General features: G+C 66.9%; 44 protein-coding genes (1 of these 44 running past the window's edge). 25 read left to right on the forward strand and 19 right to left on the reverse strand.

The annotated features are described in order from the left end of the window. Positions 1 to 141 precede the first annotated feature (141 nt). The 4 genes from recD to C2862_RS22360 all read right to left on the reverse strand — a co-directional run bounded on the left by recD (position 142) and on the right by C2862_RS22360 (position 12,298). Positions 142 to 2,085, reverse strand: a complete 1,944-nt coding sequence (recD, locus tag C2862_RS22345) for an exodeoxyribonuclease V subunit alpha (protein WP_136222806.1) — start codon at positions 2,083 to 2,085, stop codon at positions 142 to 144. After that, positions 2,082 to 5,729 carry an exodeoxyribonuclease V subunit beta gene (recB, locus tag C2862_RS22350; protein WP_136222808.1) on the reverse strand — a complete coding sequence of 1,216 codons (3,648 nt, stop codon included), beginning with the start codon at positions 5,727 to 5,729 and terminating at the stop codon, positions 2,082 to 2,084. Before recB ends, recD begins: the two co-directional genes overlap by 4 nt. Then, positions 5,726 to 9,124, reverse strand: coding sequence for an exodeoxyribonuclease V subunit gamma (gene recC / locus C2862_RS22355; protein ID WP_136222810.1), 3,399 nt, complete (start codon positions 9,122 to 9,124; stop codon positions 5,726 to 5,728). The genes recB and recC overlap by 4 nt, the downstream gene beginning before the upstream one ends. An 81-nt stretch (positions 9,125 to 9,205) precedes the next feature. Beyond that, entirely contained in the window at positions 9,206 to 12,298 is a 3,093-nt protein-coding gene (locus C2862_RS22360) for a CHASE domain-containing protein (protein ID WP_136222812.1), read from the reverse strand. Positions 12,299 to 12,398: 100 nt separating this feature from the next. Between C2862_RS22360 and C2862_RS22365 the strand changes: the two genes are divergently transcribed. Beyond that, entirely contained in the window at positions 12,399 to 14,480 is a 2,082-nt protein-coding gene (locus tag C2862_RS22365) for a prolyl oligopeptidase family protein (protein WP_136222814.1), read from the forward strand. Next, the gene (locus tag C2862_RS22370; RefSeq protein ID WP_136222816.1) at positions 14,477 to 14,995 is read left to right on the forward strand and encodes a GNAT family N-acetyltransferase; all 519 of its coding nucleotides are present in this window, start codon (positions 14,477 to 14,479) and stop codon (positions 14,993 to 14,995) included. The genes C2862_RS22365 and C2862_RS22370 overlap by 4 nt, the downstream gene beginning before the upstream one ends. 54 nt (positions 14,996 to 15,049) lie before the next feature. Here C2862_RS22370 and C2862_RS22375 read toward each other — a convergent pair whose 3' ends face one another. Then, positions 15,050 to 15,661 carry an acyl-homoserine-lactone synthase gene (locus C2862_RS22375; RefSeq protein WP_136222818.1) on the reverse strand — a complete coding sequence of 204 codons (612 nt, stop codon included), beginning with the start codon at positions 15,659 to 15,661 and terminating at the stop codon, positions 15,050 to 15,052. A gap of 212 nt (positions 15,662 to 15,873) precedes the next feature. Here C2862_RS22375 and C2862_RS22380 point away from each other — a divergent pair, with 212 nt between their 5' ends. Continuing rightward, positions 15,874 to 16,089: a helix-turn-helix transcriptional regulator gene (locus tag C2862_RS22380; RefSeq protein ID WP_229467560.1), complete on the forward strand. Its 216-nt coding sequence runs from the start codon at positions 15,874 to 15,876 to the stop codon at positions 16,087 to 16,089. Here C2862_RS22380 and C2862_RS22385 read toward each other — a convergent pair. Continuing rightward, positions 16,064 to 16,798 (reverse strand): LuxR family transcriptional regulator, encoded by a 735-nt coding sequence (locus C2862_RS22385; protein ID WP_136222822.1) that lies wholly within the window; start codon positions 16,796 to 16,798, stop codon positions 16,064 to 16,066. The two genes, C2862_RS22380 and C2862_RS22385, sit on opposite strands and share 26 nt — an antisense overlap. Positions 16,799 to 17,165: 367 nt before the next feature. Here C2862_RS22385 and C2862_RS22390 point away from each other — a divergent pair, with 367 nt between their 5' ends. Beyond that, positions 17,166 to 22,097, forward strand: a complete 4,932-nt coding sequence (locus C2862_RS22390; RefSeq protein WP_136222824.1) for a response regulator — start codon at positions 17,166 to 17,168, stop codon at positions 22,095 to 22,097. Beyond that, positions 22,085 to 22,936 carry a CheR family methyltransferase gene (locus tag C2862_RS22395; protein WP_229467554.1) on the forward strand — a complete coding sequence of 284 codons (852 nt, stop codon included), beginning with the start codon at positions 22,085 to 22,087 and terminating at the stop codon, positions 22,934 to 22,936. The genes C2862_RS22390 and C2862_RS22395 overlap by 13 nt, the downstream gene beginning before the upstream one ends. Positions 22,937 to 22,972: 36 nt before the next feature. Here C2862_RS22395 and C2862_RS22400 read toward each other — a convergent pair whose 3' ends face one another. Further along, a complete protein-coding gene (locus tag C2862_RS22400) occupies positions 22,973 to 23,599 on the reverse strand; it encodes a glutathione S-transferase family protein (protein WP_136222826.1) in 627 nt (208 codons plus the stop codon). Between the two features lie 147 nt (positions 23,600 to 23,746). On the opposite strand from C2862_RS22400, the gene C2862_RS22405 reads away from it, so the two are divergent. Then, positions 23,747 to 26,413: a M1 family metallopeptidase gene (locus C2862_RS22405; RefSeq protein WP_136222828.1), complete on the forward strand. Its 2,667-nt coding sequence runs from the start codon at positions 23,747 to 23,749 to the stop codon at positions 26,411 to 26,413. A gap of 82 nt (positions 26,414 to 26,495) precedes the next feature. On the opposite strand, the gene C2862_RS25990 is transcribed toward C2862_RS22405, so the two are convergent. From C2862_RS25990 to glpD, 3 genes are all read right to left on the reverse strand, one after another. Then, positions 26,496 to 27,932 (reverse strand): PA domain-containing protein, encoded by a 1,437-nt coding sequence (locus C2862_RS25990; RefSeq protein WP_136222830.1) that lies wholly within the window; start codon positions 27,930 to 27,932, stop codon positions 26,496 to 26,498. After that, a complete protein-coding gene (locus C2862_RS22415) occupies positions 27,919 to 28,341 on the reverse strand; it encodes a post-PEP-CTERM-1 domain-containing protein (protein ID WP_136222832.1) in 423 nt (140 codons plus the stop codon). The genes C2862_RS25990 and C2862_RS22415 overlap by 14 nt, the downstream gene beginning before the upstream one ends. 265 nt (positions 28,342 to 28,606) lie before the next feature. Continuing rightward, positions 28,607 to 30,145 carry a glycerol-3-phosphate dehydrogenase gene (gene glpD, locus C2862_RS22420; protein ID WP_229467555.1) on the reverse strand — a complete coding sequence of 513 codons (1,539 nt, stop codon included), beginning with the start codon at positions 30,143 to 30,145 and terminating at the stop codon, positions 28,607 to 28,609. 159 nt (positions 30,146 to 30,304) lie between these two features. Between glpD and C2862_RS22425 the strand changes: the two genes are divergently transcribed. From C2862_RS22425 to C2862_RS25395, 4 genes are all read left to right on the forward strand, one after another. Continuing rightward, positions 30,305 to 30,922, forward strand: a complete 618-nt coding sequence (locus tag C2862_RS22425; protein ID WP_229467556.1) for a phosphohydrolase — start codon at positions 30,305 to 30,307, stop codon at positions 30,920 to 30,922. 19 nt (positions 30,923 to 30,941) lie between these two features. Then, positions 30,942 to 31,313, forward strand: coding sequence for a hypothetical protein (locus C2862_RS22430; RefSeq protein WP_136222836.1), 372 nt, complete (start codon positions 30,942 to 30,944; stop codon positions 31,311 to 31,313). Then, on the forward strand, positions 31,310 to 32,143 hold the full coding sequence (locus C2862_RS22435; RefSeq protein ID WP_136222838.1) for a Sir2 family NAD-dependent protein deacetylase: 834 nt from the start codon (positions 31,310 to 31,312) through the stop codon (positions 32,141 to 32,143). The genes C2862_RS22430 and C2862_RS22435 overlap by 4 nt, the downstream gene beginning before the upstream one ends. Positions 32,144 to 32,204: 61 nt before the next feature. Beyond that, positions 32,205 to 32,348: a hypothetical protein gene (locus C2862_RS25395; protein ID WP_168710145.1), complete on the forward strand. Its 144-nt coding sequence runs from the start codon at positions 32,205 to 32,207 to the stop codon at positions 32,346 to 32,348. A 56-nt stretch (positions 32,349 to 32,404) separates the two neighbouring features. Here the strand turns inward: C2862_RS25395 and C2862_RS22440 are convergent, their stop codons facing one another. Beyond that, the gene (locus C2862_RS22440) at positions 32,405 to 34,486 is read right to left on the reverse strand and encodes an ATP-dependent helicase (protein ID WP_136222840.1); all 2,082 of its coding nucleotides are present in this window, start codon (positions 34,484 to 34,486) and stop codon (positions 32,405 to 32,407) included. A gap of 441 nt (positions 34,487 to 34,927) precedes the next feature. Further along, positions 34,928 to 35,143 (reverse strand): hypothetical protein, encoded by a 216-nt coding sequence (locus C2862_RS22445; protein ID WP_136222842.1) that lies wholly within the window; start codon positions 35,141 to 35,143, stop codon positions 34,928 to 34,930. Between the two features lie 179 nt (positions 35,144 to 35,322). Here C2862_RS22445 and C2862_RS25400 point away from each other — a divergent pair, with 179 nt between their 5' ends. From C2862_RS25400 to C2862_RS22480, 8 genes are all read left to right on the forward strand, one after another. Then, positions 35,323 to 35,499, forward strand: a complete 177-nt coding sequence (locus tag C2862_RS25400; protein ID WP_168710146.1) for a hypothetical protein — start codon at positions 35,323 to 35,325, stop codon at positions 35,497 to 35,499. 62 nt (positions 35,500 to 35,561) lie between these two features. Continuing rightward, positions 35,562 to 36,146: a chromate transporter gene (locus tag C2862_RS22450; RefSeq protein ID WP_136222844.1), complete on the forward strand. Its 585-nt coding sequence runs from the start codon at positions 35,562 to 35,564 to the stop codon at positions 36,144 to 36,146. Then, positions 36,143 to 36,727, forward strand: a complete 585-nt coding sequence (locus C2862_RS22455) for a chromate transporter (protein WP_136222846.1) — start codon at positions 36,143 to 36,145, stop codon at positions 36,725 to 36,727. The genes C2862_RS22450 and C2862_RS22455 overlap by 4 nt, the downstream gene beginning before the upstream one ends. Positions 36,728 to 36,788: 61 nt before the next feature. Then, entirely contained in the window at positions 36,789 to 37,637 is an 849-nt protein-coding gene (gene fghA / locus C2862_RS22460; RefSeq protein WP_136222848.1) for an S-formylglutathione hydrolase, read from the forward strand. A gap of 203 nt (positions 37,638 to 37,840) precedes the next feature. Beyond that, positions 37,841 to 38,314 (forward strand): Hsp20/alpha crystallin family protein, encoded by a 474-nt coding sequence (locus tag C2862_RS22465; RefSeq protein ID WP_136222850.1) that lies wholly within the window; start codon positions 37,841 to 37,843, stop codon positions 38,312 to 38,314. A 54-nt stretch (positions 38,315 to 38,368) separates the two neighbouring features. Further along, entirely contained in the window at positions 38,369 to 39,061 is a 693-nt protein-coding gene (locus tag C2862_RS22470) for a phosphoribosyltransferase (RefSeq protein WP_136222852.1), read from the forward strand. A gap of 25 nt (positions 39,062 to 39,086) precedes the next feature. After that, the gene (locus C2862_RS22475) at positions 39,087 to 40,286 is read left to right on the forward strand and encodes an SRPBCC family protein (protein WP_136222854.1); all 1,200 of its coding nucleotides are present in this window, start codon (positions 39,087 to 39,089) and stop codon (positions 40,284 to 40,286) included. A gap of 4 nt (positions 40,287 to 40,290) precedes the next feature. After that, complete coding sequence (locus C2862_RS22480; protein WP_136222856.1) at positions 40,291 to 41,631, forward strand: erythromycin esterase family protein; 1,341 nt, start codon at positions 40,291 to 40,293, stop codon at positions 41,629 to 41,631. Positions 41,632 to 41,670: 39 nt separating this feature from the next. Here the strand turns inward: C2862_RS22480 and C2862_RS25840 are convergent, their stop codons facing one another. Together C2862_RS25840 and C2862_RS22485 are read right to left on the reverse strand one after the other, a co-directional pair. Further along, positions 41,671 to 41,841, reverse strand: a complete 171-nt coding sequence (locus C2862_RS25840) for a zinc ribbon domain-containing protein (protein ID WP_229467557.1) — start codon at positions 41,839 to 41,841, stop codon at positions 41,671 to 41,673. A gap of 1 nt (position 41,842) precedes the next feature. Then, positions 41,843 to 42,316 (reverse strand): hypothetical protein, encoded by a 474-nt coding sequence (locus C2862_RS22485; RefSeq protein ID WP_229467558.1) that lies wholly within the window; start codon positions 42,314 to 42,316, stop codon positions 41,843 to 41,845. A gap of 255 nt (positions 42,317 to 42,571) precedes the next feature. Between C2862_RS22485 and C2862_RS22490 the strand changes: the two genes are divergently transcribed. Next, positions 42,572 to 43,060 (forward strand): (2Fe-2S)-binding protein, encoded by a 489-nt coding sequence (locus C2862_RS22490; RefSeq protein ID WP_136222858.1) that lies wholly within the window; start codon positions 42,572 to 42,574, stop codon positions 43,058 to 43,060. Continuing rightward, the gene (locus C2862_RS22495; protein ID WP_136222860.1) at positions 43,057 to 45,291 is read left to right on the forward strand and encodes a molybdopterin cofactor-binding domain-containing protein; all 2,235 of its coding nucleotides are present in this window, start codon (positions 43,057 to 43,059) and stop codon (positions 45,289 to 45,291) included. The genes C2862_RS22490 and C2862_RS22495 overlap by 4 nt, the downstream gene beginning before the upstream one ends. A 40-nt stretch (positions 45,292 to 45,331) precedes the next feature. Here the strand turns inward: C2862_RS22495 and C2862_RS22500 are convergent, their stop codons facing one another. Next, positions 45,332 to 45,679 (reverse strand): hypothetical protein, encoded by a 348-nt coding sequence (locus C2862_RS22500; RefSeq protein ID WP_136222862.1) that lies wholly within the window; start codon positions 45,677 to 45,679, stop codon positions 45,332 to 45,334. A 253-nt stretch (positions 45,680 to 45,932) separates the two neighbouring features. On the opposite strand from C2862_RS22500, the gene C2862_RS22505 reads away from it, so the two are divergent. The 3 genes from C2862_RS22505 to C2862_RS22515 all read left to right on the forward strand — a co-directional run bounded on the left by C2862_RS22505 (position 45,933) and on the right by C2862_RS22515 (position 51,187). Then, positions 45,933 to 47,096 (forward strand): pyridoxal phosphate-dependent aminotransferase, encoded by a 1,164-nt coding sequence (locus C2862_RS22505; protein WP_136222864.1) that lies wholly within the window; start codon positions 45,933 to 45,935, stop codon positions 47,094 to 47,096. Next, complete coding sequence (locus C2862_RS22510) at positions 47,096 to 49,342, forward strand: ATP-binding protein (RefSeq protein WP_136222866.1); 2,247 nt, start codon at positions 47,096 to 47,098, stop codon at positions 49,340 to 49,342. The genes C2862_RS22505 and C2862_RS22510 overlap by 1 nt, the downstream gene beginning before the upstream one ends. Before the next feature lie 216 nt (positions 49,343 to 49,558). Then, positions 49,559 to 51,187, forward strand: a complete 1,629-nt coding sequence (locus C2862_RS22515) for a Na+/H+ antiporter (protein WP_136222868.1) — start codon at positions 49,559 to 49,561, stop codon at positions 51,185 to 51,187. Between the two features lie 3 nt (positions 51,188 to 51,190). On the opposite strand, the gene C2862_RS22520 is transcribed toward C2862_RS22515, so the two are convergent. Further along, a complete protein-coding gene (locus C2862_RS22520) occupies positions 51,191 to 53,113 on the reverse strand; it encodes an ATP-binding protein (RefSeq protein ID WP_136222870.1) in 1,923 nt (640 codons plus the stop codon). A 215-nt stretch (positions 53,114 to 53,328) separates the two neighbouring features. On the opposite strand from C2862_RS22520, the gene C2862_RS22525 reads away from it, so the two are divergent. Further along, entirely contained in the window at positions 53,329 to 54,453 is a 1,125-nt protein-coding gene (locus C2862_RS22525) for a DNA topoisomerase IB (RefSeq protein ID WP_136222872.1), read from the forward strand. Positions 54,454 to 54,480: 27 nt separating this feature from the next. After that, complete coding sequence (locus C2862_RS22530) at positions 54,481 to 55,566, forward strand: L-dopachrome tautomerase-related protein (protein WP_136222874.1); 1,086 nt, start codon at positions 54,481 to 54,483, stop codon at positions 55,564 to 55,566. A gap of 30 nt (positions 55,567 to 55,596) precedes the next feature. On the opposite strand, the gene pncB is transcribed toward C2862_RS22530, so the two are convergent. The 3 genes from pncB to C2862_RS22545 form a co-directional block, all read right to left on the reverse strand. After that, positions 55,597 to 56,787 carry a nicotinate phosphoribosyltransferase gene (pncB, locus tag C2862_RS22535; protein ID WP_136222876.1) on the reverse strand — a complete coding sequence of 397 codons (1,191 nt, stop codon included), beginning with the start codon at positions 56,785 to 56,787 and terminating at the stop codon, positions 55,597 to 55,599. Between the two features lie 11 nt (positions 56,788 to 56,798). After that, entirely contained in the window at positions 56,799 to 57,287 is a 489-nt protein-coding gene (locus C2862_RS22540; RefSeq protein WP_136222878.1) for an SET domain-containing protein, read from the reverse strand. Positions 57,288 to 57,436: 149 nt separating this feature from the next. Then, positions 57,437 to 57,671, reverse strand: partial view of a TIGR03118 family protein gene (locus C2862_RS22545; RefSeq protein ID WP_136222880.1) — the final stretch only. The gene runs 890 nt beyond the window's last position; only the last 235 of its 1,125 coding nucleotides appear in the window; its start codon lies off the right edge, out of view; its stop codon occupies positions 57,437 to 57,439.

The following is a 57,671-nucleotide window of genomic DNA, read 5'->3' on the forward strand; positions in this document are numbered from 1 at the left end:
CCAAGATGGCCGCTATCGGCGCTGCAATGCGTAAGCTGGCGCATCTGTGCTTTGGTGTCGTCCAGACCGGCAAGCCCTACGATCCAACATTTGCGATGTAAGGCTTGACGAGCAAGACGGTATCTACCAAACCCAGGCGATCTAGCGCTCGATCAGGTGCCGCAGCCCGCTCGCCCGGTGCGTCCGTCGCGCCACCGCTTCGGCCAGCACCGAGCCGTTCGGCGTCACCAGCGTGAACTGCGCGCTCGCCCGCGTGATGCCGGTGTAGACCAGCTCGCGCGTGAGGATGCCGTGGCGGTCTTCGGGCAGCACCAGCACGGTGTGGCGGAACTCCGAGCCCTGTGATTTATGCACCGTCATGGCGTACGCCGTCTCGACGTTGCGCAGGCGCGTGGCGAGCACGCTGCGGACCTCGTCGCCTTCCAGGAAGTAGACGCGCAGCGAGCCGGGGCGGGCCGGGTCGCCCAGGGTCAGGCCGATGTCGCCGTTGAAGACGCGGGTGCCATAGTCGTTGCGGGTCACCATCACCGGGCGCCCGACATACCATTCGCCGGCGCGGCGCAGCAGGCCGGCCGCCAGCAGGCTGGCCTCGATCGCCGTGTTCAGGCCGGACACGCCCCACTCGCCCTCGCGCACCGCGCACAGGATGCGGAAGGCCTCGAAGCGCTGCAGGACCGCGCGCACCCAATCCTCATGTGCGCCCTGCGGTCCTTCGCGCAGCAGTTCCAGGTAGGGCTGGTAGCCGGCCAGCGCCAGGCTCACCACCTGGTGCTGATGGGCGCCGTCGATCCAGCGCAGGGCACCCTCGCTCTCGCCACGCAGCACGGCTTCGGCGGCGCTTGCCTCGCCCGCGTTGACGGCCAAGGCCAGCTGGCCGATCGGACCGCCGAAGCGGCGGCTGTGGCGCAGCATCACGGTCTGCTGGGCCAGCGGCCCGGCAGCGCCCAGGTACTCGGGCGGCACTTCCTCGCCGCTCGCTTCCAGGACATAGGCAGCCGTATCGAGGCTGTAACCGCCGGACTGGGCGTCGTGGCACAGGTCGCCCAGCACGGCGCCCGCTTCCACCGAGGCCAGTTGATCCTTGTCGCCCAGCAGGACCAGGGTCGCGCCAGGGGGCAACGCGTCAAGCAGGCTGGCCATCATTTCGAGGTGCACCATCGAGGCTTCGTCGACGATCAGCACGTCGACGTCGAGCGGGTTGCCGGCGTGATGGGCAAAGGCGCGGCTGTCGGGACGCGCGCCCAATAAGCTGTGCAAGGTGCGCGCGGCCCCCATGCGGCCGGTGAGTTCGCGCAGCGGCAGCGCGTCGCCGACGCGCTCGGCCAGGTCGGTGAGCGCCTTGTCGATCGACTGTTTCAGGCGCGCGGCGGCCTTGCCGGTCGGCGCGGCCAGGGCGATGCGCTGTTGCCCGGCACTCGGCGCGGTCGCGAACAACAGCGCCAGCAGGCGCGCCACCGTATAGGTCTTGCCGGTACCCGGACCGCCGGTGATGATCGCGACCGAGCCGCGCAGGGCCACCGCGCAGGCCAGCTTTTGCCAGTCCGGCTTCTGCTCCGCGCGCTGGGAGGCGAACAGCAGGTCGAGCCAGGTGCGCACGTCCCCCGTGGCGACCGGCCGCGTGCTTGCCGCGCGCGCGCGGATGCTGTTCGCGACCAGGGTCTCGTCGCGCCAGTAACGGCGCAGGTAGAGGCGCTCGCCGTCGAAGACGAGCGGCGCGCCGAAGTCGAATTCGCCGACCTGCCAGACCTCCTCGCAGGCGGCCAGTTGCGCGGCCCAGGCCTTGGCACTCTTCGGCAGCGGCGCCACCGTGCCGGCCAGCCCCTGCCACCCCTCCCTGGTCCAGCCCAGCAGGCCGGCCGGATCGTGCGCCAGGTCGGCCACCTGCAGGCAGCTGTGGCCATGGCCCTCGAGTTCGGACAGCACCAGGGCTGCCAACAGAACCGGCGGAGCGACGGGTCCCAACGAATCGACGAAGCGGGCAAAGGCCAGCGACAGGCGGCGCAGCTCGCCGGCGTCGACCAGGCGTCCCGCTTCTTCCCACAAGGCCGTGGGCGAGGTGACGATCGCGCTGGTATGCGATTTCATGCGCCCCTCCCCAGCAGCTGGTCCAGCCCGTCGAGCAGTTCGACGTCCGGTTCGAGCAGGCAGCAGCCGTGCGTCGAGGTGTTGGCGATCCCGCGCAGGAACAGGAACACGGCGCCGCCCAGCTGCTGCGCCGGGTCGTAGTCCTCGCCGAGGCGGCTCTTGAGCAGGCGGTGCAGGGCCAGCATGTAGATCGCGCCCTGGATGTCGTAGCGGTGGCCGGCCATGCCCTCTTCCATCGCGCGTTTCGTGTAGGCGGCGTCGCCATTGCCGAGTGCATTCGACTTGTAGTCGAGTACCCAGTATTTGCCTTCGTGTTCGAACACGAGGTCGGCAAAGCCCTTGAGCATGCCGTGCAGCGCACGCTCCGGCAGCGTCGGCCGCGCGGCCTTGCCCAGCAGGCGCCGCCGGCACAGGCGGTCGAGAGCGGCCAGGTCCAGGCCCTCGCTCGGAAACCAGAATTCCATCTCCGGCACGGTGTTGGCCAGTTCGCTCAGGCTGGCGCCGATCGGCGGCAGGCGCGTGGTCACGACGGCGCGCAGCCAGGCCAACGCGTCGTCCAGGCGGTGGCCCCAGCCGGCGCGCTCGATACGCTGCGTGAGGCGTGCATCGAAGTGTTCGTCGTCGATCTTCTCGAACCCTTCCTGTCCGATCCACTCGAGCTGCTCGTGCAGGAAGTTGCCCGGCACCGAGCCGCGCGGGAAGCGATGCCAGGGCGCGTCGTCGACCCTTGGCGCCGGCAGCGGCTCCTCGTCTTCCAGCAGCGTTTCCTCGGCGGCGCGCATCGGCGGCGCCGTCGTGTGGCGCGTGATCGAGGTGAAGGAACCGACCGTCCAGTTGCGCTCGAAGTCGGCCCCGAAAGGCGCCGCCTCCACCAGGCCCGGGCGCTCCTCGACGCGATCGAGCATGGTGCAGCCGTCCAGCGGATCGAGGGTATGCAGTTCGATGCCGGCGCAGTTGCCGCGCAGGCGGGCCAGGTGCTCGCGCAGGCTTGTGGTCGGCACGGGCTCGCCGCCGCTCAGCAGGTAGCCGAGCGCCGATTCGTGCAGCAGGTTCTCGCCCTTCTTGCGGCTCGCCACGGCCGCCACGCCCAGCCACAGGAAGTGGCGCGCGCGTGTCAGCGCCACGTAGAGCAGGCGCAGGTCTTCTTCCAGGCGCGCCCGGTCCACCGCCTGCAGCGCCTCGTCCGACAAGGCCAGATCGATGCGCCGTCCGCCCTCCTCGTCGACGTATTCGAAGAAGCTGCGATTGCGCTTGTCGGTCTTGCGCGCGGTGACGGCAAAGGGCAGGTAGACCAGCGGGTATTCCAGGCCCTTCGACTTGTGCACGGTGATGACCTTGACCAGCTCGGCGTCGCTTTCCAGGCGCAGCACGCGCTCGTCGCCGCCCTCGCCCAGGCCTTCGATCTGTTCGGCGAACCAGCGGATCAGGGCCTGCTCGCCATCGAGTTGGGTGCTGGCCTGCTGCAGCAGTTCGGCCAGGTGCAGCAGGTTCGTGAGCCTGCGCTCGCCGCCCGGCTCGCGCAAGAGCCGCGCCGGCAGCCCGAGTTCGTGGATGAAGCGGCGCAGCATGGCCAGCACGCCCTGGCGCTGCCAGGTCGCGTGCAGGGCTTTCAATTGCTCGACCCGTTCTTCCCACACGGTTTCGTCGCCCGAGAGGCGCGCCAGTTCGCTCAGCGGCAGGTCGGCCGTGCGTGTGGCCAGCGCCGCGCGCGCCAGCGTGCCGTCGAGGGGACTGGCGACGGCGTACAGCCAGCGCAGCATGTCCTGGGCCTCTTCGCTGTCGACCACCGAATCCTTGTCGGACAGGTAGACGCTCGCGACCTTGCGGCGCGCCAGCGCCTGGCGGATCGCCGCCGCCTCGCGCCGGTCGCGCACCAGCACCGCGATGTCGGCAGGCTGCAGGCGCACGAAGCGCCCGCCCAGCTGCTCGGGATCGGGCTCGGCGAAGCCGACCTGCGGGTCGTTCAGCAGCGAGACGATGTGTTCGGCGCAGTGATTCGCGAAGAAGCTCCGGTACTCCTCGGCCTTCATCTCTTCCTGGTCGGTGGTGCACATCGCCAGCGCCTGGTACGGCCCGTCGACGCCGACCAGGTGCGCACCCCTGCCCGCCGCGCGCACCGAGTCGAAAGGCAGCGGATTGATGTTCCCGCGCCGGAAGCGGAAGGCACCGGCCGCGTGGCCCGGATGTTCACCATGCCCTTCGGCGTGGCGGAACAGCTGGTTCACGGCATCGACCAGTGCGGCGGTCGAGCGATAGTTGGTGCCGAGCTGGTAGTGCCGGCCCTCGGTTGCGCGGCGCGCCGCCAGGTAGCTGTGGATGTCGGCGCCGCGGAAACCGTAGATCGACTGCTTCGGGTCGCCGATCAGAAACAGGCCCTGGGCCGGATCGTTGTCCTCGACCCGGTACAGCAGGTTGAAGATGCGGTACTGGTCGGGCGAGGTATCCTGGAATTCGTCGATCAGCGCCACCGGATACTGGCTGACGATGCGCTGGCGCAGCGCTTCGCCGTTGACGCCCTCGAGGGCGTCCTTCAGGCGCGCCAGCATGTCGGCAAAGCCGAACTGGCGGTTGCGCGTCTTCAGTTCCATCATGCGCTGCGCGATGTGGCCGGCCGCATGGCGCAGCAGCGCATGCGACAGCGGGGAAATCGCACCCAGCGCCTCACGCAGGTCTTCCGTACAGCCGAAGCAGTCCGGCACCACGGCATGGAAATCCTTGCCGAACGCGTCTTCCAGGCCGTGCGGGGTCAGGCGCTTCCAGGCCGTCTCGTTCAGGTCGGGCATGAGCATGAGCGGATCGCCGGCCCAGCTGCGCAGCGCCTCGAACCACTTCGGCACCGAATCGACGCGCATCTTGTTGCCGTTGAAGGCTTTCGGGTTGCGCTCGCGGTGGCCGGCGATCCAGCGCTCCATCTCGCCCGCGCGTTCGAACCAGCCCTCCTTCAGGCGCGCCAGCTCCTCCTGCAGCCTGCGCTGCACGCGCGCGACCAGGCTGGCCAGCGGCTCCGGATCGGGCATGCCGAGCGTGGCCGTGCGCCCCACCAGGTCGCGCACCGCGCCCTTCAAGGCTTCGACGTCGCGCCAGCAGCCGAGCACCGCCGCCAGCGCGCCGCTGTTCAGCGGGTACACGTGCTGGCGCCAGTAATCGTGGGCGGCGTCTTCGAACAGCGCGCGCTCGTCGCTGACCAGTTCCTCGTCGAACAGGCTGCCGCTGTCGAAAGCGTGCTCGCGCAGCATGCGCTGGCACCAGGCGTCGATGGTGAAGATCGCCGCCTCGTCCATGGTCTCGGCCGCCAGTACCAGGCGGTGTGCCGCGATCTGGCGTTCGGATTCGGTGTCGTAGCTGCTGGCCAGCGCTTCCAGGTAGGGGTCGGACTCCTTGCCCTCGCCACGGAAATAGGCCGCGGCGCCGACCAGGCGCTCGCGTACCCGGTTGGCCAGCTCGCGCGTGGCCGCACGCGTAAAGGTCATGACCAGGATCTGCGACGGCAGCAGCGGCTGGGCAAAGGCGTCCGCGCCGCCGTGGCCGAGGACCAGGCGCAGGTAGAGCGCGGCGATGGTCCAGGTCTTGCCGGTGCCGGCGCTGGCCTCGATCAGGCGCGAGCCGTGCAGCGGGAAGCTCAGGGCGTCGAGCAGCTGGCTCATTGCGCGTCCCCTCCGTGTGGCGTGACCTGGATGTGCTGGCCGAGCCAGGTCGCCAGGGCGCCGTACAGGGCATCGGCGAGGTCGGGCCAGCCGCCGGCCGCGACCAGCAGCGAGAACTCCGGCCACAGGCGCGCGAGACAGGGCTCGCGTTCGACTTCGCCCGCGATTTCGTAGCCGCCGTCGTAGACCGCGCGCGGATCGCCTTCGGCCAGGTAAGCCAGCGCCGTCCTGCAGGCCACCGGCAGCGGCGCGTTCAGGTTGTGGCGCCACAGTCCCGCGATCTCGTTCAGCTGCGCCAGCGCCAGTTCAGGCTCGATGGGGACCATGGTGACGACGGCGTCGCGCGCGACCAGGTAGCCGGTGACCGCCGCGCCGGCTGCGCTGGCCGCGAGCTGGCGCAGCCAGGCATCGATCAGCTTGTCGCCGCGCGGGGCGCCGGATTTATCGAGCACCTTCGAGGAAATCTGCATCAGCCAGGCGGTCTGCTGCCCATCGCTGCGCAGGCGGTCGATCCAGTCTTCGAGCACCAGGCCGTCGAGGCCGAGGGTGACGGCCAGCTTCGGCGCCGCCTGCGGGAAGCGCCGGCCCAGTTGCAGCCAGGCGCGCCGCACCGGCACCAGGCCGTCGACCAGCTGCTGCTGCCATTGGCGCCCGACCAGGCCGATCGGCAGCACGCCTTCGCGCGCCAGGCGTTCGGCCCGCGCATCGAGCGTCTGCCGCACTTCGTCGGGTTCCTCGGCGGTGCCGGAATCGTCGAGCAGGCTGTCTTCCAGGAAGTAGCGGTCCAGGGCGTCGAGCGAGAACGGTTCCTCGTCCTCGCCCAGCACTTCGGCCGCGTTGAAGATCACGCCCAGGCGGCGCCGGAAGAAGTAGCGCGCCGGCTGTTTCAGGAAGCTCGCCAGCTCCGAAAGCTTCAGGCGGAAGTCGTCTTCCAGCTCGTAGGGCGGCAAGGCGTCGCCATCGTCCGCACGTTCGCTCTCGCCATGCGCGGTCCGCCATTCGCGTGCATAGGTCAGCAGGCCGCCCTCTTCGAAATAGCGACGGCTGAAGGGCTGCAGCGCGTGTTCGGTCGTGAGGGTAGCGAGGTCGAGGTCCCAGCCCGCGTGCAGGTAGTCGCGCAGCTGCGCCACCAGCACCGAGGCCGGCTGCTCGCTGTTGTCGCGCACGTTGCGGCCGACCCAGCTGACGTAGAGCCGGTCGCGCGCCGCCAATAAGGCTTCGAGCATCAGGTAGCGGTCGTCGTCGCGGCGCGAGCGGTCGCCGGGCCGGCTCATGCCCGGGAGGGCCAGCAGGTCGAAATCGTTCTGCGGCGAGCGGCGCGGGAAGTCGCCGTCGTTCATGCCGAGCAGGCAGACCGCACGGAAGGGAACAGCGCGCATCGGCATCAGCGTGCAGAAGGTAACGCCGCCCGAGACGAACTGGTGGTTCAGGGTCGGCTGGTCGATCTGGCCGAGCCAGGCTTCGCGCAGCACCGCCAGCGGCACGGGTTCATCGAAGCCGCCCGCTTCCGTCATCTCGAGCCAGCAATTCAGGGCTTCGTGCAGCTGGGCCAGGGTGATGCGGTCGTCTTCCTCGCGGCCGTCGAAGAAGGCGGCCAGCAGGGCGCGCGCCTGCACGCCCCACTCCGCCGGGGTCCGCGCCTGCGCCAGGCGCGCGCGCCACTCCAGCAAGGCTTCGACGAACTGGGCCAGCGAGCCGGCCAGCGCCGCATCGAGCCCACCCACTTCGGCATAGGGCTCGATCTCGCCGAAGCGCGCGCCGGCACCGCTGGCGTAGCCGAGCAACATGCGCCGCACACCGAAGATCCAGGCGTTCTGTTCGCCCGCTGCGCCAAGGCCCAGGCCGGCGCGGTGCTCGCGGTCCAGGCCCCAGCGCACGCCGGCGCCGTCGATCCAGGCGCCCAGCGTGGGCAGGTCGTCTTCGCGCAAGCCGAAGCGTGTGCTGACGGCCGGCACGTCGAGCAGGTCGCGGATCTCGCTCTGGCGGCAGCGCTGCTGTGGCAGGCGCAGCAGCCATTCAAGCGCCACCAGCAGCGGATTGACGCTGCGGTCGCGCGTGTCGCCGATCTCGAACGGGATGTGGCGCGGATCGCTGCGCTTATGCTGGTCGAAGACGGCGTGGATCGCGGCCGAGAAGGTGTCGATGTCGGGCACCATGACGACGATGTCGCGCGGACGCAGCGTCGGGTCCTGCTCGAACCAGGACAGCAGCTGGTCGTGCAGCACCTCGACTTCGCGCTGGGTGCTGTGGGTGAGGTGGAACGCGATGGAACGGTCGTCGGGCGGCGGCGGCAGGTGGGGATGTTCGGACAGCGGCAGCAGGTCGCGCACGGCGGCCTGCACCTGCTGGAGCAGGGTCTCGCCCTCGCTTTCCGAGAACAGGTCGACCCGCATCTTCGCGATGCCGTCGGTTTCAGGGCGCCCCTCCTCGTTGTCGAATTCGTCGAGCATGCGCACGAAGTCGCGCCCCTGGCGCCCCCAGCTGGCCAGCAGCGGATGGCTGTGCGCATGCAGTTCCTCGATCGGCAGCGTGGCCAGGTCGATGCCGCCGCGCGCCGGTTGGCGTTTATGGGCGGCCCTCAAGAGTTCGCGCCCTTCGATGATGTCGCCCCAATAAAACTGGCAGGGATTCGGCACCGCCAGCAGCACCTGCGTGTGGCGCGAGAGCGCGGCAATCGCCTGCAGGGTCTGGTACGGCAGGGCCGACATCCCGAACAGCACCACGCGGCGCGGCAGGCGTCCGCTGGGCGGGTCGCCCGACAGGATCCTGGCGACGAAGACTTCGTGGATGGCCGCGCGGCCGGTACCGCGCTGCATCGGCGGGACGCTCTCGTGCACGGCGCGCCACAGGCGTGCCTGCCAGCGCTGGTCCGGAGCGAGGGGCACCGGGTCGCCGCCGGCGCGGCGCAGCTGGTCGCGGCCGATTTCCCAATCGGTCAGCCAGTCGGCGCGATACACCTGGTACTGGTCGTAGAGATCGGCCAGGCGTTCGGCCAGCTGCAGGCGGCGCTCGGGGCAACCGTCACCGAGGAAGTGGGTCAGCGGCGCGAACACGGGTTCGTCCAGCAGCAAGGGCAGCAGGCGCATCAGGCGCCAGGTCAGCGGATCGCGATCGAAAGGCGAACGGCTCGGGACCCGCTCGCGTCCCAGCATGGTGCGATAGGCTTCCCACAGGAAGCGGCCGGGCAGCGCGACGCGAGTGGCGGCGCAGACCCCGAGCTCCTCGGCCAGCGCGATTTTCAGCCATTCGGCGAAGCCGTTCGACTGCACCAGGATGGTCTCCTGTTCCAGCGGCCCGAGCGGATGCCCGCGCAGCCAGTCGAAGACGGCGGCGCGCAGCATTTCCATCTGGTTGCCGTGCAAAATCAGCAAGCCGGGGGTGATCGCGGAGGACATCGGGAGGAGGTGTGGTCGTTTGGGCAGCTCAGGCGCAACAGGATACTCTTTTTGGCGGCCCGAAGGAAGGCAAGGGCGTGCTCAGCGCCCATCCGTGGCGCGGGCGCCAAGTTCGGCTGCGACCTGGCGCTCGAGCCTGGCAAAGATGCTGCGCAGACGTGCACTCATGGCTTTTGCCTGGGCGCCATTACCGGGGCCGTGATGCCGCTCCAGCTCGGCACACAGATTGGCAAAACTGAAGGCGCCCACGGCGCGCGCCGAGGATTTCATGCGGTGGGCGACCGATCCGGCGCGCGCCAGGTCGTTCGAGACCAGGGCGATGTCGATTTCGGCCAGGCCTTCGCGCGCGCTGTCGAGGAACATGAAGGCGAACTTGCGCATCTTGTCCGGATCGCTGCCGAAGGTGGCGGCGAGCGCGCCGATGTCGAGCAGGGACTCCGCCGCCGGCGCCGGCGCAGCCGCCTGGACCTTGGGTGCGGGCGGCTGCGGCACGGCGGGAGCGCCCTGCCGTCGCGTCCCGGCCCGTTCGATGGCGCGCGCGATCGTCGCCGCCAGGTGCTCGGGCGCCACCGGCTTGGTGAGGAATTCGTCCATGCCGGCCGCCATGCAGCGCGCCTGGTCCTCGACGCCGGCATTCGCCGTCATCGCGATCACCACCGTATCGCGCAATACCGGATCGGCGCGGATGCGGCGCGTGGCCTCGAAGCCGTCCATGACCGGCATCTGCACGTCCATCAAGACACAGTCGAAGCGCCGCCGCAGCATCTGCTCGAGCGCCTCGCTGCCGTTGCCGGCGACGACCACCGCCGCGCCCGCGCTTTCCAGCAGCTCGCGCCCGACCTGCTGGCTGAAGACGTTGTCTTCGACCAGCAACACCGAGGTGCCCGCCAGCGTACCACCAGGCGTACCGTCGAGCCGGCGCGCGGAGGTACCGGGCGCCGGCGCCGGCGTAGCGCTGCGCGCTGCGCGTGCGCCCGCGGCGCCGCCCTGCCCCAGGCGCGCCGTGAACCAGAAGGTGCTGCCGCGCCCAAGCTCGCTCTCGACACCGACTTCGCCGCCCATGAGTTCGGCCAGCTGCTTGCTGATCACCAGGCCCAGCCCGGTGCCGCCATAGCGCCGCGTGGTCGAGGGATCGGCCTGGTGGAAGGAGGTGAACAGCTGCGCCCTCTCGCCAGGCTCGATGCCGATGCCGTGGTCCTCGACTTCGAAACGCACCAGGGTGTCGTGCCCGATCGGGCCAAGCGCCCGCGCGCGCACGGTAATGCTGCCCTGCTCCGAGAACTTGATGGCATTTCCGACGAAATTGAGCAGCACCTGTTCAAGCCGCAGCGGATCGCCGCGCAGCGGGCGCGCCAGCTCGGGCGCGATGTCGCACTCCAGGCGCAGGCCCTTGGCCGCCGCCGTTTCCCCGAGCTGGGTGTCGATGTTGCGCATCAGGGCGTCGAGGCGGAAGTCGAGCAGTTCCAGCTCGACGCGCCCGGCCTCGATCTTCGAAAAATCGAGGATGTGGGTGATGATCCCGAGCAGGTGCTGGCCCGAGTGCCAGATCTTTTCCAGGTAGCCGCGCAGCCTGGGTTCGTGGGCGGACTGGAGGGCCAGGTGGGTCATGCCGATGATGGCGTTCATCGGTGTGCGGATCTCGTGGCTCATGTTCGACAGGAAGTCGCTTTTCGCCTGGTTGGCGGCATCGGCGGCGGCCTTCAGCTGGTGCAGGTCGGTGACGTCGGTGGCCACGCACAGCACGCCGCCGACGTCGCCGCCAAGCTCGCCATCGAGGCGCACCGGCACCTTCACTTCCCACAGCTGGCGCACGCCGTCTTCCAGCGCGATTTCGACCTGGCTGGCGCGGCGCGTGCCGTCGAACACGGCGCGCTCGCGCTCCCAGGCGGCATCGGCCAGCTTGGCCGGCATCACCTCGCGGTCGCTGCGGCCGACGATGCGCTCGGCGCTCTGGCCCAGCACCAGCGCCGTCTTCGCGTTCACGTAGCGGAAGCGCCGGTCGCGGTCCTTCATGTAGACGAAGGCGTCGAGGTTGTCGAGCACCGTGTCGAGCAGGGTGCGCTGCTCGATCGCGACCCGGCGCGACCAGTACAGCGACAGGAACAGGCTATATACCAGCAAGGTGGCGGCAAAGCCGGTTGCCAGCGCCAGCAGCGGCAGGCGCCGGTCCAGCGGCAGGTGCAGGGCCTCCTTCGGGGCGCTGAAATGGGCTTTCCACAAGCCGCCGCCGAAATCGACCGGCAGCACGGCAGTGAAGGTATCGGCCTCGTCGAACACGCGGGTGCGCACGGAACCGTCGCCGTACAGCAGGCGGTCGGCCGGACTCAGCGCCAACGCGGCCCCGGCTGCCGTCCTGGAGACGTTCGTTGCAAACAGCGCCATCGAAACGGGATCGTCGGCATGGCCGCCGAGCGCGCGCTCGACCAGGGCCGGCACCGAGAACGCGACGCCGACGCCGCCCATGTAGGCGGCGCGCCGTTCGGCCACCGTGGCGGGCGTGGCGCCGCCGCGGTACACGGGGGCGCGCATGTTAAGGACCAGGTGCGGCACCGGGAGCGGCACCTGCAGCGGCGCGCCCGAGGCGCTGATGCCGCCGCTGTCGCGCGCCTGCGCCAGCGCATCGGCCACCGCCGGGCGGGCGGCGATGTCCATGCCGAGGCGGTCCAGCATCATCTCGGGCGGCTCGATATAGCTCAGCACCGTATAGCTGGGGCGGCGTCCGGGCGGACGGACCGTGAAGTCCGGGTAGCCGCCCGGGACCAGGCTGCGGTCGGCGCGGACCGTGGCCTCGAAAGCGGCGCGATCGGCATCGGGCACGAGCTGCGCATAAGAGATGGCATCGATCGCCGGATAGTGCGTCTTGATGTCGAGCGCATCGACGTAGCGATGGAACTGCAGCCGGGTGACCGGCGTATCGTTGGCTGCGAACAGCGAGACCAGGGCGCGCGTGACGTCGGTATAGGACTTGATGGCGCCCGCCAGGCGTTCCTGGGTGGCGCGGGCGCGGTTCTCGAAGCGGCGCCGCGCTTCCTCCTCGACCGTGCGCGTCGCCGCCATGTGCAGCAAGGCCCCCACCAGCAAGGACAGCCACAGGCCCGCGCCCCACAGCACGACGCGGGTAGTGCCGCGCGCGCCGGCGGCTGCGCCTATGCTGCGGGTGATCGACAGGGCCATCGCTGTGTCATGCTCAGTGTCATGCGTGCTCGATTAGGAAACATTGTTGATAATATACGCTAATGGATGTCGTTGGGGCGTCCGGCAAGCGAGGCGTTCGATGCGGAAAACGGCGGCAAAAGCGATGATGGGCCTGGCGGCATTGGCAGGCGGCGGCGCGGCAGCGCAGGAGAAGGCGGACCCTTATCTGTGGCTGGAAGACGTGGGCGGCGACAAGCCGCTGGCCTGGGTACGCGAACACAACGCGGTCTCCGAAAAGGCCCTCGGCGGCGCGGCCCATGACGCCCTGCGCACCCGGTTGCAGTCCATCCTCGACGCCAAGGAGCGCATCCCCTACGTCAGCCGCCACGGCGACTACCTGTACAACTTCTGGCGCGACGCCGACCACGTGCGCGGCATCTGGCGCCGCACCACGATGATTGAATACCGCAAGGCGGCGCCGCGCTGGGAGACCGTGATCGATCTCGACGCGCTGGCACGCCTTGAGAACGAGAACTGGGTGTGGGCCGGCACGACCTGCCTGGAGCCGCGCGGCACACGCTGCCTGGTCTCGCTCTCGCGCGGCGGCGGCGACGCCGAGGTGGTACGCGAATTCGACCTCGAAGCGCGTGCCTTCGTGAAGGACGGCTTCGCGCTGCCCGAGGCGAAAAGCAGCGTCGCCTGGATCGACCGCGACACCCTGTTCGTCGCCACCGACTTCGGCCCCGGCTCGATGACCAGCTCGGGCTACCCTCGCATCGTCAAGCAGTGGAAGCGCGGCACGCCGCTGGCAAACGCAGTTCCCGTGTTCGAGGCCGGCCTGAAGGACCTCTCGGCCTCGGCGCGCAAGGACATGACGCCCGGCTTCGAGCGCGAATTCGTGACGCGCCAGATCGGCTTCTACAGCAGCGAACTGTTCCTGCGCCGCGACGGCCGCCTGCGGAAAATCGAGAAGCCGGACGATGCCAACGCCTATGCGGTGCGCGACCAGTTGCTGCTCGAACTGCGCTCGGATTGGACGGTCGCGGGACGCAGCTGGCCGCAAGGCAGCCTGCTGGCCATCGATTTCGAGCGCTTCCTTGGCGGCGCGCGCGATTTCGAGCCCCTGTTCACCCCAAACGCCACCAGTTCGCTTGACGGCGTGGCCGTCACCCGCGGCGCCCTGCTGCTGACGGTGCTCGACAAGGTCAAGAACCGCCTGTTCGAACTGCGCAGGGAGGATGGCCGCTGGCAGCGCCGCGAAGTAGCCGCACCCGGCATCGGCACCCTCGGCGTGGCCAGCCTGGACGAGATCGAGTCGGACGACTACTTCCTCAGCGTGACGGGCTTCCTGACGCCGACCACGCTCTATCTCGGCCATGCGGGCACGGACACGCGCGAGCAGCTCAAGGCCATGCCGTCCTGGTTCGATGCGACACCGTACACGGTGTCCCAGTTCGAGGCGAAGTCGAAGGACGGCACCATGGTGCCCTATTTCGTCGTCATGGACCGGCGCGCGAAACTGGATGGCAAGAATCCGACCGTCCTGTACGGTTATGGCGGCTTCGAAGTGTCGCTGAAGCCCTCGTACAGCGGCTTGATCGGCGCCGGCTGGCTCGAGCGCGGCGGCGTGTATGTACTGGCGAACATCCGCGGCGGCGGCGAATTCGGTCCGCGCTGGCACCAGGCGGCCCTGAAGGAACAGCGGCAAAAGACCTTCGACGATTTCCTCGCGGTGGCGCAAGACCTCATCCGGCGCAAAGTGACGTCGCCGCGCCACCTCGGCATCATGGGCGGCAGCAATGGCGGCCTGCTGGTGGGCGCGGCGCTGACCCAGCGGCCCGATTTGTTCAATGCGGTCGTGTGCCAGGTGCCGCTGCTGGACATGCGGCGCTACCACACGCTGCTGGCGGGCGCCTCGTGGATGGGAGAGTACGGCGATCCGGACGATCCGGCGCAGTGGACAAGCATCGGCAAGTACTCGCCTTACCAGAACGTTTTCTCGGACAAGCACTATCCGCGTGTCTTATTTACAACATCGACCCGCGATGATCGGGTCCATCCGGGCCATGCGCGCAAGATGGCGGCGCTGATGGAGAGCCAGGGGCACGATATCCTGTACTGGGAAAACACGGAAGGCGGCCATGCGGGTGCGGCCAACAACACCCAGCAGGCACGCATGTGGGCGCTGACCTGGTCCTTCCTGCACGAGCAGCTGAAATGAACACACTATATAGAGGCGACGCCGCCGTGCGTCGGCTGGCCGCGCACGAGTGGCCGCTGTATCGGGCGCTGCGCCTGCGCGCGCTGGCCGATGCGCCCGACGCCTTCGGCAGCACGCTGGCCGAGGAGGAGACGCGCAGCGACGCGGACTGGGCCTGGCGCCTGAACCTGGGCGCCGCATCAAACCGCGACCTGCCGCTGGTGGCGCAACTGGCCGGCGAGCCGGTGGGACTGGCCTGGGCCAAGGTCGATGCAGCCGACCCGGCGCGCGTGAACCTGTTCCAGGTGTGGATCGCACCGCAAGCCCGCGGCCACGGGCTGGCGGGCGCCCTGCTCGATGCGGCCCTGGCCTGGGCACGCGGCACGGGCGCACGGGCAATGCAGCTGGGCGTCGTCTGCGGGAACGATGCCGCGCGCAGGCTCTACGAGCGCGCGGGGTTTCGCGACATCGGCGAGCCGGAGCCGCAGCGGCCGGGTTCCAGCCGCATGGAGCAGATAATGCGTTTGGAACTGTAGGGGTCATCGAGGCCATTGGCCTCGATGACCCCGTACGGTACACCGCCGCCCGCGTTATTGCGGCAAGCCGCGCGTACGCTGCTTGCCCGCCCCATACCGCACCACCGCCGGATAGCTGGCGTCGATGTCGACGTACAGCGCCACCGCCGTCTCGACCCCGATCACGACCGGGTCGCCGAGGCGCTCGGTGACGATGCCGGCGCGGCGCAGCAGGCGCTCGATGGCGGTCGTGGTGACCGTCACGTACTTTTCGATGCCGTGCTCGTAGCCGTAGCGGGTGATCGCGGCGAAAGACTCCATCGTGATTTCCGAGAATCCGAACTGGCCGCTGCCGCCGGTCTCGATGGCGAAGCGCGAGAGTTCCCAGATGTGCTCGTCGCTAGGAGCGTCCTGCCCGTGCAGCAGCTGGGGGAAGGAATCCTTCAGCATGTAAGGGCCGGTGGTCGGCAGCAGGCGCCAGCAGCCGCGCAGGATGCCCTGGCCCGGCTCGCGCATCATCATGTAGTGCGGCTCCAGTGCATCGTAGCCGTCGATTTCCATACCCGACAGGACCGGCACTTCCCAGCCCAGCCGGCCCTGGAACACCTTTGCGCGCAGTGTGTGCATCTCGCGGAGATCGCGGGATTGGAACTCGCGCCGTGCTGCGATATCGATTTGCAGTGCCATGTCGTTCTCCCTAATTGTTGACGAAAATATCTATGCGACAGGCATGAAGCTTCATGCAATCCGGGCAGCACCGGTACTAGCAAGTCTGCTAGGTGGCTAGGAAGTGACACAGTGGAATACTAAGTTTTTCACCCGAACAACCAAGGAGAGGGACCATGCCAAACGACTTCATCAGCGAATCCATGCTTGCCCGTCCGGGCGTCCAGCCGGTCATGCCGATGCCGATGCAGATGCGGGCGCCGCACGCGGACCTGCGCCAGTTCCGCATCAGCAAGCGTGAAAGTCAGGAGAAATTCTGGGGCCGCTTCGGCGTGACCCAGTCGAGCGGTAGCCGTTTCGAGACCGGGCTGGCGATTCCGGCCCCGGTGGCGATCCTGTTGAAGCTCTACGTTGCCGGCAAACTCAACGATGGCGATCTTCAGGGTTGAGCAGCCCGAGCGCGATCGCTTTCACGACCGCCTGCTGGCGTGTGTTGACGTTGAATTTCTGACGCACGTTGGCCAGGTGGAAGTTGACGGTCGCTTCGGAACACCGGGTGATCATCGAGATCTCCCATGAGGACTTGCCCGCCATGACCCAGTTGAGCACTTCGAGCTCGCGCCGGGTCAGGCGCGGCACCTCCTCGCCCCCGCTCGGATGGGCGAAGGGCAGCGAAGCGGCAAAGGCATAGTCGCGCACCAGCGTCAGGTCGGCCATGCCATGGGCGATTTCGCGCGTAAATTTCTCGCCGGGCGCCGTATCGGACGCCAGGCTGAGCAGCCCCACCTCGCCGTTCGGCCCGTGGATCGGCAGCGTCACGCCCGTGCGCATGCCGTACGCGCAGGCCTCTTCATACAGGACGCGCCCGCCCGAGGTGGCGAAGGCTTCCGGTTCCCAGACGATGGGCAAATTACTGATCAGACAATGGCCGACCGTCGGATCGACGTAGGCGAAGCGTTCGGCATCGTAGCGTTCGCGCCATTCGGGCGAATAGTTGGTCTGGACGAAGGCGTTTTCGTACTGGGCGTGCCGCGAATGCACTACCGCATACATCACATGCTCGAAGCCGATCTCGCCAGCGATTCCGAGCAGGGCCCGGCGCCAGGATTCGGCGTCCTTGGATTCCAGTAGCTGCACCAACTGTGCAGTTTCAATCATGGCGCTTGGCTCGCGTAGAAGTAGGGATCGACTATGCTAATGGCATACTGCAAAGAAAGCATGCGTCCTAGCAATTCTAGCAAGTTAATTGCATATTTAGTTAACAAATTTTGTAGCGATTTTGCGACGACTTTCAGTACCGCAATCCAATCGTGCGCTCTGAAAAGTTTGTTTCCGCTACCCTCCCCCGCTCGCTTGCAAAAATTCCCAGATTGCAAGTTTTATTCTCCTGTAGAGCTTGACTTGATATCGCACAAGAGTATCGTTTCATATTTCCGTGTAACAGTTTCTCCTGCGCGCGACACAAGCCTGTCGAACGCACAACAAGAACGCCGTACCCATTTTCCAAAACAAGGATGACACGTCGATGAACACAATGACCGACATGGCCGAACAGCTGGACGTCAAGCTCCTGCTCGCAACGCTGATGGCCCTGAAAAAGGGTGACTTCTCGGTACGCATGCCTTCCGATTGGACTGGCGTCTCGGGCAAGATCGCCGACACGCTGAACGACATCATCGAGACCAAGTCGAAGATGGTCGAAGCCGTGACCGAAGTGTCGCGCGTGGTCGGCCGCGAAGGCCACCTGACCCAGCGCGCGGACGTGCCGGGCGTGGTCGGCGGCTGGAGCACCCTGATCAGCTCCGTGAACTCCCTGATCGACGACCTGGTGCGCCCGACCACCGAGATGGCGCGCGTCATCGGCGCCGTGGCGAAGGGCGACCTGTCGCAGACCATGGCGCTGGAAGTGGACGGCCACCCGCTGAAGGGCCAGTACCTGCGCGCGGCAACCACCACGAACACCATGGTGGAACAGCTCTCCTCCTTCTCTTCCGAAGTGACGCGCGTGGCGCGAGAAGTCGGTACCGAAGGCAAGCTGGGCGGCCAGGCGCAGGTGAAAGGCGTCGCGGGTACCTGGAAGGACTTGACCGACTCGGTGAACTCGATGGCGGGTAACCTGACCTCCCAGGTGCGTAACATCGCGGAAGTGACGACCGCGGTGGCGAACGGCGACTTGTCGAAGAAGATTACCGTGGACGTGCGCGGCGAGATCCTGCAGCTGAAGGACACCATCAACGTCATGGTGGACCAGCTGCGTTCCTTCGCATCCGAGGTGACCCGCGTGGCGCGTGAGGTGGGTACCGAGGGCAAGCTGGGCGGCCAGGCCTACGTGCCGGGCGTCGGCGGTACCTGGAAGGACTTGACCGACAACGTGAACTTCATGGCGTCGAACCTGACGGGCCAGGTGCGTAACATCGCGACGGTGACGACCGCGGTGGCGAACGGTGACCTGTCGAAGAAGATTACCGTGGACGTGAAGGGCGAGATTCTCGAACTGAAGAACACGATTAACGTCATGGTGGACCAGCTGTCCTCCTTCTCCTCCGAAGTGACGCGCGTGGCGCGGGAAGTCGGTACCGAGGGCAAGCTGGGCGGCCAGGCGCAGGTGAAGGGCGTCGCGGGTACCTGGAAGGACTTGACCGACTCGGTGAACTCGATGGCGGGTAACCTGACCGGCCAGGTGCGTAACATCGCGGACGTGACCACCGCCGTGGCGAACGGCGACTTGTCCAAGAAGATTACGGTGGACGTGAAGGGCGAGATTCTCGAGCTGAAGAACACCATCAACGTCATGGTCGACCAGCTGAACTCCTTCGCATCCGAGGTGACCCGAGTCGCTCGTGAGGTGGGTACGGAAGGCCGCCTGGGCGGCCAGGCAAACGTGCCTGGCGTCGCGGGTACCTGGAAGGACTTGACCGACGGCGTGAACTCGATGGCGGGTAACCTGACCGGCCAGGTGCGTAACATTGCGGACGTGACGACCGCGGTGGCGAACGGCGACCTGTCCAAGAAGATTACCGTGGACGTGAAGGGCGAGATTCTCGAACTGAAGAACACGATTAACGTCATGGTGGACCAGCTGTCCTCCTTCGCATCCGAGGTGACCCGAGTCGCCCGTGAGGTGGGTACCGAGGGTAAGCTGGGCGGCCAGGCATACGTGCCGGGCGTGGGCGGTACCTGGAAGGACTTGACCGACAACGTGAACTTCATGGCGTCGAACCTGACGGGCCAGGTGCGTAACATCGCGGCGGTGACGACCGCGGTGGCGCGTGGTGACTTGTCGAAGAAGATTACCGTGGACGTGAAGGGCGAGATTCTCGAACTGAAGGACACGATCAACGTCATGGTGGACCAGCTGTCCTCCTTCGCATCCGAGGTGACGCGCGTCGCCCGTGAGGTGGGTACGGAAGGCAAGCTGGGCGGCCAGGCAAACGTGTCGGGCGTTGCAGGTACCTGGAAGGACTTGACGGAAAACGTCAACCAGCTGGCGGCAAACCTGACCAACCAGATGCGCGCGATCGGTGAGGTGGCAACCGCGGTGACCCGTGGTGACTTGTCGCGTTCGATCCAGGTCGAAGCGCGCGGCGAGGTGTCCTACCTGAAGGACAACATCAACGAGATGATTCGTAACCTGAAGGAGACCACGCAGAAGAACGCGCAGCAGGACTGGCTGAAGACCAACCTGGCGCGCTTCACGCGACTCCTGCAGGGCCAGCGCGACCTGGGCGCGGTGACCAAGCTGATCCTGTCCGAGCTGGCGCCGCTGGTCTCGGCGCACCACGGCGTGTTCTACATGATGGATTCGCAGGAAGCCGATGCGCGCCTGCGCATGATCGCCTCCTACGGCTACCGTTCCAGCCGCAAGCTGCCGACCTCGTTCTCGCCGGGCGAAGGCCTGGTGGGCCAGTGCGCGCTGGAGAAGACCCGCATCTGGCTGACCGACGTCCCGCGCGACTACATCGTCGTCTCCTCGGGCCTCGGTTCGGCGCCGCCGAACAACATCGTCGTGCTGCCTATCCTGTTTGAACAGCAGGTCAAGGCCGTGATCGAGATCGCTTCGCTCGACCGCTTCACCGAAACCCACCTGTCCTTCCTCGACCAGCTGATGGAATCGATCGGCGTCGTGTTGAACACGATCGAGGCGAACAGCCGTACCGAATCGCTGCTGACCCAGTCGCAGTCGCTGGCGCAGGAACTGCAGCAGACCAACCAGGAGCTCGCAGAGAAAGCGCGCCTGCTGTCCGAGCAGAACATCGAGGTGGAACGCAAGAACCGCGAGGTGGAGCAAGCCAAGCTGGCGCTGGAAGAAAAGGCGACCCAGCTGGCCCTGTCCTCCAAGTACAAGTCCGAGTTCCTGGCGAATATGTCGCACGAACTGCGTACGCCTTTGAATTCGCTGCTGATCCTGGCGCAGCAGCTCTCGGATAACCCCGAGGGCAACCTGTCCGGCAAACAGGTCGAATTCGCGAAGACCATCCACGGCTCCGGTTCCGACCTGCTGACCCTGATTAACGACATTCTGGACCTGTCGAAGATCGAGTCCGGTACCGTCACGCTGGACGTGTCGGAATACCGCTTCGCGACCCTGCGCAACTACGTGGACCGCACCTTCCGCCACATGGCCGAAGCCAAGCACCTCGGCTTCACCGTCGACCTGGCGGACAACCTGCCGACCGCGGTGATGACCGATACCACGCGCCTGCAGCAGGTCCTGAAGAACCTGCTCTCGAACGCGTTCAAGTTCACCAGCCATGGCCAGGTCGCGCTGAACATCAGCCTGGTCACCAGCGGCTGGACCGCCGACCACCCGCACCTGCTGCATGCGGACGCCGTGCTGGCCTTCTCGGTCAGCGACAGCGGCGTCGGCATCCCGGCCGACAAGCTGCAGCTGATCTTCGAGGCATTCCAGCAGGCCGACGGCTCGACCGCGCGTAAATATGGCGGTACCGGCCTGGGCCTGTCGATTTCGCGCGAACTGGCGCGCCTGCTGGGCGGCGAAATTCGAGTGGAATCCACTGTGAACGTCGGCTCGACCTTCACTCTGTACCTGCCGTACAACCGCGCCGGTTTCATCAACTACGAAGCGACGCGCCAGCCGCAGCCGGCCCGTCTGGCGGCGCCGAACTCGGCACCCGCATCTTCCTTCACCTCGGCACCGGTCGTGTATGCCCTGCCGGAGGCGGCGGAGAATGGCAGCGTGGCCACGATCGAAGTCCAGGCACCGACCAACAGCAACCTGGTCGAATATGCCTCGATGCTGGACGACCGCGGCCTGATCGCCCCGGGCGACCCGTCGGTGCTGATCGTCGAGGACGACGACCGCTTCGCCAAGACCGTGCTGGAATTCGCACGCGAGAAGAACTTCAAGGGCATCGTCACCCACCGCGGCGACTCGGCCCTGTCCCTTGCCCGCGACTACCTGCCGTCGGCGATCCTACTCGACATCGACCTGCCGGACATCGACGGCTTCACGGTCCTCGACCGCCTGAAACGCGACCCGAGCACCCGCCACATCCCGGTGCACGTGGTGTCGGCGCTGCGCGAGCGCGAGCGTGCGCTGCGCCAAGGCGCGATTTCCTTCATCAGCAAGCCGGTCGACCGCGACGCGCTGAACGAGGAATTCACCCGCATCCAGAAGTTCCTGGTGGGCGGCAAGCGCACGCTGCTGGTGGTGGAAGACGACATGGCCCAGCGCGAGTCGATCGTGTCGCTGATCGGCGATGCCGACATCGACATCAAGACCGTGGAAACCGGCAAGGCGGCGATGGAAGCGCTGGCGGCCCAGCACTTCGACTGCATGGTGCTGGACCTGACCCTGCCGGACATCTCGGGCTTCGAACTGCTCGACGAGATTGGCAAGAAGCCGGCCCTGCGCGACCTGCCGATCGTGATCTACACTGCGCAGGAACTGAACCGCAAGGAAGTCACGAAGCTCAAGAAGTACGCCAAGACCATCGTCATCAAGGACGCCCGTTCGCCGGAGCGCCTGCTGGACGAGACGGCGCTGTTCCTGCACCGTTCGCACGCTTCGCTGCCGGAACTGCAGCGGCGCATGCTGGAAGAGATCCACGCGGCCGACGGTGGTCTCGCGGGCCGCAAGGTCCTGATCGTCGACGACGACCTGCGTAACATCTTCGCGCTGTCCTCGTTGCTCGAGCGCCAGCAGATGCAGGTGCTCTTCGCCGAGAACGGCCGCGACGGCATCGAGGTGCTGGAGAAGGATCCGACCATCGAGATCGTCCTGATGGACATCATGATGCCGGAGATGGACGGCTACGACACCATGCGTGCCATCCGCCGTATTCCGAAGTTCAAGTCGCTGCCGATCATCACCCTGACCGCGAAAGCGATGAAGGGCGACCGCGACAAGTGCATCGCCGCCGGCGCTTCCGACTACATCACCAAGCCGGTCGATGTGGCGCAGCTGCTGTCGCTGATGCGAGTGTGGCTGCATTGACCGCCTTTGCCGCCTTTGCCGCCTCGCTGGCAGTCGAAGAGCTGGAAATCGACCTCTTGCTGGAAGCGCTGTTTCAGCGCCACGGCTACGATTTCCGCGACTACGACCGCCAGCTGGTGCGCAAGAAGCTGCTTGGCGTGCTGGCCGCACGGGATTTAAAAACCGTCTCGGCGCTGCAGGAACGCGTACTGCACGAACCGGGCGCGGCCTCGAACGTGCTGCGCGCGCTCGCCGTCGCTCTGTCCGGCCTGTTCGACGATCCGGCCTGGGCACGGGAGGCGCGCGAAGTGCTGGGAAAGTCGCTGCCCTCGGCGGCCCTGCCGAAGATCTGGCTGGCCGAATGCGCCGGCATCGGCGAGGCCTGGACGCTGGCGATCCTGCTGCAGGAAGCGGGCCTGCTGGCGCGCACCGAGATCTTCGCCACCATCGCCAACGAGGAGATGCTGGCCGAGGTACGCGACGCCAGCCTCGATGCGGCCGAGCTGCCGGCGCTGCAGGAACGCTACCGGCAGGCCGGCGGCAACGCTGCGCTGCTTGACTGGTTCGAGGTGAAGGATGGCCGCGCCCTGCTCCTGCCGCGCCTGCGCGCACGCATCACCTGGGCGGGTCACAACCTGGTGACGGACGCCTCCTTCAACGAGTTCCAGGCCATCCTGTGCCGGCGCGCCCTGGCCGACTTCGGCCCAATGCTGCGCCAGCGCGTGCTGCGCCTGTTCCACGAGAGCCTGGCGCGTTTCGGGGTGCTGGGCATCGACCGCGAGCTGGCGCCGGGGGATGCGCATGCGGGGGCCTACAAGCCGCTATTGGGGGAGTCGCCGTGGTATCGGCGGGTGGAGTGAATCCTGTATAAGGGCGGCGATTGCCGCCCTTTTTTATTATTTCGACCCGATCGCGCTCGGCCGCTCGGCGATGCGGTCGCGCCAGGCCTGCAGGTTGGCCATGCCCTCCTCGCCCGGCCGGAAGCGCAGCAGGCCGCGGCCGAATTCGAGGGCGCAGAAGGCGGTGATGTCGGCGATGGTGAAACGCTCGCCGGCCACGTAGGGCTGGCGCGCCAGCACCTGGTCGAGCCAGCGCGCGGTGATGCGCATCTTGTCGGCCTGCGCCGCGCCGTAGTCCTTGAACTGCGGCTGTTCCAGCGGCGCCAGCGCCGGGTGCGTGTGGCGCGCGCCGTGCGCCGTTTCCAGCAGCAGGTGCAATTCCATGCGGCGGTCCGCCATTTCGATGAAGGCGCGCTCCTCGAAGTCGACGCCCATCAGGTTCGGCTCCGGATAGCGGCCCTCGAGCCAGGTGCAGATCGCCCGGGTTTCGCTCAGCACGCGGCCGTCGTCGAACTCCAGCGCCGGCACGCGCCCGAGCGGGTTCTTGGAGAGGAAACGCTCGCTGCGCTGTTCGCCGGCGAGGATGTCGACCATCTCGGTGTCGATCCCGGCGATGCCTTTCTCCAGCATGAACATGATCACCCGGCGCGGATTCGGCGCATGGCTGCTGATGTACAGTTTCATAGGTCTCCTTCGATTTGTTGTGATGAGGTGCTGTGGGAATCATAGCCGCAAACGCCGGGCACGGGCAGCTCTCCTTGGCAGATTGACATGCCAAGGACGGGAGGCTAGATTGGCGCATTCACTTGCCGCCTACGACGAAAGAACCCCATGCACCGCAGCCTGTTGTCCGCCGCCCTCGCACTCGCCTTCGCAAGCCTCCCTGCCCTGCCCGCCCTTGCCGCGCCCAAGGCCGCTTCCGCGGCGCTGCTCGAAACGACCACCCAGCTTCCGCGCGGCGTGCGTCCGCTGCACTACGACATCGCACTCGTGCCGGATGCGCCGAACGCCCGCTTCAGCGGCCAGGCAGCGATCGATCTCGAGGTGACGGCGCCCACCAGCAGCATCACGCTGAACGCGGCGGACCTGACGTTCGCGAAAGCCACGCTGATGCCGAAGTCGGGCGCGGCGCAGGAGGCCCGCATCGCCGTCGACGAAGAGGCGCAGACCGCCACCTTCCGTTTTGCGCGCCCGCTCGCCAAAGGGCGCTATACGCTGCGCCTCGACTACACGGGCGTGATCGGCACCCAGGCCGTCGGCCTGTTCTCGCTCGACTACAAGGACGACAATGCTCCCGAAGGCAAGCGCCGCGCCCTGTTCACCCAGTTCGAGAATTCCGATGCGCGGCGCATGATCCCGTCCTGGGACGAGCCGGCCTACAAGGCCACGTTCGCCCTGCGCGCGACCGTCCCCGCCGGCGAGATGGCCGTCAGTAACATGCCGGTGCAATCGCGCACGACGCTACCCGACGGCCGCGTCGAGCTGCGCTTCGCCGATTCGCCCAGGATGTCGACCTATCTGCTGTTCTTCGCGCTGGGCGACTTCGAGCGCGCCACGGCGAATGTCGACGGCACCGAACTCGGTGTCGTCACGCGCCGCGGCAGCCTGCCGCAGGCCGCCTTCGCGCTCGACTCCTCGAAAGCCATCCTGCGCGAGTACAACGATTATTTCGGGGTGCGCTATCCGCTGCCGAAGCTGGACAACGTGGCCGGTCCGGGCCGCAGCCAGTTCTTCGGCGCGATGGAAAACTGGGGCGCGATCTTCACCTTCGAGTACGCGCTGCTGCTCGACCCGGCCATCTCGACCCAGCGCGACAAGCAGGAGATCTTCGCCACCGCCGCCCACGAAATGGCGCACCAGTGGTTCGGCGACCTGGTCACGATGCGCTGGTGGGACGACCTCTGGCTCAACGAAGGCTTCGCCTCGTGGATGGAATCGCGCATGATGGCGCGCCTGCATCCCGAATGGAACACGGCGCTGGAAGCCGTGAACAGCCGCGACGGCGCCATGCGCCGCGACGCGCTGGCCACCACGCACCCGGTGGTGCAGCACGTGAAGACGGTCGAGCAGGCCAGCCAGGCCTTCGACGAGATCACCTACCAGAAGGGCGAAGCCGTGATCCGCATGCTGGAAGCCTATGTGGGCGAGGATGCCTGGCGCCGTGGGGTGCGCGCCTATATGCGCGAACACGCCTACGGGAACACGGCTTCCAGCGACCTGTGGCGCCAGGTCGAGCGCGCCGCCGCCAAGCCGGTAACGGCGATCGCCCACGACTTCACGCTGCAGCCCGGCGTGCCGCTGATCCGCGTCGGCGAGCCGGTGTGCAAGGGCGGCAACATGACGGTGAGCCTGAGCCAGGGCGAGTTCTCGCGCGACCAGCCGGACCGCAAGCCCCTGGCCTGGCGCGTGCCGGTGATCGCCCAGGCGGCAGGCGCCACCACGCAGGCGCGCACCCTGGTCGCTGGCGGCAAAGGCAGCCTGACCCTGCCCGGCTGCGGCCCGGTGGTCGTGAACGCCGGCCAGAGCGGCTACTACCGCACCTTGTACAGCAAGACCGGCTTCGCACAGCTGGGCCAGCAGTTCGCCCGCCTCGCCCCGATCGACCAGCTCGGCATGCTGAGCGACAGCTGGTCGCTCGGCATGGCCGGCCTGCAGCCGGCCTCGGACTTCCTCGACCTGGCCGCAGCGGCCCCGGGCAACGCCGATCCGCAGGTCTGGGCCCTCGTCGCGCGCGGCCTGGGCAGCCTGCATGCGATGTATGGCGAGGACAAGGCAGGCCGTGCGCGCCTCGATGCCTATGCCGTCAAGCGCCTGGCGCCGGTGATGGCGCAGATCGGCTGGAACGCGAAAGCGGACGAGCCGACCTCGCACGCCAACCTGCGCACGCAACTGATCTCCACCCTGAGCCAGCTGGGCGACGAGGCGACCATCCGCGAGGCCCGCCGCCGCTACGCGCTGATGGACAGCGATCCGTCGGCCGTCCCGGGTCCGCTGCGCAAGACCATCCTGTCGGTGGTCGCCGAACATGCCGACGCCGCCGGCTGGGACGCCATGCGCCGCGCCGCGCAGCTGGAAAAGTCGCCGATGATCAAGGACACGATGTACGCCCTGCTGGCCTCGAGCGATGACCGCCAGCTCGCCGAACGCGCGCTGGCGCTGGCCCTGACCGAGGAGCCAGGCGCCACCAACGGCGCCGCGATGATCGCCACCGTCTCGCGCAGCCATCCTGAACTGGCCTTCGATTTCGCGCTGGCCAACATCGATGCGGTCAACGCGCGCGTAGACGCCACCTCGCGCAGCCGCTACGTCCCGGGCCTGGCCGGCAGCGCCAGCACGCCGGCGATGATGGACAAGGTGCGCGCCTATGCCGAAGCCCACATCGCTCCGGAAGCGCGGCGCGATGCCGAGACCGCGATCGCCGCGATCAAGGACCGCATCGCCGTGCGGCGCGCGCGCCTGCCCGAGATCGATGCCTGGCTGGCGCAGCACGTGAAATAAACCCGCGGCGGAGGGATAAAAAAAGACCCGCGCGGCCTTGCGGCCCGCGGGTCTTTTCACGTCTGCCGATCGGCTGCGGCGCTTACCAGCCGATGTCCTTGAACAGCTCCAGCGTCAGGTCGGTCGGCGCCGTGACCGCGTGGGTCAGGTCGGCGCTGATCGCCGGCTCCATCAGCTGGTTGCGGGTCGCGGTCGTGTTGTAGTGCGAGACCGACGAACCCGGCTGGTAAGGATCCGGGGTGAACATCGTGATGCGGCCCTGTGCATCGGCACCCGACAGCTGCGACTTGGAACGCTGCAGCTTGGCCACGGTCCCGTTCGTGTTGCCGTTCGGCTTGGTCAGGCTGGCGGCGATCAGGGCGCCATCGGCTTGCGTCACGCGCACCGACGGGATGGTGATCGACGCATCGGCGCCGCCCATGCCCGTCACCGCGCCGGGGGCGTTGTCGGCCACGATCACGCCGATCGCGCCGGCGTTCTGGGCGTTCTTGACCTTGACGGCGAAGCCGCAGGTGCCGCGGCTGACCAGGGCGATCTTGTTGCGCACGGCTTCGGCATTGGCGGCATTGAACGGGGTGCAGGCCGAGCCCGGGCTGTCCGACTGCAGGGCCACCTGGGCGACCTGGCCGGTCAGCGGCGACTTGTCCAGCTTCGGACCGAAATCGGCTTCGCCAACCGCGTACATGTCGCCGCTCGGCGAACGCGCGCCGGCGCCGACCACGCGCAGTTCGGCCGTGGCGGTCAGCACCGACGGCACGGCCGCGGTCACGCGCGGACCGGTCCAGGACAGGCCCGAAGGCTTGAGCGAGGAAGCGGCGCGCTCGGCATTGGTCATGTTGACCCACAGCTTGCCGGTCGTGTTGTCGAGCAGGTAGTGGTCCCATGCCGACGGGTAGCCGGCGAAGGTTGCACCGGTCTGGCCGTTGGTGAAGGTCTGGAAGCCCAGGCCGTGGCCCATCTCGTGCAGCAGGGTGGCGACGAAGTCGATGTTGCTGCCTTCGTTGGCGTCCAGGCCCAGGTAGAAGGAGCTGCCGGCCAGGCAGTTCGCCTTGCCCAGTTCGGAGTTGAAGCGGGCGTTGATCTGCGGGCCCGGCGTGTCCGAAATTTCGCTGCCGTACAGCTTGTTGGCCAGGGCGTAGGAGTACAGGGTGCCGGCCTTCGGCGCGCCCGGGAAGTCGGCGAACACCTGGGTGGCGCCGGCGCTGCCCAGCACGGCGCTGCTGGCGGTGCACGACAGCGGGACGAACTGTGCGTTGACGACGATCGGCACATTGCTGGTCAGGGTCGCGCCCCAGATGTTCGCCGCGTGGGTGAAGGCGATCAGGCGCTGCTGGCCGATGGTGGTGCCGGTGTTGCCGCCGACGGGGGTGGCCGGGGTCGGGTCGTTGAAACCGACGCCAGGCGCGTTCAGGTTGTTGATGACGATCTTGGCAGCTGCGTGAGCGGAGCCCATGCCGGCACAGGCAAGCGCCAGGGCCGCGGCCACCAGGGTCAGGCTTGGGCGCTTATTGGACTTCATGCTGGTGCTCCTCGGAATGCTTGGTCACAGGGGTGGTCAGGGCGGCTTCGGCAGCGGTCTTGCCGTGGATGCAATCGGCTTCGAGCTTGCCGTCGGCGGTGCGGTGCACGACCGAGTAGGACACCGACTCTTCGTCGACGTGGGCGGCGGCGATGCCGTTCTGCTGCAGGCGTACGACGCCGGTAGCCGGGGCACCGGCAGCCTGGCGCGCTGCCTTCTGGGCGGCGCGGTCGGCGGCGCGCAGCTCGTTCAACTGCTTTGCTTCGGCGGCGGTTGCATTGCGGATCTTGCCCGTGCGCTGATCCTTGGCGACGACCTGGCCTTCCTGGCCGGCGGCGAAAGCCGAACCGGCGAGCGCCAGCGCCCCGATGGCGACGACGCTACGCAGCGTGATTGCTGGAATGTGCATGTTTTCTTGTCTCTCGGAAAAATGAACTTCGATCGGTGTTTCCTGTCGTGCCGGTCTTGGTGCCGGTTGCAAATAAGAATAGCCGAGGCAACAATCCGGCAGACGAAATGTTGTTAAAAATATTATATTGTTATGGGCTTAAAACGGCATATATTATTTGGCTCATACTCTGAAAAAGCAGAGGCCGCTTTGCATGCGTGAAGTGTTGTTTTCGCCCAAAGACCAGCTCGCCTGGACCGGAAATGCGCTGCCGCCAACGAGGACCTCAGAGCGCCAGCGCCCCTTGCCGCGTGGCGATCCACTCGTCCAGCAGCGCCGCGCTGCCGGGCGCCAGGTGCAGCCCCAGCTTGGTACGGCGCCACAGGATGTCGGCGCTGGCGCGTGCCCATTCGTGCTGCATCAGGTACTCGATCTCGGCCGCATACAGCCCGGGCACCACCTCAGGGCCCATGTCGGCCAGGCAGTTTCGGCGTGCCAGCAGCGTATGGACGCGGGTACCGTAGGCGCGCAGGTAGCGCTCCAGCAAGGGCGCCGGCAGCCAGCCGTAGCGGCCGGCCTGGCGCGTGCTCCAGGCGGGAAATTCCAGCACGCCGCGCTTGTCGGGACGCGGACCGTAGAGATCGCCGCCCGGCAGGCAGGCGCGCTCGGTCCAGGCCGGCACGGCGCGTCCGAGCGCCGAGCAGATCCAGTCCACGGCCTGCTCGGCCAGCTTGCGGCTGGTCGTGATCTTGCCACCGAAAACGGACAGCAGCGGCGCCCCGGCCAAGTCGGGCTCCAAGCGGAAATCGCGCGTGGCCTTCGCCGCGCTGGCGGCGGCATCCTCGACCAGCGGGCGCACCCCGGCATAGCTCCACAGCACGTCGGCAGGCGTCAGCTGGCGCCGGAAGTAGCGGTTCACCAATTGGCACAGGTAGTCGATTTCATCAGCGCTGATCGCCACCTTGTCGAGGTCGCCCCGGTAATCGACGTCGGTGGTGCCGACCAGGGTGAACGCCCCCTCGTAGGGCAGCGCGAACACGATGCGTCCGTCCGGGTGCTGGAAGATGTACGCGTGCGGATGCTCGAACAGGCGCGGCACGACGATGTGGCTCCCCTTGATGAGGCGTAGGGCCTGCCCGCCCGGGGCGTTGGTGGCGCCGAGCAGGAAACGCGCGGCCCAGGGACCGGCGGCGTTCACCAGGCAGCGCGCCGTGACGTGCAGGTGACGGCCCTCAGATTCCAGCGTGGCGCTCCAGCCGTCGGGATGGCGCTGCGGCCGGGTGCAGCGCGCCCGGGTGAGGACGACGGCGCCCCGCTCGTGGGCGTCCAGCGCGTTCAGCACCACCAGGCGGGCGTCGTCGACCCAGCCGTCGGAATACATGAAGCCGTGCGTGAACTGCGGCTGCAGGCAGTCGCCGGCGGGATGGCTGCGCAGGTCGAGCGCATGCGAGCCGGGCAGGAATTCGCGCCGCGCCAGGCGGTCGTAGAGGAACAGGCCGGCGCGGATCAGCCAGGCGGGCCGCGCTCCGGCGTCATGCGGCATGATGAAGCGCAGCGGCCGCATGATATGCGGCGCGCTGCGCAACAGGGTCTCGCGTTCGAGCAGGGCTTTACGTACCAGGCCGAATTCGTAATGCTCGAGGTAGCGCAGGCCGCCGTGGATCAGCTTGCTGGAGGCCGAGGAGGTGTGCTGGGCCAGGTCGTCCTTTTCGCACAGCACGACGCGCAGGCCGCGCCCGGCAGCGTCGCGCGCGATGGCGGCGCCGTTGATGCCGCCGCCGACGATCAGCACGTCGCATTCGTAGCGCTTGGGTTGTTCGTCCACGGGGCCTCCTTTGGAATCGCAAACCGATCCAGTGTATGCCGCCTCCACGCCCCCATGTTCGCATGGATCAAGGGGCCCTGTATGCGTCTGTCCGGGCCGCAACGGTTCGACCGGCCTGTGTAGAATTGGGGCCATGAGAACGACGAACCGATTTCCCTGATGGCCCAGCAACGCGCCTGGGTGCGCATGCCGTCGGGCAAACGCCTGGACTTGCTGAACCCGACCCCTTTCGACTGGGACGACGCCGACCTCGCGCTCGGCCTGGCCCGCACCTATCGCTGGGGCGGGCACTCGGCCTGGCCGCTGCCGCTCTCGGTGGCCCAGCATTCGATCACGGTGATGCTGCTGCAGCGCGCCGCCCTCGGCCGCGTCGATCCCCTGCTGGAACTGCGCGAACTGCTGCACGACGCCGAGGAAGGCCTGCTCGGCTTCGATGCCTTGTCGGTGATCAAGCCCTTCCTCGGCGAAGGTTTCCGGGAATTGAGCAAACGCCTGGAACAGGTGGTCTTCCTGCGCTACGGTCTGCCCTCGTGGACGGCGCTCGACCACGCCCGCCACAAGCGCGCCGACCGCCTGGCCGCGGCCAGCGAAGCCGTGCACGTGGCCGGCTGGTCGCCCGAGGAAGTGCGCAGCACCCTCAAGATCCAGGCCGCCGTGCTGCAGGAAGATCCGCTGGTGGCCCTGTACGGCGGCACGCCCTGGGAACCCTGGCCGCCGGCGCTGGCCTGCGAGCGCTTCCTGGAACAATTGCGGCGCCTGACGACGGCGATGCGCTGAACACGGAGAATCAGACGCGATGAAACGCCTGCCCAGCCTTGCCGCAGCCCTCGTCTTCGCATGCGCCATCCCGGCCCGGGCCGCCTGCCCCGTGGCCGAGCACCTGATCGACGCCTATGGCATCTCGTTTTCCGGCTTCGGCAAGCCGCTGCCGAAAGCCGGGCGTCCGCAGCTGCATGGCGCGCGCGCCGCGGACCTGGTCGTGGTGCGCCTGCCGAACCGGAAGGGCAATGTGTCCGACGGTTTCCTGCATTCGGCCCTGGTCGACAAGGGCAGCGGGACGGTATGGATACGGCGCAAAGGCGGCTTCGTCCCGGTCGACGAATGGTATGGCCCCGTGAAGCTGAAGGCGCCGGACCTGGCCGGCTGCGCCGTCGAGGCGTATCGATGAACGCATCGATGCACGACGCCCTCGAACAGGCTGCCCGGCAGCTGCAGGATGCCGAGGCACTGCTGGTCTGCGCCGGCGCCGGCATGGGCGTCGATTCCGGCCTGCCCGACTTTCGCGGCAGCCAGGGTTTCTGGCAAGCCTACCCTGCCCTGCGCGCGTCCGGCATCGTGTTTCACGAGATCGCGAATCCGGCCGCCTTCGAGGCCGATCCCCTGCTCGCCTGGGGTTTTTATGGCCACCGCCTCCAGCTATACCGCAACACGGTGCCGCACGCCGGCTTCGGCATCCTGCGCGAACTGGCAGCGAACATGCCCGGCGGCGTCTTCGTTTTCACGAGCAATGTCGACGGCCAGTTCCAGCGCGCCGGTTTTGCCGAAGACCGCATTGTCGAATGCCACGGTTCGATCCACCGGCTGCAATGCACCCGGCCTTGTTCCGATGCGACGTGGGCGGCGGATGCCTTCGTGCCCGTCATCGACGCCGCCGCCTGCCGGCTGCGCTCGGCGCCACCCACCTGCCCGCAGTGCGGGGCACTGGCCCGGCCCAACATCCTGATGTTCAATGACGGCGCCTGGATCACCGGCCGGACCGATGCCCAGTACGCGCGGCAGCAAGCGTGGCGCCAGGGCGTACGCAAGCTGGTGGTGGTCGAAATCGGCGCCGGCGTCGACATCCCGTCGGTGCGCCGCATGAGCGAAGTGCAGGACGCGCCCATCGTGCGCATCAACCCACGCGCGCCGCAGCTCGGCCGCCATCCGGGTGTTGCTATTTCGCTCACGGGATTGGAAGCGCTCAGCGCACTGCAGAGTTTGATATATCGCAAACTCTGACACTCAAGTCATTGATTTAAATAGGAATGCACTGATATCCACAAGAATTGTGGATAACTGTGTGGAAAAGCACCACTTGACAAGCCGCAAGCGCAGTATTGATGCGGGTTTCAACAAAATGCCCATTCTGAAGGCAGAAATTGTGCCCTTTAAAATCAATGGCTTGCACGAACTTGCGCGGGGTCTACAGCAGGCTTATCAGTAAATTCCTACAAAGTCCTACAACGGGGGATAAGTCAGCCTTGTCACCCCTGCGCTCGCTTATTTCCATGCATTCCTGGCCCGATCGCGCACCAGCATCCTGACGCTATCGGGCATCGGCTTTTTCAGCTGCGCCTTGTCGGCCGTAATCCAGACGCACTCCTCGAAATGCTTGAGCATGGCGGGCGTCAGGAAGCGCGTGCGCGAGGCATACACGTGGCGGTCGCCCATTTGCGCCTGCTGCTTGATGAAGAAGCGGTTCGGCACCACCAGGTGCAGGTGTTCCTTGGCGCGCGTCATGGCCACATACAGCAGGCGCCGCTCTTCCTCGATTTCCTCGGCGCTGCCGGTGCTCATGTCCGAGGGAATGCAGCCGTCGACGACGTTCAGGACGTGCACCGACTTCCACTCCTGCCCCTTGCTCGAATGGATGGTCGACAGGATCAGGTAATCCTCGTCCAGCAGCGGCGGGCCGGCGCGGTCGCTGGTCGCCTCCGGTGGATCGAGCGTGATCTCGGCCAGGAAGTGTTCGCGGCTGCCGTGGCCGGCGGCGAGCTGGGCCAGCTGGGCGACGTCGGCCGCGCGCACCGCGGCATCGTCGTGCAGGCGTTCCAGGTGCGGCTGGTACCAGTCGCGCACCAGTTCGATGTCCGCCGGCCAGCGCAGCCCAGGCCTGCGCAGTCTCCGGTACAGGGTAACGAATTCCTGCCAGTCGCCCTGGCTCTTTCCCGGCGGAGTAAAGGCTTCGACGGCATCGAGCGCTTCCGGCGCCTCGGCCACCGCGTCGAGCAGGCGCGTGGCGGTGGCCGGGCCGATGCCGGGAATCAGCTGCAGCACCCGGAAACCGGCCATCCGCCCGTTCGGATTCTGGGCGAAGCGCAGCACGGCCAGCACGTCCTTGATATGCGAGGCTTCCAGGAATTTCAGGCCGCCGAACTTGACGAAGGGGATGTTCCGGCGCATCAGTTCGAGTTCCAGCGCCGCGCTGTGGCTGGCCGCGCGGAACAGCACGGCCTGGGTCGTGAGCTTGATGCCGGCCTCGCGGTGCTCGAGGATGCGGTTGCAGACCCAGCGCGCCTGTTCGGCTTCGTCGGGAATCAGCACCATCTGCGGCAGCTGGGTCGCCACCTTGTCCGTCCACAGCGTCTTCGCATGGCGCTCGAGCGCGGCCGCAATCACCGCGTTCGAGGCGTCGAGGATGGGCTGCGTGGAGCGGTAGTTGCGGTCCAGCGTGATCACCTCGGCCGGCTGGCTGAACTGGCGCGGGAAATCGAGGATGTTGCGCACCGTCGCGCCGCGGAAGGAATAGATCGACTGGGCGTCGTCGCCGACCACCATCACGCCTTTTCCGTCCGGCTTCATCCCACTGATGATGGCGGCCTGCAGCCGGTTGGTGTCCTGGTACTCGTCGACCAGCACGTGGTCGAACAGGGAACCGATCTCGGGACCGAGTTCCGGGTCCGAGGCCATCTCGGCCCAGAACAGCAGCAGGTCGTCGTAGTCGAGCACGTTCTGCTCCTGCTTGGCGTCGACATAGGCGCCGAACAGGCGCTTCAGGTCCGCTTCCCATTCCACGCACCAGGGAAAGGTACTTTGCAAGACCTGGTCCAGCGGTTCGCGCGCGTTCACGACCCGCGAATAAATCGACAGGCAGGTGCCCTTCAGCGGGAAGCGCTTGGCGGTCTGGGTCAGGCCGATCTCGTGGCGCACCAGGCCCATCAGGTCTTCGGAATCGCCGCGGTCGTGGATCGTGAAGGATTCGTCGAGGCCGATGTGGCCGGAAAACTCGCGCAGCAGGCGCGCGCCGATGCTGTGGAAGGTGCCGGCCCAGGGCAGGGTTGGCGTCCCGGCGCTGCTGCTCTTCAGGATGCGCTGCAGCACGTTGCCCGCACGCTGTGTCATCTCGTTGGCGGCGCGCCGCGAAAAGGTCAATAACAGGATCCGCTGCGGATCGGCGCCCGACAGGATCAGGCGCGCCACCCGGTGCGCCAGCGTATTGGTCTTGCCGGAACCGGCGCCCGCCACGACCAGCAAGGGGCGGCTGTTTTCCGCACCGATGTCATGCTCGACTGCCGCGCGCTGCTCGGGGTTGAGACTGGCGAAAGGATCATCAATAGGGGGAACGGCTGCGGCAACGGACATGAGCAAATGGCAAGGAGCAAATAACGCAACTGTACATTTGTCCAGTAAGGCTCAGCAAGCCTATTTTGCACTCGGCCATTTGTACCTTGTGGCAAAAAAGTTGCGAAAGCGTAGAGAGAACTTCGTGTACTACGCGATCCTCACGGGCTAAGTAGCCGTAACTAAAGAACTTTTCCGGATATCCACAAAGTCTGTGAATAACTTTGTGGAAAAGGCGGGACTTGACAGCCCGAAATGCTGTCCGCATGCGGCTTACAACAACTTGCCCATTCGACGGGCAGCGTCGAACCCACTAAAAATCAATGACTTGCGAGATCATGTGCACAACCATCCCGAATACGGTCAAAGATAAAAAAAAGAAATTAATGTGCATAAGCGCAGCGCATGTTTTGCAACAAACGTGCAGTTTTGACATCGAAAAGAGCTAACGTCCGGAAACATTCAAGAGCGGGAACGGCGCCGGTGCGGTTCCAGCAGCACGCGTTCGATGACGGCGGCACCGATATCGCGCCGGCGCAGGTATTCGACGGCGGACATCGTATTCATGCTGCCCTGTACTGCGATGCCGGCGTCGACGATACGGCGCTGGCGCAGGTTGGTACGGGCTTCTTCCACGGTCGCCAGCTCGGCCGTTTGTTCGCTTGGCGCTTGCTCCATCCTGACCTCGTCTTGTCGGGTTGAATTTTCCTAAGGAGTATTCATCAATACAAGACAATGTCAATGTCAACTTCCTATCGAAAAGTGTAAAAAATCGAAATAGTCGCTCGGCAAGAGAGCGCCGCCATGGAAACGATCGTCCTAGAATGGCCGTGCTCAATTCCACCTGCGAGGCATCCATGGCGACGACGAACGAACCCGACCTGAATCCCGGCGACGAAGCCTCTCCCGGCACGCCCGGGGCCGGCGAAGACGTATGCGAGGCCTGCTCGGGCAGCGGCAAACTGGCCGACGGCAAGTCCTGCCCCCAATGCGGCGGCAGCGGCCGCGTGATGCGTGGGATCGGCGGCGGCTGAATACGGGAAATCACGGATGAGCCTTCCGTGACAGGAAGACGTACGGGCGCGATAATGGCGGGATGACTGCACCGCTTCGTATCGATCATCCGCCCGACCGGCCACGCCCCACTTCCCTGCCCGACCTGTTCGTCGCCTTTACCGTCCTGGCCCTGCAAGGCTTCGGCGGCGTGCTGGCGATCGTCCAGCGCGAACTCGTCGAGCGCAAGCGCTGGCTGACCCAGGACGAATTCATCGAGGACTGGGCGGTGGCCCAGATCATGCCGGGGCCGAACGTGGTCAACCTGTCGATGATGATCGGGGCGCGCTATTTCGGCCTGCGCGGCGCACTCACGGCCCTGGCCGGCATGCTGGCCGTGCCGCTGGTGCTGATCCTGCTGCTGGCCATCCTGCATGCAGGCTTCGCCGACAACACCTACGTCGCGGGCGCCCTGCGCGGCATGGCGGCTGTTTCCGCCGGGCTGATCGCGGCGGCCGGGCTCAAGCTATCGAGCGCATTGGCGCGCAGTCCCGTACCCCTGCCCTGGTGCCTGGCCATCGTGGCCGTCGGCTTCGTGCTGGTCGCCCTGCTGAAATTCCCGCTGGCCTATGTGCTGCTTGCGCTTGGCAGCCTGGGCTGCATTCTCGCCTACAGGGAGCTGCGATGAACGGCGCGATCCAGATCACCCTGAGCTGGCACGACTGGCTGAACCTGTTCGGCCACTACCTGCTGCTGTCGCTGATGTCGATCGGCGGCGCCATTTCGACCACTTCGGAAATGCATCGCTTCCTGGTCGAACAGCACGGCTGGCTGACCCAGGCCCAGTTCAACGAATCGATCGCGCTGGCCCAGGCCGCGCCCGGCCCGAACGTGCTGTTCGTGGCACTGATGGGCTGGAAGGTGGGCATGAACGCCGGCAGCACGGCGGCCGCCGTGCTCGGCGTGGCGACGACCATGATCGGCATCCTGCTGCCCTCGACCATCTTTACTTACCAGGTCGCGCAATGGGGCCACCGCAATCGCGAGCTGCGCGCGGTGCGTGCCTTCAAGCAGGGCATGGCGCCGGTCGTGATCGCCCTGCTGCTGTCGACAAGCTGGATCCTCGCGAGTTCGGCGGGAGCCGGTGCCGAGCACTGGCCGCTGTGGCTGCTCGCGCTGGCGAGCTGTATCGTCATCTGGCGCACGAAACTGCATCTGTTATGGGTACTGGGTGCCGGCGCGCTACTGGGAGCACTTGGTTACGTCTGAGACAGTGCGTCTCGCTTGCTGAACTGGCATACTTGTGCTCATCACCACAGGGGACCCTTCCATGACCACACTGATCAGCGAGCACGCCAGTTTCGGCGGCGTCCAGCGTTTCTACCAGCATGATTCGAGCGCGATCGGCCTGCCGATGCGCTTTTCCGTCTACCTGCCGCCCGGCCACGAGGGCAAGCGCCTGCCGGTGCTGTTCTACCTGGCCGGCCTGACCTGCACCGAAGAGACCTTCGCCATCAAGGCCGGCGCGCAACGCGTCGCGGCCGAACTGGGCCTGATCGTCGTCGCGCCCGACACCAGCCCGCGCGGCGCCGGCGTGCCCGGCGAGAGCGACAGCTGGGATTTCGGTGTCGGCGCCGGTTTCTATCTCGACGCCACCCAGGAACCCTGGGCGCACCACTATCGCATGTCGAGCTACATCCTCGAACTGCGCGAACTGGTGCTGCGCGAATTTGGCGCCGACGAGGCCCGCTGCGGCATCTTCGGCCACTCGATGGGCGGGCACGGGGCCCTGGTGCTGGCCATGCGCCACCCGGACCTGTTCCGCTCCGTCTCCGCCTTTGCCCCGATCGCCGCGCCGAGCCGCTGCCCCTGGGGCGAAAAAGCCTTCGGCGGCTACCTCGGCACGGACCGCAAGGGCTGGGCCGACTGGGACGCGACCGAACTCGTCAGCAAGGGGCCGGTGCGCTTCCCGGCGGGCATCCTCGTCGACCAGGGCCTGGCCGACAAGTTCCTGCCCGACCAGCTCAATCCACACCTGTTCGAGGAGGCCTGCCGCGTCGCCGGCCAGCCCCTGACCCTGCGCCGCCACGAAGGCTATGACCACGGCTATTACTTCATCGCCAGCTTCGTCGAAGACCACCTGCGCTTCCATTCCAGCCAGCTGAGCCAGCTCGCCTAGCCCTCTGTTTACCGACCGCCGGAACCGCTTTCGGTTCCGGCTGCCTGCACCTTTTCTGCCCTCTCGCAAAGCCGCCGCAACGTACCCGCGCGCGCCTCTGTCCTACCCTTGAAAACGCCTTCACGCTGCCCTATAAAAAAGGTGCGGCGCCATGCCGCGCCTGCTCATGTGTAACAACATCGTGTTGAGAAAGGAGGCTTACCATGAATCTCGTCAGGAGAGGAACGACGCCCCTGTCGGCCTACCGCCCTGGCACGGTCGAGGACGGGTTTGGCCGCCTCGTGGAAAGCATGTTCGAGGACTTCTTCGCACCCATGGCCCTGAACGCCGGACGCCGCCTCGACGAAGGCACGGGCGTACCGCGCCTGGACCTGGTGGAAACCGACCAGGCCTACGAACTGCAGGCCGAGATGCCGGGCGTCGAGAAGGAAGACCTGAAGGTCGCGATCGACCACCAGCGCGTCACCATCGAAGGAGAATGCCGCAAGGCAAACGAGCGGCGCGAGGGCGAAAACGTGGTGTATTCTGAACGTTCAGCACGCAAGTTCATGCGCAGCTTTACCTTGCCTTCCGAGGTCGACGATGCGGCCGCGCAGGCGAAACTGGAGAACGGCGTGCTGCACCTGACGCTGCCGAAGAAACAGGGCAGCACGGTGCGGCGTATCGATATCCAGTGACCTGCCTGGCATAGCCGCGGCAGCGTGACGCGTGTGCATGTCAGGATGATCGCGATGACGGAGGTACGCCGTTTCAGGAATCGCGCGCAGGCCGGCAAGCTGCTGGCAAAAGCGCTTGGCGCCTATGCGCACCAGCCGGATGCGATCGTGCTTGCGCTGCCGCGCGGCGGCGTGCCGGTGGCTTTCGCCGTCGCCATGACGCTCGGGCTCACGCTCGACATCCTGCTGGTGCGCAAACTGGGGCTGCCTTACCAGCCCGAGTACGCGATCGGCGCTGTCGGCAGCGGCGGCGTGCGCGTCCTGCAGGCGGGCGTGCCCGGCCTGATGGGCGTGACGCAGGAACAGCTCGACGCCATCACGGCGCGCGAGCTGCTCGAAATCGAGCGCCGTACCCGCCTCTACCGGGGCGGGCGGGCGCAGCCGGTACTGGCGGACCGCACGGTGATCATCGTCGACGACGGGATCGCCACCGGTTCGACGGTGCTGGCAGCGGTACAGGTCGCACGCGGGCATGGTGCCCGGCGCGTGGTCGTGGCCGCACCGGTCGCCCCGCCCGACACGCTCGACGCGTTGCAGGCGGTGGCCGACGAAGTGATTTGCCTGGCGACGCCGCCGCAGTTTCGCGCGGTGAGCCAGTGGTACGACACGTTCGACCAGACGAGCGACGAGGAAGTGCAGGACTTGCTGGCGATGGCCTGGCGGACCCAGGCCGATCGCCCGCTCCAGATGCAAAGAAGCCGCAACTAAAGCCTACTAAAGGAGAGGACGGAACATGAGATACCCCACCACCACCGAGCGCAATATCGAAGCAGCCGATCTCGCCAAGCTGCTGGGCGGCGCCGCCGCCGGCGCCCTGCTGATGTACATGCTCGACCCCGACCGCGGCAGCGCACGGCGCGCCACCTCGACCACGGCGCTGCGCAACGCGGGCTCGCGCACCGGCAGTGCGCTCGGCAATGCCTGGCACGGCATTGGCGAGCGCATCGGACTGGCCGCCCACCAGGCGAGCGAGGCCGCCGGCGACCTGATCGACGACGCCCGCAAGACCGGCGGCAAATACCTGGACGAAGCCAGCTCGCGCACCCGCGACTACCTCGACGAAGCGGGTTCGCGCGCCGACCGCATGCTCGAATCGGCCAAGCCGAACGGCTCGGCTCGCCGCAGCTATGACGACGCCATGGACAGCGCCTCGCGCATGCTCGACGATGCCTCCAGCAGCGTCGGCGCCGCCACCTCGCGCTATGCCCGCATGGCCAGCCAGGCCGCCGGCAGCGCCGCGCGCGCCCTGCACCTCGACAACCGCGAAGACTTGTCCTCGCTGCTGCGCAACCCGGCCGTGGTCGGCGGCGGCCTGCTCGGCCTGATCGGGCTGTTCCGCCGCTCGCCGGTCGCGGCTGCGGTGGCACTCGGTGCGGTGGCGCTGGCGGCGCGCAGCGGCGGCACGGGCGGCTCCATGCTCTCGAACCTGCTGGGCGGCGGACGCGGACAGAGCATCGATCTCGAAAAGAGCATCCGCATCGACGCCTCGCCCGACGAGGTCTACGACATGTGGAGCAAGTACGAGAACTTCCCGCGCTTCATGTCGCACGTGATCGAAGTGCGCGACATCGGCCGCCGCCGCTCGCACTGGGTCGTGCAGGGTCCGGCCGGTACCCAGTTCGAATTCGACTCCATGCTCACCGAGCAAGTAAAGAACCGGCGCCTGGCCTGGCGCAGCGAACCTGGCGCGGAGATTCCGAACTCGGGCTCGGTCGAATTCGAACCCTACCGCGGCGGCACGCGCGTCACGGTGCGCTTCTCGTACTCGCCGCCAGCGGGCGCGGTCGGCCACGGCCTGGCCGCCCTGCTCGGCTCCGATCCGAAGCGCCAGATGGACGACGACCTCGCGCGCATGAAGCACTTCATCGAGCGTGGCGCCATTCCGCACGACGCCGCCCAGCGCGAGAAGTCTGGCAGCCGCTTCCTGCATTGACGCCATGACGGCCGCGATCGACATCAGCGCGGCCGCCCTGGCGGCTGCCGCCCGTCCGCTCAACGGCGGACCGGGCGACTACGACGCCCTGATGAACCTCGTGGGCGACGCTCGCTTCGTCCTGATCGGCGAAGCAACCCACGGCACCCACGAGTTCTACGAAGAACGGGCGCGCATCACCCAGCGCCTGATCCGCGAAAAGGGATTCACCGCGGTGGCGGTCGAGGCCGACTGGCCCGACGCCTACCGCGTCAACCGCTACGTGCGCGGCGAAGGCAGTGACGCCGACGCCAACGCCGCCCTGTCCGGCTTCGAGCGTTTTCCCGCCTGGATGTGGCGCAACACCGACGTCGCCAACTTCGTCGACTGGCTGCGCACCCACAATGCCGGCGTCAAGGCCGGACCGAAGGTCGGCTTCTACGGACTCGACCTGTACAGCCTGTTCACCTCGGTGCGTGAGGTGCTCAATTATCTGGAGCAGGTCGACCCGGTGGCGGCCGAGGAAGCGCGGCGCCGCTACGCCTGCTTCGACCATTACGGCGAAGACAGCCAGCACTACGGCTACGCCACCGGCGTCGGACTGTCCGAATCCTGCCAGCAAGGGGTACTGACCCAGCTGCAGGAACTGCAGCAGCGCGCCTTCGACTACATGCAGGCCGACGGCGCCTCGAGCGAGGATGCTTTCTTCTACGCCCAGCAGAACGCGCGCCTCGTGAAAAATGCCGAGGAATACTACCGCACCATGTTTCGCGGCCGCGTGTCCTCATGGAACCTGCGCGACAGCCACATGGCCGAAACCCTGGACGCGCTCGCACGCCACCTCTCCAAGGACGGCACGCCGGCCAAGATCGTCATCTGGGAACACAACTCGCACATCGGCGACGCCCGCGCGACCTACATGGGCAATCTGGGCGAATGGAATGTCGGCGAGCTGGCGCGCAAAGCTTACCCCGGGCAGACCTGCCTGGTCGGCTTTTCCACCTACGAAGGTCACGTCACGGCCGCGTCCGAATGGGACGGGCCGGCCGAGCGCAAGCGCGTACGTCCCGGCATGCCTGGCAGCTACGAGGAACTGCTGCACCACGTCGGCGTGCCACGCTTCTACCTGAACTTGCGCGACGAGAGTCCCGCCCGCCGCCTGCTGCTCGAGCGGCGCCTGGAACGGGCCATCGGCGTGCTCTACCTGCCGCGCAGCGAACGCCAGAGCCATTACTTCGATGCCCAGCTGGCCCAGCAGTTCGACGCCATCATCCACATCGACAAGACCGAAGCCCTGGTGCCGCTCGATGCGACCAGCGGCTGGCATTCGGGCGAACCGCCGGAGACGTATCCAGAGGGGATTTAATTCGTAGATGTAGGGTGGACGGCTTCGCCGTCCACGCGTTTACTGCCGCTCGCCACACTCCGTACAGAACTTGGTCCCCGGCTGCAGCATCGTCGAGCAGGCGCGGCAGGCCACCTGCTGCGCCGTCCTGTGTCCGCATTCCGGACAGAACTTGGCGCCATGGGTCTCGGCCCGGCATTGCGAGCAGACCAGCTGCATGGTCTGGGTCACGTCATGACGTCCGCCCCGGACCTGGCCTTCGAGATTCGCCTTTTCCGACGCGGCGGAGACTTCGCCCTGCGCCCGCGCCTGCGTGATCTTGACTTGCACGTTGGGGGGCGCGATCGAAGCAGAGCCCACTGGCGCCGTCGAAGCACTGGCCGCAGACGTAGTCGTGGCAATTGCCGCAGCGGTTGAAGTGCGCCTTGCCGGCGGCGACGGCTTCGGTGAAGGCTTCGTCGCGCGCCGAGTGCCAGCCGGCTTCCGCCATGCTGCCGAGCACGCTGCCGGCATTGCCCAGCAGGCCGCCGAACATGTTGGCGCCCTTTTGCAGCCAGCCCGAGGCCTGGGCGCTGCGATAAGGCCTGAAATGGGTGCGCCAGCGGTCGCTGCAGCGCTCGCAATAGAACTCGAACTGGAAACCGGCATCGACGCCCGTCGAATTGCTGAGGTCGCGGTAGTTGTTGGAAAACTGCATGTCGGACATACGCTGGCACTCCCGGTTAATCCAGTGCAGCGATTATAACTAGTTAGCAAAAAACACTATCAACCTTCGGTGACAAGCACACGGTCGTCGCGCCCGCACCACGATTCGCCCGTCATCGCCAGCCCGGCAAACGCGCCCTCGCTGCGCCGCTGTCGCTAGCAACAATTCTCTAACAATAATCTTTCCACAACCCACTCTCGGCCCTGCCCCTTTTTGATACGATGCACGGATTTACAGCCAGGCAAGGAAGAGCCGATGACGAAGACCACGCTGAACATCAATGGCAAGCGGCACGAGCTGGATGTCGAGCCCGACACCCCGCTGCTGTGGGCACTGCGCGACGGACTGGGACTGGTCGGCGCCAAGTACGGCTGCGGCGCGGGCCAGTGCGGCGCCTGCACCGTGCATCTCGACGGCGCCCCCACCCGTTCCTGCCTGCTGCCCGTGTCCGCCATCGGCAAGGCGAAGATCACGACCATCGAAGGCCTGCACAAGCAGCACCAGCATCCGCTGCAGCAAGCCTGGCAGGAACTCGACGTGCCGCAGTGCGGCTACTGCCAGTCGGGCCAGATCATGAGCGCCTGCGCCTTATTGAAGCAACACCCGCAGCCGACCGACGCCCAGATCGACGAAGCCATGGCCGGCAACTTGTGCCGCTGTGCGACCTATACGCGCATCCGCGCCGGCATTCACCGCGCCGCCGAGATTGCCACGGGTGCAAAAAATGGAAAGGGCAAGGCATGAACGCTCCCGCCTCTGCTTCGCGCCGCGGCTTCCTGCGCGCAGTCGGCGCCGGTGCGCTCGTTATCGGCATGGGCCCGGGCGGCGTCCTCGCCGCGCAGACCACCGGCGCCGCCAATACCGCCACCGACTTCTCGCCGAACGTCTTTATCCGCATCGGCCGCGACGGCGTCGTCACCCTGGTCTCGAAGCAGCCGGAAATCGGCCAGGGCATCAAGACCTCGCTGCCGATGGTCATTGCCGAAGAGCTGGAAATCGATTGGAAGGACGTGCGCATCGTCCAGGGCGACCTGAATCCGGCCTACGGTAGCCAGGGCGCCGGCGGCTCGACCTCGACCCCGACCAACTACAACGATTTCCATCGCCTGGGCGCGACCGCACGCACCATATTGGTGCAGGCAGCGAGCCAGGCGTGGAATGTGCCGGTGTCCGAATGCCGCGCCGCCCATGGCGCCGTCCAGCACACGCCGAGCGGACGCAAGCTCGGCTATGGCGCGCTGGTGCCCGCCGCTGCCAAGCTGCCGCTGCCGGAAGCGGCCCAGGTCCAGCTGAAGGATCCGGCCACGTATTCCCTGCTCGGCACCCGCATCGGCGGCGTCGATAACGCCGCCATCGTCAGCGGCAAGCCGCTGTTCGGCATCGACGTGCAATTGCCGGGCATGCTGTATGCGGTGTACGCAAAATGCCCGGTCTTCGGGGGCAAGCCGCTCAGTGCCAACCTGGACGCGATCAAGGCCATGCCGGGCGTGAAGGATGCCTTCATCGTCGAGGGCACGGCCAACCTGAACGGCCTGCGCCCCGGCGTGGCGATCGTCGCCACCTCGACCTGGGCCGCCTTCAAGGCGCGGCGCGCACTTGAGGTCAAGTGGGACGAGGGTGAAGGCGCCGGCCACAGCTGGGCCGATTTCGCGGCACAAGCCCGGCTTGCTGCCGGCAAGCCAGGCACGACGGTGTTGCGCCAGGACGGCGACGTGCGCGCGGCCCTCGCCGGCGCGGCGAAAACCGTGGAAGCGAGCTACACCTACCCCTTCATCTCGCACGCGAGCATGGAGCCGCAGAACTGCACGGCCTGGTTCAAGCCGGCCGACGGAACGCTGGAACTGTGGGCGCCGACCCAGAACCCGGGCGCCGGCCAGGCACTGGTCAGCAGCACTTTCGGCATGCCGAAGGAAAAGATCCTGCTGCACATTATCCGCAGCGGCGGCGGTTTCGGGCGGCGCCTGAGCTCCGACTTCATCGTCGAAGCGGCAGCTATTGCACAAAAGGTCGGCGCGCCGGTGAAGCTGACCTGGACCCGCGAAGACGATTTGCAGCACGACCATTTCCGCGCCGGCGGCTTCCACCACCTGCGCGGCGGTGTCGATGCCCAGGGCAAGCTGGTCGCCTGGCACAACCACTTCGTCACCTTCGCCAACCGCGTCGAGCGCGACGGGAAAAGCATCCTGCAGCCGGGCAGCGGCGGCAGCCTTTCGGGCGACGAATTCCCGGGACGCTGGCTGGCCAACTGCCAGCTGGAACAGACCGCCCTCGAATGCCGGATTCCGATGGGTCCCTGGCGTGCTCCGGGCAGCAATGTCTTCAGCTGGGTCTTCCACAGCTTCATCGACGAGCTGGCCCATGCAGGCGGCCGCGATCCGGTCGAGTTCCGCCTGGAACTGCTGGGCGACAAGGACATCGTGCCGGGCACCGGCGAACGCGGCCAGCCGTATAGCGTAGCGCGCATGCGCAATGTCTTGAAGGAAGTCGCCGAGAAGTCCGGCTGGGGCAAGAAGAAATTCGCGCGCGGCCAGGGCGCCGGCGTGGCCTTCCACTTCAGCCACCGCGGCTACGTCGCCGAAGTGGCCGAGGTGACGGTCTCGAAGACGGGCGAGCTGAGCGTGGACCGGGTCGTGGTGGTGACCGACATCGGCGCCCAGATCGTCAACCTGTCCGGCGCCGAGAACCAGGTGCAGGGCTCGGTCATCGACGGCCTGTCGACGCTGCTGCATCCGGAGCTGAACATCGAAGGCGGCCGCGTGGTACAAAGCAACTTTCACGAGTACAAGCTGCTGCGCATGCCGGAAACGCCGACCAGGATCGACATCCACTTCCTGAAGACCGATTATCCGGTCACGGGACTGGGCGAACCGGTACTGCCGCCGCTGGCGCCGGCGGTCTGCAATGCGATCTTCGCCGCCACCGGCAAGCGCGTGCGCGAGCTACCGCTCAGCAAGACCGACCTCAGTTGGAGCTGAGCTGGAGCTGAGCTGGAGCTGCCGGGACGCTCCCGGCCGCTTAGCTGTGTTTAGGCGTTTTCGGCGGCAGGTGCGCGGGATCGGCGTCGAAGGCGCCATTGTGTTCGAGAATGGCGGCCGCGCGTTCGAGCTGGGATGCGTCGGCCACCGTTACCGTCATCACGCACAGATCGCCCCGGTCGGCGGGCTTGAAGACGTCCTTGTAGTCGGTGCCCCCTTTGACCTCGGGCGAATCGCCGACGTAGAAATGGCTCTCGGCGGGACCGGCTTCGTCGCTGGTCACGTTGATATCGATGCCGTTGCCGTCGAAACCCTCGGCCAGCAAGCCCTTGCGCGCCGCCTCGGCGGCCTCGAAGTTGGGCAGCATGCGTACGATGTGGTGGTTCATGGTCGCTCCATTGTTGCAGTTGTGACCACCGTACCAGAAAGCCCATTCCTGCGGCGCTCGCCCGACTCGCCAAGGCGCGTAGCATGGCGGGAATTTCCGTGTGCGCCTGTTGTAACGGAACGCGCGCATTAGAGTTTCTTTGAATCCATTTGCGCTCGCGCAAAGACAAATGTTTAGTACAATCAGGAAATGTTGTGGCATGCGGAAGCCACACGGAGACACATTGTTAATCAATTATTCATAAAGCATAATAATGAAGATTTCGCAACGGATTGCCGCCTCCCGCCCCCTCGCAACGACCGCCATGCACGGCCGCGTCGAAGACTTCCGCAACGAGGGGATGGGCATCATCGATTTTTCGATCGCCATCTCCCATTTCACGCCGCCCGCCTCCGTGCTCGATGCCGTCGCGCGTGCCGTTCAGGACGAGCGCACCATGCCTTACACCGGCGTCGCCGGCGCGCTCGACGTGCGCCGCGGCCTGTGCGTCAAGCTCGAGCGCGAGAACGGCGTCCAGGCCGAGGCGAACGAAGTCATCGTCACCAACGGCGCCAAGCAGGCCCTGTACCAGGCGCTGTACGCGATGACCGACCCGGGCGACCGCGTCCTGATCTTCAAGCCGCACTGGCCGGCCTATGTCACTACCTGCCAGCTGCTGGGCCTGGTTCCGGTGCTGGTCGACCTGCCGCAAACAATCACGCCCGCCACCCTGGCTAGCTGCCCGCAGGCCGACCTGGTCATCGTCAACAACCCGCACAACCCCACCGGCAAGGTGTTTACGCGCGCGGAGCTCGAGCACCTGCGCGACTGGGTGCAGGCGCGCGACGCCCAGGTCATCGTCGACGAGAGCTACGAACACCTCAGCTTCGGGCCGGTCCACACCAGCTTCGCCGCCCTGTGCGACTGGCGCACGCTCGGCGTGGTGACGATTTTCTCGGCCTCGCAAAGCTATGCGATGATGGGCTGGCGCCTCGGCTTCGCGCTGGCCCCGAGCGCGATCGCGAGCGCGATGCAGACGCTGCAGGGCCCGATCACGGCCGCCACCTCGCACCTGGCCCAGGTGGCCACTGCCGCCGCCTTCGACTGCGGGCCGCAGCAGCACATGATCGACGAATACCGTGCGCGCCGCGACCGGGTGCTGGACATGGTGCGCGCCGTGCCCTGGCTGGACATGCGGTGCCCCGACTCCGGCCCCTACCTGTGGGGCGACGTGCGCAGCCTGACGCTCGATGCCGAAGCCTTCGCCGAAGGCCTGCTGGCCGAGGAAGGCGTGGCCATCATGCCGGGCGACGCGCTCGGCGTGCCCGGCTTCATCCGCATCGGCTACATCTGCGACGACGTCGACACCCTGGTCGAAGGCGTGCGCCGCCTGGTGGCCTTTGGCGACCGCCTGCTTGAGCAGCGGGCGGCGGCGTAATGAAACCGGGCCGCCCACTCTTCAAGCTGAACAGCCTGCGCAGCAGGCTGATGCTGCTGGTCGCGCTGGCGATCCTGCCGCTGGCCATGATGACCATCCTGGGCGGCCTGCGCGAACGCGAACAGGCGGTCGAGGCCTCGCAGGAAAACCTGCGCCGCCTGACCAACCTGGCCGCGGCCAACGAGGCGCAATCGATCGAGCGCGCGCGGCAGATCCTGGTGGATCTGGCCAGCGTACCCGACCTGATGGGCGAGACGCCGCGCTGCAATGCGCTGCTGGCGGACGTCCTGGACCGCAACGAAGGCTATGTGAACTTCGGCCTGATCCAGCTGAACGGCGACGTCACCTGCAGCGCCGTGCCCATGCTCCATCCGGTCAACCTGGGCGACCGCAGCCACTTCAAGCGCGCCATCGCCGAGCGCCGCTTCATCGCCGGCGATTATGTCTTCGGGCGTGTCATCCGGCGCCATACGATCAACCTCACCTACCCCGTGATCGACCGCGCCGGCAAGGTCGTCGCCGTCGTCTTCGCGGCGATGGACCTGGCCGGCCTCGACACCTTCGTCGCCGACATCAACCTGCCGCCCGGCTCGGTGCTGGTGACGACCGACGCCAACGGCACCATCATCTCGCGCCGCCCCGATCCGGAGCGCTGGTTTGGGCACAAGGTCTCGAACACCATGCGCGATGCGATGCGCGAATCGATGAAGGGCAGCGGCCGGCGCGCCGTGGTGGTGCGCGACGACGACGACGTCGAACGCCTGCACACCTTCGCGCGCGTGGGCGCCCCTGCCCTGTCGGACTACACGGTCACGATCGGCATCCCGGTCGACACCGTGACGGCGGGCGCGCGCCGCGCCCAGCTGATGTCGCTGATCGGCCTGGCCGCCACCACCATGCTGGCCCTGCTGGCCGCCTGGCTCGCGGGCGACGTGCTGATCGTGCAGCGCGTGCGCAAACTCATGGACACGGCGCGCCGCATCGCCGCCGGCGACCTCGATGCGCGTTCCGGCATCGCCTACGACCGCGAAGAGATCGGGCGCCTGGCCCTGGCCCTCGACGAAATGGCCGCCACCCTGCAGAAGAAGGAAGCGGCACGCGGCCTGGCCGAGCGCGAGCTGCGCGCGGCCGACCAGCGCAAGGACGAATTCCTGGCCATGCTGGCGCACGAGCTGCGCAACCCGCTGGCGCCGATCAGCACCGGGGCGCACTTGCTGAAGCTCCTCCACTCGGACAATGCGCAGATCACCCAGACCTGCGCCATCATCGCGCGCCAGGTCGAGCACATGACGGGCCTGGTGGACGACCTGCTGGACGTCTCGCGCGTCACCCGCGGCCTGGTATCGATCTCGACCCAGGTGCTCGACCTGAGGAAAGTCATCGACGATGCGGCCGAACAGATCCGGCCCCTGATCACGACCCGGCGCCACAGCGTCGTGCTCGACCTGCCGCCCGATCCGGCGACCGTGAAGGGCGACCACAAGCGCCTGGTGCAGGTGGTGGCCAACCTGCTGAACAACGCCAACAAATACACGCCCGAGGGCGGACGCATCGAACTGCACCTGCTTGAAGACGGCCCGGACTACGTGATCACCGTCAGCGACGACGGCATCGGCATGGAACCGCAGCTGGTCGCCCGCGTCTTCGACCTGTTCACCCAGGCCGAGCGCACCCCGGACCGCTCGCAGGGCGGCCTGGGCCTGGGCCTGGCGCTGGCGAAAAGCCTGGTCGAACTGCACGGCGGAACGGTGCAGGCACAGAGCCCGGGCCTGGGCCAGGGCAGCACCTTCACCGTGCGCCTGCCGCGCCACACCCAGGAAGTCCTGGCCCCGGTGGCCCAGACCAGCGGCCACACCCAGCTTGCGAAGCCCTTGAGGGTGCTGCTGGTGGACGACAACCTCGACGCCGCCCACACCCTGCAGCTGTTCCTGGCCGCCGGCGGCCACCACGTGGAGATCGCCTACTGTGCGGCCGACGCGGTGGACCTGGCGCGCGTCTTCGTCCCCGACGTCTGCCTGCTCGACATCGGCCTGCCCGACTTCGACGGCAACGAGCTGGCGCGCCGCCTGCGCCGCCTGCCGCAGGCCACCGGCGCCACCCTGATCGCGATGACCGGCTACGGCCGCCAGCAGGACCGCGACGCGGCGATGGATGCCGGTTTCGACCATTACATGGTCAAGCCCGTGGATACGGTGGAGTTGTCGGATCTGCTGGCGGAAGCGGGAGCCGAGAAGCATCCGCGTTGATTCGTACGGGCTCCGTGTTCGTGCGCGAGGGTTCCGCCGTCGCGTATATCCGCGTGGGCATGCCCACCCTGCGGTGCACCACCGTTCGTAGCAAGTTCACGGAGCGGTGGCGTAACGTAGGGCGGGCATGCCCGCACGGACGTACCGATGCATACCCACGTCCGACGCTCCTGCCCACATTCCCGTATCATGCCGCTTCGACATGAAGGAGAATGAATGGAATCGGTAGGCGTCGTCCTCGCAATGCTGCTGGCGGTGATCGGCAGCGGTTACCTGGTGCGCCTGCTGCCCTTCGCGGTGCCGCTGCCGCTGGTGCAGATCGCCCTCGGCGCCGTGATTTCCGGGGTGTTCGGCCATGGCGTGGCGCTCGATCCCGAGATCTTCTTCCTGCTGTTCCTGCCGCCCCTGCTCTTCCTCGATGGCTGGCGCATCCCGAAAGTCGGCCTGTTCCGCGACAAGGGCACGATCCTCGAGCTGGCGCTCGGCCTGGTCGTCTTTACGGTGCTCGGCGCCGGCTTCCTGATCCACTGGCTGGTGCCGACCATGCCGCTGCCGGTCGCCTTTGCGCTGGCCGCGATCGTGGCGCCGACCGATCCGGTGGCCGTGTCCTCGATCGCCGCGCGCGTTCCCATCCCGCACCGCCTGATGCACATCCTGGAAGGCGAGTCCCTGCTGAACGACGCCACCGGCCTGGTGTGCTTCCGCTTCGCCGTGGCCGCCGCCATGACCGGCGCCTTCTCGCTGGCCGACGCCTCGCTGACCTTCCTCTGGGTCGCGCTGGCCGGTATCGCCTGCGGCGTCGCGATCACCGTGGGCGTCGCTTTTGTGCAGCGCGTGGCCGGCCAGCGCCTGGGCGAGGAGCCCGGATCGCCGATCCTGGTCAACCTCCTGATTCCCTTCGGCGCCTACCTCGCGGCAGAACACCTGCACGCCTCCGGCATCCTGGCCGCGGTGGCGGCCGGCGTCTCGATGAGCTATGTCGAACTCTCCGGACGGGCCCTCGCCACCACACGCGTGCGCCGCGCCGTGGTCTGGGACACGGTGCAGTTCTCCCTGAACGGCGTGATGTTCGTGCTGCTGGGCGAGCAGCTGCCGGAGATCGTCGCCCGCGCCCTGCACGACGCCCGCCTCGACGAGCACATGACGGAATGGTCGCTGCTCGGCACCGCGCTCCTGATCAGCCTCGGGCTGATCCTGCTGCGCCTTAGCTGGGTGTGGGTCTCGCTCAGGCTCACCATCCTGAAGGCGCGCCGCCACGGGCGCCAGGTCTATCAGCCTAACTTCCGGCTCGTGGTGGCGACCTCGCTGGCCGGCGTGCGCGGTGCGATCACGATGGCCGGCGTGCTGACCCTGCCCCTCGCGCTGCCGAATGGCACGCCCTTCCAGGGCCGCGACCTCGCCATCTTCTACGCCAGCGCCGTGATCATCGTCTCGCTGCTGGTGGCCAGCGTCGGCCTGCCGCGCGTGCTGCGCAACCTGCAAGTGCCGGAGGAATCGGCCGAACTGTCGCAGGAAGACCGCGCGCGCCACGACGCCGCCGTGGCCGCGATCAATGCCATCGACAAGGCGGCACACCTGCACGCCGAGCACCAGGAGGATGCCGACGTCCACGCCAGCGCCATCGACCACGTGCGCGGCGTGTACGAGCACCGGCTCGGCGTGGGCGGCCTGTACGACCCGTCGCGGGTGCGGGTGGCCGAGCAGGCCGAGCGCGAATACCGCCTCGCCGCCCTGCAGGCCGAGCGCAAGGCGATCCTGGCGCTGGTGCACGGGCGTGAACTCTCGGACGAAATCGCGCGCAAGCTGCTGCGCGAGATCGATCTCGTCGAAGCCCGCTACGGATAAGGATTAACGCACCGCGTCCGCCAGGATCGCTGCCAGCGCTTCGAGATCGACCGGCTTGACCAGGTGGTGATCGAAGCCGGCGGCCAGTGTCGCCTTGCGGTCGTTCTCCTGGCCGTAGCCGGTGACGGCGACCAGCAGCGCGTCCGCCGTCTCCGGCTGGGCCCGCAGGCGCCGCGCCAGTTCGTTGCCGTCGATGCCGGGCAGGCCGATATCGAGCAGGAACACGTCGGCCGCCTCCTCGCGGCTGCGCGCCAGGGCCCGCAGCGGGTCGTGTTCGACCGCCACCCGGTGGCCCGAGGCTTCGAGCAGCATGGCCAGCATGGCCGCCGCATCGACGTTGTCGTCCACCACCATCACGCGCAGCGGCTCCACCGGCGCCGGTGGCGCGCCCGGCTGGCCGGCGTCGCGCGTATCTGCGCCCTCTTCCATGGCCAGGCGCGGCAGGCGCACCGTGAAACGGCTGCCCTTGCCGATGCCCGCGCTGCCGCAGGTGACCGAGCCATGGTGCAGCTCGACCAGGCTGCGCACCAGCGCCAGCCCGAGCCCGAGGCCACCCGAGGCGCGGTCCGAGCTGCGCCGCGCCTGGGTGAACAGGTCGAAGGCGCGCGCTGCCAGGTCCGGCTCCATGCCGATGCCGTCATCCTCGACCGCGATGACCACGTCCTGCCCATCGACGGCGACATCGAGGTCGATGTGGCCGCCCTCGGGCGTGTACTTGGCGGCGTTGTTCAGGATATTGACGATCACCTGCACCAGGCGCTTTTCGTCGCCCATCACCATGACCGTCCCGGGCGGCAGGCGCAGCTTCAGCGCATGGCGCCGCGCCTGGATCGGCGGCATGGCCTGTTCCACGGCGTTGGTGGCGATGCCGCGGATGTCGAGCGGCGCGTTGTCCAGCTCGACCAGGCCGCGCGAAACGCGCGAGACGTCGAGCAGGTCGTCGATCAGGGCCGTCATATGGCGCACCTGGCGGCTGATGATCTGGCTGCTGTGCTGCACCCGGCCGGTGTCGAGCCGCGGCGCCTGCAGCAGTTGCGCCGCGGCGCTGATCGGCGCCAGGGGATTTCTCAGCTCGTGCGCCAGCATCGCCAGGAACTCGTCCTTGCGCCGGCTCGACTCGCGCAGCCTTTCTTCGGCTTCCTTGCGGGCGGTGATGTCGCTGGCGGCGCCGATCCATTCGTAGATCTCGCCCGCCGGGTCGAGCATCGGCACGGCGCGCGAAAAGGCCCAGCCGTAGCTGCCGTCGAGCCGGCGCACGCGATGCTCCAGCTCGTAGACGGTCTTCGTGCGCATCGCCCGCTCGATCGCCTCGTGGACCAGGGCATGGTCCTCGGGCGGAACGTAGTCGTCGATCCAGAGGCGGCGCGGATCGCTCGTGTCCTGCAGGAAGCCACGCCCTTCGAGCTGGTGCAGTTCGGTCCAGTCCGGGCTCATGCGGTACACGACTTCCGCGCTGGCGCTCACGAGCGCCCGAAAACGTTTTTCGCTCTCGCTCCTGGCCACCTCCGCCCGCACCATGGCCGTAACGTCGCTGGTGCTGTGCGAGATGCAGACCAGCTGCCCGTCGGGGCCGAAGATCGGCGTGCTGACCGCATTCCAGAAGCGCTCTTCGAAACGCACCTCGCCCGAAGGCAGTACGACACGGATCGGGTAACGGATTCCCGGCAAGGTATCGACCTGCCCGCTTGCGATGACACGGGCGAACGACCGGCGCAGATCATCTTCGCCGGTATCGTTCGGATCGTCGGCGTTGCGCGGAAAGGCGACGAACAGGCTGGTGCCGACCAGCTCCTCGCGCGTGCGTCCGGAGGCGTTCAAGAAGGCGTCGTTGACCGCGAGGATGACTGCATCAAGCGTAGGCGACAATAAATAGTGCCCTGTCGGAGAGGCATTGAAGACTGCTTCGTAGAGCGCTGCTGGAACCATCGTCAGGAGGGGCCGGGGGAAGAAAATGAACAATGAAACAACACGTCAGCAGGCATCTTATCCGATTCCGGTGCACTGGGGAACGTTAAATCGCAGGCGGAGAATGTCACGCCCGGCCGTGCGCCTGCGTTAGCTCCCGAACGGTGCGCGCCCGGGAGAAGCGTAAGATCGGCCGGGCCTGTTTCCACTTTGCGTTTCCACTGCGAGCCTCCATCATGACCCTCGACGTCCAGACGCCGCCAGATGCGGCCCCGCTCAGCGCCCCGCCCGCCGCCGCCAAGGCCGCCGGCCTGCGCTATGTCCACGACGACCGGCCCGGCATCCGGCGCGAGCCGGCCAAGGAAGGCTTCGACTATTTTTCCGCGAAAGGCGAACTCATCGACGACGAGCCGACACTGAAACGCATCAAGTCGCTCGCCATTCCCCCGGCCTGGACCGAAGTGTGGATCTGTCCCCAGGCGAACGGCCACCTGCAGGCCACCGGACGCGACGCGCGTGGACGCAAGCAATACCGCTACCACCCGAAATGGCGCAGCGTGCGCGACGAAGTAAAGTACGAGCGCATGATCAATTTCGGCAAGGCCCTGCCCGCCATCCGGCTTGAGGTCGACCGCGCTCTCAAGCTGCCCGGCCTGCCGCGCGAAAAGATGCTGGCGACCATCGTCTACCTGCTCGAGGCGACGATGATGCGGGTGGGGAACGAGGAGTATGCGCGCACCAATAAATCCTTCGGCCTGACGACGCTGCGCAACCGCCACGTGAAGGTCGACGGCAGCGACGTCGAATTCAAGTTCCGCGGTAAAAGCGGCGTGTACCACAAGATCCACGTACACGACCGGCGCCTGGCGCGCATCATCCGCAGCACACGCGACCTGCCGGGCCAGGAACTGTTCCAGTACGTGGACGAGGACGGTGAGACCCGCAGCATCGATTCCTCGGACGTCAACGATTACCTGCGTTCGATCACCGGCGAGGACTACACGGCCAAGGACTTCCGTACCTGGTCGGGGACGGTGCTGGCGGCGCTGGCCCTGCAGGAATTCGAGAAGTTCGATTCCGAAACCCAGGCCAAGAAGAACGTCGTGCGCGCCATCGAATCGGTGGCGCAAAAGCTCGGCAACACGCCCTCGGTCTGCCGCAAGTGCTATGTGCACCCGGCCGTGCTCGACGCCTATATGGAAGGCGCCGTGATCGAAGCCATGCGCGAGCGCACCGAACAGGAGCTGGTCGAGGACCTGCACGCCCTGCAGCCCGAGGAAGCGGCCGTGCTGGCCATGTTGCAGCAACGCCTCGCGCACGAAGCCGAAACCGCATCCGCCGCCCAGAAAAAGGCGGCCTGACCCTACTCAACCACTCGAAAGAGCTCCATGACAGATAAACACACCATCGATTTCCAGGAAGGCCGCTGCAGCATCGAGCGCGTGGCCCGCTTCGAGCACCAGGTGACCGGCGTCACCGTATCCGAAGACAATCGCATCTTCGTCAACTTCCCGCGCTGGACCGAGGACACGGCGGTGTCCGTGGCCGAGCTGCTGGCCGACGGCAGCGTCAAGCCCTACCCAAGCGAGGAGTGGAACAGCTGGCGCAACGCGCGCAAGGACGAGGTGTCGCCCGAGGATCACTGGGTCTGCGTGCAGAGCGTCGTCGCCGATGGCCGCGGCAGCTTGTGGGTGCTCGATCCGGCCGCCCCGGCGCAAAGCCACGTGGTCGATGGCGGACCGAAGCTGGTGCGCATCGACCTGGCCAGCAACAGCGTCAAGCAGACCATCGCCTTCGGCGAAGACACGGCGCCGCAAGGCTCCTACCTGAACGACGTGCGCTTTTCGCCCGAGGGCGACTTCGCCTACATCACCGACTCGGGCGTGCAAGGGGCGCTGCTGGTGGTGGAGATCGCGAGCGGCAAGGCGGCACGCGTGCTCGACGGCGATGCGTCCACCCAGATGAAGAAAGGGCTCGATGTCAAAGCCGACGGCAAGGTGCTGCGCCGCCCGGACGGACGCGGCGTCGAGTTCTCGGCCGACGGCATCGAACTCTCGGGCGACGGCCAGTACCTGTACTGGCAGGCGATCAAGGGCGACACCCTGTACCGCATCAAGACGGAACTGCTGCGCGGCGCCGGCATGCGCGGCGAGGACCTGTCCAGCTCGGTCGAGAACTACGGCACCAACGGCGTCAACGACGGCCTGCTGATCCCGCGCGGCACGAACCGCATGCTGCTCACCAGCGTGGAAGAGAATGCAATCCGGATGCGCGACCTCGACCAGGGTCCGGGCGCGCCGATCCAGACGCTGGTCCAGGACCAGCGCCTGCGCTGGCCGGATACCTTCAGCCAGGGCCCCGACGGCACGGTGTATGTGACCAGCTCGCACATCCAGGATTCGGCCTTCTTCAATCCGGACGCGCCGCCCGCCCTGCCGACCGAGCTGTGGAAGCTGCAGTCGCAGGGCAAATGAGTAGTAGGGTGGACGGAATCCCCGTCCATCCTACGAACCCGTGTGCTGGAACACCTGGCGCAGGTAGGCCATGAAGGTCTCGTCGGTGCACATCGACTTGCCCGGCGTATCCGACAACTTCGCCACCGGCTGGTTGTTACAGCGGGTCAGCTTCATGACGATGTTCAGCGCTTTATAGGGCGTATCGTTGGTGAGCTGGGTGCCGATGCCGAAGCCAGTCTGGGTGCGGTCGGCGAAATGGCGGTAGAGGGCCAGGGCCTTGGGCACCGTCAGCGCATCGGAAAACACGAGGCGCTTGGTGCGTGCGTCGATGCGCAGCCTGGCGTAGTGCGCCAGCGCCTTTTCTCCCCACTCGGTCGGATCGCCCGAATCGTGGCGCAGGCCGTCGAACAGCTTGGCGAAATACAGGTCGAAGTCGGCGAGGAAGGCGTCCATGCCGACCACGTCGGTCAAGGCGGTGCCGAGGTCGCCACGGTATTCCTGGACCCAGTCCTCGAGCGCCGCCTTCTGGAAGTCGCGCAGGCGCACCGGGAAGGCCTGGAAGGCCTGCATGTATTCGTGCGCCATGGTCCCGATCGGCACCAGGTTGTACTTGCGCGCCAGGTGCACGTTCGAGGTACCCTTGAAGAACTGCGGCAGCTCGCGCGCCAGCGTCGACACGACTTCGTCCTGCCACTCGCCCGAGAAACGGCGGCGCACGCCGAAATCGAAGAACTCGAACGGGTGGGCGCGCTTCGGTTCCGCGTCAAAAGCGCGGAACTGCTCGACCTTCAGCGCCAGGCGCTTGCGCGCCTCCTCGATCGCGGCCTGTTGATCGAAACGCCGGAAGTACAGCTCGTTGACGATGTAGAGCACATAGATTTCGAAGCCCATCACGTGCACGATCGGACCGGTGGCGCGGATGCGCAGGTGCGGGCCGTCGGTCTCCACCGTGATGAACTTGCGCTGGAAGCGGAACACCGTGAGGAAGTCGGCGAAATCGCTCTTGATGAAGCGCAGCCCGCGCAGATAGGCGATCTCCTCTTCCGTGAACAGCATCTCGCACAGGTGGTCGAGTTCGCGCTCGACTTCGTCCTTCAGCTCGGCCAGCGGGTATTCGGGCTGGTTCCGGCACAGGAACTCGTACTCGCCATGCGCGTTCGGATGCCGGTGCAGCAGGGCTTGCCACATCGTGAATTTGTAGAGATCGGTTTCCAGCAGGCTGCGGACGATGGGCTTCATGAAGTATTCCTTTACGCCTTTTTCTTTTGGCGTTTCTTGGGCGCCAGCATGGTCCCCGTGCAGCCGGGCGTGCCGCAGCGGCATGCGAACAGCTTTTTCAGGGCCGGCGTGTGGCGCTCGTCATAGATGAGCGCGTAATTGTAATTCAGTTCCTGTCCAGGCTCGATCGGGTGCAGGGCGTGAATGTAGACCCGGCCCTCGTCCTCGTAGGCTTCGCAGTTGGGCGTGCAGGCATGGTTGATCCAGCGCGCTTCGTTGCCGCGCCGGCCGCCGTCGATGACGCGGCCGTCGTGCAGGCTGAAGTAGAAGGTGTGGTTGATCGGGCCGCCGCGGTCCTCGGCGCGCTGGGTCGCCTCGTCCCAGGTGATGCGTTCGCCGCGGTATTCGATGATGCGTTCGCCTGCATCGATGTGGCGCCGGGCGAAGACGCCGTTGCCGTGGACGGGAGACTTCTTCACTTCGTAGGCCGGCTCGGCCTTGGCTGCGGATTTGGTGGGCATGTAGTGTGAGTTGGCAGTCGATGCGCGGATTGCATCATTACTATTATGGTACGTTTTTGCCGTCTGTGCCGCACATCATTATCCGCGCAGACGCAAAAAGGCGCGCGCCGCGGAGGGGACCCGCGGCGCGCGCCAAAGCGCCAGCGCCCTTATTGCAATTCGATCTTGCCGTACTGGCCGTGGGTCTCGTTGGCCGGCCCGGCCGTGTAGAACAGGCTCGTGGTGGGTTGCTGCTGCACGCCGTTGCCGAAGGCGATGCCCCACAGGCCATCGATGACGATCGGCGACTTGTCCGCGCGGCTGAGCGTACCCATCAGCGCGCCGGTCGTCGGGTTGTACGCATTGATCTTGCCGTCGCCGAAGTTTGCCACCAGCAGGCTGTTG

The organism is Massilia sp. Mn16-1_5, assembly GCF_004798585.1.
Lineage (GTDB): Bacteria > Pseudomonadota > Gammaproteobacteria > Burkholderiales > Burkholderiaceae_D > Telluria.

Bases quoted from the DNA above. Each gene is read 5' to 3' on its own strand.
- recD (WP_136222806.1), bottom strand. From the start codon at position 2,085: ATGAAATCGCATACCAGCGCGATCGTCACCTCGCCCACGGCCTTGTGG.
- recB (WP_136222808.1), bottom strand. From the start codon at position 5,729: ATGAGCCAGCTGCTCGACGCCCTGAGCTTCCCGCTGCACGGCTCGCGC.
- recC (WP_136222810.1), bottom strand. From the start codon at position 9,124: ATGTCCTCCGCGATCACCCCCGGCTTGCTGATTTTGCACGGCAACCAG.
- C2862_RS22360 (WP_136222812.1), bottom strand. From the start codon at position 12,298: ATGGCCCTGTCGATCACCCGCAGCATAGGCGCAGCCGCCGGCGCGCGC.
- C2862_RS22365 (WP_136222814.1), top strand. From the start codon at position 12,399: ATGCGGAAAACGGCGGCAAAAGCGATGATGGGCCTGGCGGCATTGGCA.
- C2862_RS22370 (WP_136222816.1), top strand. From the start codon at position 14,477: ATGAACACACTATATAGAGGCGACGCCGCCGTGCGTCGGCTGGCCGCG.
- C2862_RS22375 (WP_136222818.1), bottom strand. From the start codon at position 15,661: ATGGCACTGCAAATCGATATCGCAGCACGGCGCGAGTTCCAATCCCGC.
- C2862_RS22380 (WP_229467560.1), top strand. From the start codon at position 15,874: ATGCCGATGCCGATGCAGATGCGGGCGCCGCACGCGGACCTGCGCCAG.
- C2862_RS22385 (WP_136222822.1), bottom strand. From the start codon at position 16,798: ATGATTGAAACTGCACAGTTGGTGCAGCTACTGGAATCCAAGGACGCC.
- C2862_RS22390 (WP_136222824.1), top strand. From the start codon at position 17,166: ATGAACACAATGACCGACATGGCCGAACAGCTGGACGTCAAGCTCCTG.
- C2862_RS22400 (WP_136222826.1), bottom strand. From the start codon at position 23,599: ATGAAACTGTACATCAGCAGCCATGCGCCGAATCCGCGCCGGGTGATC.
- C2862_RS22405 (WP_136222828.1), top strand. From the start codon at position 23,747: ATGCACCGCAGCCTGTTGTCCGCCGCCCTCGCACTCGCCTTCGCAAGC.
- C2862_RS25990 (WP_136222830.1), bottom strand. From the start codon at position 27,932: ATGAAGTCCAATAAGCGCCCAAGCCTGACCCTGGTGGCCGCGGCCCTG.
- C2862_RS22415 (WP_136222832.1), bottom strand. From the start codon at position 28,341: ATGCACATTCCAGCAATCACGCTGCGTAGCGTCGTCGCCATCGGGGCG.
- C2862_RS22425 (WP_229467556.1), top strand. From the start codon at position 30,305: ATGGCCCAGCAACGCGCCTGGGTGCGCATGCCGTCGGGCAAACGCCTG.
- C2862_RS22430 (WP_136222836.1), top strand. From the start codon at position 30,942: ATGAAACGCCTGCCCAGCCTTGCCGCAGCCCTCGTCTTCGCATGCGCC.
- C2862_RS22435 (WP_136222838.1), top strand. From the start codon at position 31,310: ATGAACGCATCGATGCACGACGCCCTCGAACAGGCTGCCCGGCAGCTG.
- C2862_RS22440 (WP_136222840.1), bottom strand. From the start codon at position 34,486: ATGTCCGTTGCCGCAGCCGTTCCCCCTATTGATGATCCTTTCGCCAGT.
- C2862_RS22445 (WP_136222842.1), bottom strand. From the start codon at position 35,143: ATGGAGCAAGCGCCAAGCGAACAAACGGCCGAGCTGGCGACCGTGGAA.
- C2862_RS25400 (WP_168710146.1), top strand. From the start codon at position 35,323: ATGGCGACGACGAACGAACCCGACCTGAATCCCGGCGACGAAGCCTCT.
- C2862_RS22450 (WP_136222844.1), top strand. From the start codon at position 35,562: ATGACTGCACCGCTTCGTATCGATCATCCGCCCGACCGGCCACGCCCC.
- C2862_RS22455 (WP_136222846.1), top strand. From the start codon at position 36,143: ATGAACGGCGCGATCCAGATCACCCTGAGCTGGCACGACTGGCTGAAC.
- fghA (WP_136222848.1), top strand. From the start codon at position 36,789: ATGACCACACTGATCAGCGAGCACGCCAGTTTCGGCGGCGTCCAGCGT.
- C2862_RS22465 (WP_136222850.1), top strand. From the start codon at position 37,841: ATGAATCTCGTCAGGAGAGGAACGACGCCCCTGTCGGCCTACCGCCCT.
- C2862_RS22470 (WP_136222852.1), top strand. From the start codon at position 38,369: ATGACGGAGGTACGCCGTTTCAGGAATCGCGCGCAGGCCGGCAAGCTG.
- C2862_RS22475 (WP_136222854.1), top strand. From the start codon at position 39,087: ATGAGATACCCCACCACCACCGAGCGCAATATCGAAGCAGCCGATCTC.
- C2862_RS22480 (WP_136222856.1), top strand. From the start codon at position 40,291: ATGACGGCCGCGATCGACATCAGCGCGGCCGCCCTGGCGGCTGCCGCC.
- C2862_RS22485 (WP_229467558.1), bottom strand. From the start codon at position 42,316: ATGTCCGACATGCAGTTTTCCAACAACTACCGCGACCTCAGCAATTCG.
- C2862_RS22490 (WP_136222858.1), top strand. From the start codon at position 42,572: ATGACGAAGACCACGCTGAACATCAATGGCAAGCGGCACGAGCTGGAT.
- C2862_RS22495 (WP_136222860.1), top strand. From the start codon at position 43,057: ATGAACGCTCCCGCCTCTGCTTCGCGCCGCGGCTTCCTGCGCGCAGTC.
- C2862_RS22500 (WP_136222862.1), bottom strand. From the start codon at position 45,679: ATGAACCACCACATCGTACGCATGCTGCCCAACTTCGAGGCCGCCGAG.
- C2862_RS22505 (WP_136222864.1), top strand. From the start codon at position 45,933: ATGAAGATTTCGCAACGGATTGCCGCCTCCCGCCCCCTCGCAACGACC.
- C2862_RS22510 (WP_136222866.1), top strand. From the start codon at position 47,096: ATGAAACCGGGCCGCCCACTCTTCAAGCTGAACAGCCTGCGCAGCAGG.
- C2862_RS22515 (WP_136222868.1), top strand. From the start codon at position 49,559: ATGGAATCGGTAGGCGTCGTCCTCGCAATGCTGCTGGCGGTGATCGGC.
- C2862_RS22520 (WP_136222870.1), bottom strand. From the start codon at position 53,113: ATGGTTCCAGCAGCGCTCTACGAAGCAGTCTTCAATGCCTCTCCGACA.
- C2862_RS22525 (WP_136222872.1), top strand. From the start codon at position 53,329: ATGACCCTCGACGTCCAGACGCCGCCAGATGCGGCCCCGCTCAGCGCC.
- C2862_RS22530 (WP_136222874.1), top strand. From the start codon at position 54,481: ATGACAGATAAACACACCATCGATTTCCAGGAAGGCCGCTGCAGCATC.
- pncB (WP_136222876.1), bottom strand. From the start codon at position 56,787: ATGAAGCCCATCGTCCGCAGCCTGCTGGAAACCGATCTCTACAAATTC.
- C2862_RS22540 (WP_136222878.1), bottom strand. From the start codon at position 57,287: ATGCCCACCAAATCCGCAGCCAAGGCCGAGCCGGCCTACGAAGTGAAG.